This is a genomic window from Micromonospora sp. ABR4_055 (genome assembly GCF_056160425.1).
Map to the genome: position 1 here is coordinate 1 of NZ_JBSWXD010000022.1, position 52,075 is coordinate 52,075.

Sequence of the window (52,075 nt, forward strand, 5' to 3'; positions counted from 1 at the left end):
CCCCCCCCCCCCCCCCCCCCCCCCCCCCCCCCCCCCCCCCCCCCCCCCCCCCCCCCCCCCCCCCCCCCCCCCCCCCCCCCCCCCCCCGGTCAGGTGGGAATCGGCCGTGTACGGCGGTGGATCAGCTCGCGGAGCAGGCCGTCGACGGTGTGCCTGGGCTGCCGTTGGCGACGAAGCCGAACGTGGTCGACCCGCTCGGCGACAGCGACCCGTTCCAGGCCGCGTTGCGGACGGTGACACTCGATCCGCTCACCGTGTGGGTGCCGCTCCACAGGCTGTTGATGGTGACCCCGCTGCCGAAGTTCAGGGTCGTGGTCCATCCGCCGATGCTCGCGGAACTGTTGTTGGTGACCGTCACCTCACCCTGGAATCCACCGGACCAGGAGCTTGTGGTCCGGTAGGTCGCCGAGCAGCCGCCGGTGGGCGGGTTGCTGGTCGGCGGCGCGGTGGTCGGGGGCGCGGTGGTCGGCGGGGCCGTGGTGGGCGGCGGAGCGGTGGTCGGCGGCGGGGTCGGGTTCGGGTTGCCCCCGATCCCGGTGACCTCACCGTTGCCACCGTCGAACGTGACGTCCGAGCAGCCGAAGAAGTTCTCCTGGCTGTCCGAGCGGACCCACCGCGAGTAGATGATGTGCCGGCCGCTCTTGTTGCTGGGCAGGTTGCCGCTGAAGTAGTAGTGGCCGTCGTTGGTGCCGACCGCGCCCCGCTGCGGCGGGTTGGTCACCGTCAGGAACGGCGTCGCCTCCAGGTCGCTCCAGGCCAGCGCGCGGTTCGGGCTCCAGCTGTCCTTGGTCACGTAGAAGTAGAACGTGCCAGGGTGGTGGGCCCAGTTGCTGTACTTGAACTCCATCCGGGCACCGGCGGTCAGGTGGGTCAGCGGCCAGTCGTTGCGGGCCAGGTTGTAGCCGGAGAAGCCGGAGTTGCCACCGCTGCACAGCTGTCCGTCGGGGATGAAACCGGTGGTGCGGCCACCCGCGTCGGAGCGCAGCACACTGAACCAGTTGTACAGCGAGTTGGCGCCGCTCTGGGCGACGGCGGCCGAGCAGGCCGGGTTCTGCGGGATGATCTGGCCGGACTGCGACAGACCGTCGACCCAGCAGAGGTAGGTGCGGCTGCCCGGCGCCATGGCGGCACCGTGCGCGGAAGCCGCGTTGGGGGTCACCACCGTGAGCAGGCCGGCGGTGAGCGCGGAAGCGGCGGCAACTACCGCCACTCTGCGTAGAGCTTTCACCGAGACTCCTTCGTGAACCGGTCCACGGCGCGGGACAGACCCGGGCCGGCGGACAGGGCGATGGGTTCCGACATGGCGGAACGTCAGGAAACATAAGGAGGAACGGCGACTGGCCGGCCGTGCCGCGGACGCGGTCGACCGACGTGCCGTCCGATGGACGTCTAGCGCGCTCGCGCAGCTCCCGGCGAGTCCGAAGGACAGCGAGTTGCCCCCACGCCGTCCTGGTAATCGATATCCCACCATACATCGATCGGAAGTGCAATAGTCGCTGCTCGATGTGAGGTGCGGGGTGCGGGGTGGCGGCCGGTGCCGGGGCGCCGACCTGGCAGACTTCGGAGCGGCAAAACTGCAGGTGGAAGGAAGATCCATGCGGTACGCGGTGGTGCTCGGCGAGGCACTGATCGACCTGCTCGACGGCGAATGCGCCGGCCAACCGGTCTACCGCCAGGTGATCGGCGGGGCGCCGCTGAACGTCGCGGTCGGCGTCGCCCGGCTCGGCGGTGCGGTCGAGTTCGCCGGGGCCCTCGGCGACGACCCGCTCGCCGACCGGATCCGAGACTTCCTGCGTACCGCCGGGGTCGGCGACCGGGCCATGGTCACCGTGCCCGCGCCCACCACCCTGGCGGTGGCCACCTTCACCGGCGCCGAGCCGGACTTCCGCTTCTACGGCGACCCACCCTCGTACGGGCTGCTCGAACCGGCCAGCCTCGATGGGAAACTGGTCGGCGACGCCGCCGTGCTCTACTGCGGCTCTATCGCGCTGCTGTGCGAGCCGACCCGGGTCGCCGCCCGACAGGCCTGGGCGGGCACCGGCGGGCTGCGGGTGTTCGACCCCAACGTCCGGCCCCGGCTGCTGCCCGACACCGCTTCGCTGGCTGCGTACCGGCAGGTCGTCGCCGGCTTCGCGGCAACCGCCGACCTGGTCAAGCTGAGCGCCGCCGACGCCGAGGTGCTCTACGACGGTGCCGACCCGGTGACCGCCGCCGCGCTGCTGCACGATCTCGGTGCCGGTGCGGTGGTGGTCACCCGGGGCGGGGGGGGGGGGGGGGGGGGGGGGGGGGGGGGGGGGGGGGGGGGGGGGGGGGGGGGGGGCACGGGGGGGGGGGCGGGCTCTTGGTTAAGCCCCGGCCGCGAGGTGCTGACCGTGGCCGCCCCGACGGTGGCCGCGGTCGACGCCACCGGCGCCGGCGACTCGGTGATGGCCGCACTGATCGCCGAACTGCTCGGCACCGGGCTGCCGGCCGACGCCGCCGGCTGGGCCGCCCGGGTCGGGTTCGCCCTACAGGTGGCGGGGCTGGTGTGCGAGTCACCGGGCGGCGCGGTGTCGATGCCCACCCGGGCGGCCGTCGCCGAACGTTTCGGCTGACTTTTTGCGCCCGGCTGACCTGGTCGTCGCTGACGTTGGCGGCGAGACCGGGTCGGCAGCGCGTGCACCCGGTCGGCGACCTCGGTGGCAGTCGGCTCCATCCAGGTGGGAATCCACGTGGGACCCAGGTTTCGCGGACATCTCACACGAGTATCGCTGGAACCTTGACCGGTGTAGGTGAGCGCTAACCGGATGAGGCTCCGGTCACGTCCGCGTCTGGGGCTCGCGTGCAAGCGTCCGTTGGCCGCCATGCTCCCCGCAGCTCGTCCACACGCAGGCCTAGTCCAGTCCGGATCGGGCTCGTACCGGTCCGCCTCGCCAGAGTTGTCAGACGGTGGGTTGCGGCGACCGCCCGGATCTCGGCCATGGTTGGCGCTCACTGCGTCGGACTTCGACGCCGCCTCGCGTACATCACGGCCGGCGTGTCCGCTGCTGCGGGTGCCTCCGGAAATGGGTCGACGGACAGATTGTCCGTCGACATTTATGGAACTGCGGTAAGTTACCAGGATGATAAGTATGCGCTGGTATGAATACTGATAAGCCTTGATGCTCGGGGCCTCTTGGTGCTGAAGTGCTGAGTGCTTAGAGATCCACAAAGTCTCCGCGTCACCCATGGGGCATCCGCTCGTTGTGGTACGGACCGCTGCGCCGTGCGGTAGGGGTGCCCAACGTTGGGAGAAGAATGGGAGCGTTTGGATTCCAAATCCATCCCGATATCGAGGTCAATAACGTCTTGGAGGATCTGAGAATCCGCAATTTCACGGTTGAACTGGATCAACCGGAGGGAGCGATTGTCTGCGCCAAGGGTTGCCATCAGAGAAGTGTAAGCTGGCGCCCGCAGAACGCCGAGAGGTATGCCAAGAGACTTCTGGATTGGGCTAACTCGCTAGACTGTCGGCGGCGCCCCAGAAGGGTGCGGAAGCGGAATTGGAGGCTTGGATCCCATAGGGAGCTGGTGCGGGAGTGGAGGTTAGAGTCGTCTTGCGAGTCGTGCCCCGATGGTGGAGCTCCGGCTTGCGGCCAGTCGAGGCCGAACTGCACGCAGATGCAAAACACATCTTGGAAGGGATCCTCGGGGTTGCGGATGCCGCTAAGGTCGCAGATATTTCGACCTCCAGTGACGCTGTCGAAGGGGTCATCGAAGTCGAGGCCTTCGTCGAGGCGGAGACGGAAGGTGCTGCAGTCGACCGGCTCGTGAGTGATTTCCTCATTGCGGCGCGTGCTGTTGAGCGCAGTCAGCCAGGTGTTCGTCGTCCGATCGGCTATCGCATACAACGTATCTACGTAGAGTATTCTAGTGGTCAGTTTTCTCGTGGTGACGGTGGTGATGTACCGCGCGGCGACGATCGTGGTGCTGACTCGATGCGCGGTGCATTTCTTGATGGGCAGATTGGTGGCCGATGGGACATAGCCCCGCCGGACGCCGATGATGCCGCAAGAAGACCGCAACCGACGGATGGTAATGGGATTTATAGGGGCGGTAGAGATCGCAGGTTGAAGCCACGTTATCGGGTGGAATCTGGCGTGAGGTGGCATCCCACGTCGGCGCGGCCACCGGGTATGTGACGCAGTCCTGCTAATAGCTCACGGCAAACGTGACGAGTTCCCGGTCACCCGTGAACAGGTGACCGGGAACTCGTGTGCGTTGTCCCCGTTTCGGCCGGTGGAGTGGAATCCGTCGGTGGTCATGGTCTGGCCGGACGAGGACGCGCTGGCCCGGCCGGAGTCGTCGTCCGACGGTGACGCCGGCTACCGTCGCAGGATGAGCGGTCTACGCGACGACGTCGACATCCGACAGGTCACCGAATGGGTCGCCGACGCCCGCCGGATCGTTGCGTTGACCGGAGCCGGCATCTCCACAGACTCCGTCGGCCACGCCGCGTTGGTCGAGTGGGAGCGCGCCGGCAAGCTGGCTGCGATCGTCACCCAGAACATCGACGGGCTGCATCAGCGGGCCGGCAACTCACCGGACACCGTGATCGAAATCCACGGCACGTTGTACGAGGCCGAATGCCTCGGCTGCGCCGACCGTACGGGCATCCAGGAGGTCCTGGACCGGGTGGCCGCCGGTGAGGACGACCCGGCTTGCCGGCACTGCGCCGGCATCCTCAAGACGGCGACGATCTCGTTCGGCCAGTCGCTGCACGGACCGACCCTGCGGCGGGCGGCGCGGGCCGTCGCCGACTGCGACCTGATGCTCGCCGTCGGCACCTCGCTGACGGTGCAGCCGGCCGCCGGGCTGGTCGAGATCGCCGCCGAGTCCGGTGCCCGCGTCGTGATCATCAACGCCGCGCCGACCCCGTACGACACGATCGCCGACGCGGTGGTGCGCGAGCCGATCGGTACGGTCCTGCCGGCTCTTGTCTCGGGTTGAGCGGCTCTCGAGATGAGTGGCTCTCGGGGTGAGCGGCGGCAGAACGTGCGCAGCACCTGCGCGGCCGGATCCGGCTGGTCGCCGGAGACCGGTCCTGGCCGGGCGAGACGGGTGACCTGCTGGTCATCCCGGATGCCCGGCACGCGCTGTACGCCGACGAGGACTCGGCGGTGCTGTTGACCGTCGCCCGCCGACGGCGGTGTCGGCGGCTCAGCCTGCCAGCATCCCCGGCCCGAACACCTCGTAGCCGATCCGCTCAGCCGGCATGCCCCGGCGCAGCAGCTCGCCACGAACCTGCGCCATGAACGGCACCGGCCCGCACAGGTGCGCGTACGTGTCCGGTGCGAGCGGGATCCGTGCCGGATCGACCCATCCGGGGTGGATCGTCGCCTTCAAATCGGGGAGCCCGCCGTCGGTGGCGTCCTCGTACCACAGGTGTACCGACAGGTTGGGCATCCGCTGCTGGAGCTCCGGCAGCTCGTGGCGCAACGGGTGCGCGGCCGCCGACCGGTCGGCGTGCACCAGCACCACCTCGCGGGCCGGCGCGACCGCGCCCAGCTGGGCGAGGGCGGCCATCGCCGGGGTGACGCCGATCCCGGCACTGACCAGCAGCAGCGGCACGCCGAGCGCGCCGATGGAGCTGACCTCGCCGAACGCCGGGCTCAGCCGCAGGACGTCACCGACGGCGGTCCGGTCGTGCAGCTGGCTGGAGACTGTTCCGTCCGGTGCCGGCGACCCGGCTGACCCGCCCGCCGCGCCGGCCCCGCCCCGGAGCCGTTTGACGGTGATCCGCCAGGTCGCGGCGCCGGGACGGCCGGACAGACTGTACTGGCGGATCTGCTGACCCTGGCCGCCGGCCAGATCAACCGCGACCGAGACGTACTGGCCGGGGGTGAAGGTGGGTGCCGGGTCGCCGTCGGCCGGGGCCAGGATCAGCGACACGATGTCGGCGGTCTCCGGAATCCTCTCGACGATCCGCCACGGCCGCCAGCCGGCACCGGCCCGCAAGGGAAGGCCGGCGACGGTGTACAGCCGGGCCTCCCGGGCGATCAGCTCGCAGGCCAGTAGCCAGTAGACCTCGTCCCACGCCGCCGCGACCTCGGGCGTCACGGCGTCGCCGAGCACCTCGCCGACGGCGGCGAGCAGATGGCGTCCGACGATCGGATACTGAGTGGCGGTGATGCCGAGGGAGGCGTGCTTGTGTGCGATCCGGTCCAGGATCGGCGCCCAGGGCAGCGTGCTGCGCCCGGTCAGGTGCTCGGCGTAGGCGACCACCGCGGCGGCCAGCGCCGCCTGCTGGCGGCCGGTCGCCTGGTTACCCCGGTTGAACAGATCCAGCAGCTCCGGATGGGCGGCGAACATCCGCTGGTAGAACCGGCTGGTGATGGCCTCGCCGTGGGTCTGTACGACGGGCAGGGTCGCGGTCACCACCGCTGCTGAGGACTTCGAGAGCACGGTCACTCCTTTGGGGATCGGACGGGTACGACGCCACTAAACAGGAATCTGTGACTCCTCTTTTAGGGCCATTGGTCCCGAGCCCCGATCACACCGCGCCGGGCCGGGCCGTTCACGCCGGGCCGTGCCGTCTGCCGTGGCTGACTAGGGTCGGGACGTGAAGCTCAACCGGTCCACGGACATGGCGTTACGGGTCGCCATGTTCACCGCCGCGTCTCGCACCCGTACCACGGTGGACGACCTGGCCGCCCGGCTCGCCCTGCCGCGCAGCCACGTCGCCAAGGTGGTGCAGCGGTTGCAACGGCTCGGCGTTCTGGTCACGGTGCGGGGCCGGGCAGGCGGCACCGCGTTCGTCCCGGCCGCCGCCGAGATGACCGTGGCCCAGGTGGTACGGGCTTTCGAAGGCGACGGTGAGGTTGTCTCCTGCGACCAGCCGGCCTGCCCGCTGCGCGCCGACTGCCGACTGCGCGTCGAGCTGCGCCGGGCCCGAGCGGCCTTCCTCTCCGCGCTCGACGAGGTTCGCCTCGGTGACCTCGTCGACGCCGACGCGGGTCCGCTGCCCGCCCTACTCACCATCGACTCCGGACCGCCGTCGCCGGCTCCCGTCGGTCGCGCCGAGTGCGGTCAGGCCCGGTTGGACAGTTCGGCGTAGCCGCGGACGACCGCGGTGCCCGCCGCCTGCGGCCCGAACGGTGCCCGCGCGGCGACCTGTTCCGGCGGCGCCCCGTCGGCGTGCCCGTCGCGGATCAGCCACTCCAACGCCACCAGGTCAGCGTGCTGGGCCCGGACGAAGTCGACGCCGACGCAGGTGCCGTGGCCGGGCACCACGACACTGGCCGGCCCGAGGCGCCGCAGCACCGCCGCGAGGGTGTCCGGCCACTCCAGCGGGTAGGCGTCGTCGAACGACGGTGGGGCACCCTGCTCGACCAGGTCACCGGCGACCAGCAGGTCCGCGTCCGGGACGTGCACCACCAGGTCGCCGACTGTGTGCCCGCGCCCGGGATGCCACAGCTCAACCACCCGGCCGCCCAGGTCGAGCGTCGCGGCGCGGGTCACCGTACGGTCCGGTGGGTGGACCACCGCGTGGCTGAGCTGCTCGGCCAGCTGCGGATCGTGGCCGATCATCTCGCGGTACGCCTCGTCGCGGACCACCTCGACCGGGCGGGCCAGCAGCCGGGCCGCCTCCTGGTGGGCCCACACCGGCGCGGGCGGATCCCCGGCGGCCACCTGGTTGCCGAAGCAGTGGTCGAAGTGGTGATGGGTGTTCACCACCGACCAGGGCAGGTGGGTGATCCGCCGGGCCGCCTCGACCAGCTCGGCGGCCTCGGCCGGCGTACTGCCGGTGTCGACGAGCACGGCGGCGGCCGCGCCGACGACCAGCGTCGAGTTGACGTCGAGCCGGGGTCGGCGCAGCACATACACCCGGTCGCCGACCTCGACGAACCGGGCACTCATCCGGAGACTGCCCGCTCACCGGTGGGGTCGTCGCCGGCCCGCGGCGCCGGCGTGCGGTCGAAGGCCCGCTCGACGAACCGGTGCCGGTCGACCAGGGCCCGCTCGATACGGCCCTGCGCGATGGTCGTGCCCGCCTCGAACACCACCACCTCGAAGACCAGCCGCCGCCCGTCGACCTCGGTCAGCCGGGCCAGCGCGGCCACCGTACGGCCGACCGGCGTCGCCGCCCGGTGGTCCAGCTCGACCCGGGTGCCGACGGTGGTCATGCCGGGTGGCAGCCCGGTGGCGGTGGCGGCGACCGTCGCCGCCTCGGCCAGGGCGAGCAGCCGCGGGGTACCGAGGACCGGTACGTCGCCCGAGCCGACCGCCTGGGCGGTGTCGGAATCGGTCACGGTCAGCTCGACCCGGGCGGTGGCACCCGGGCGGAAGCTGTTCTCCGGCGTGTGTCCCATGACCAATCAGCCTAGGTGCTCGACCTGTGTCGGACCACGAAAGCCGGACCGCGCGCCGACGGTGCTCTGCCGGACCGCCATGGTGAACGGGGTCCGCACATCGTACGGCGGCCGGGGCGGACGCCCTTCGATCCGGTCGACCAGCCGTCGGACCGCCAGCCGGGCGATCGCCGCCTTGTCAGGGGAGATACTGGTCAGGCTCGGGTTGGCGTACCGTCCCTCCTCGATGTCGTCGATCCCGACGACCGCGACGTCCTGCGGGATCCGCCGGCCGGCGTCGGCGGCGGCGCGCATCGCGCCGAGCGCGATCAGGTCGTTGTACGCGAGGACCGCGTCCGGTGGCTCGGTGAGGGTGAGCAGCCGACGCATCGCGGCCGAGCCGTCGGCCCGGCCGAACCGGTCGGTGACCACGGTCAGTTCCGGTCGGTCGGGCAGCCCGGCGGCGGCGATGCCCGCCCGGAAACCGCGCAGCCGCAGCTGCGCCGACTGTCGGTCGTCGTGGCCCCGGGCCCCGATGAAGGCGATCCGGCGGCGGCCGAGCGCGACCAGGTGCGCCACCGCCGCGCGGCTGGCCGCGACGTTGTCGATGGCGATGTGGTCATGCGGCACGTCGGAGGCGCCCTCGCCGATGAGGACCAGCGGTAGCGCGTCGCGGCGGGCGAGCACCTCGGCGCGGCCGATTCGCACCGGGCTGAGGATCAGTCCGTCGACCACGTGCCGGCGGGAGCCGCCGAGCAGCGCCAGCTCCGTGTCGGGGTCGGCGTCGGTGCTCTCCATCACCAGGGTGTAGCCGAGGGCCGCAGCCTCCCGGATCGCCGTCTCCGCCAGCTCGGCGAAGTACGGGTTGGTCAGCTCGGGAATGGCCAGCGCGATCAGTCCGGTCCGGCCGCGCCGCAGGTGCCGCGCGCTGAGGTTCGGGGTGTAGCCGAGTTCGTCGATGGCCTGCTGCACCCGGCGTCGGGTGGGTTCGGCCACCGGCCGGTAGCCGTTGACCACGTTGGAGACCGTGGCCAGTGAGACGCCCGCGCGCTCGGCGATGCTCCGCAGACTGGCACCCATCCGTCGATCCTGGCACACATCGACGGGCGGAGATTGACGGCGGTCGACCGGGCGTCTATAACGTTATAAACAAACCTCGACGTGCCTCGATGCGTTCCCTGATCCGATCCCGTCCCCGGCCCGTCCACCGATGGAGACGACATGCGATCGCCCCGTACCCGTTGGACCGCTGTTGCGGCAGCGACCGCAGCCGCCGGCCTGCTCGTCGCGCCCTCGGCCGCCGTCGCGGTGCCCGCCCGCCCCGCGCCGCTGACCACCCCGTGGACCGCCGAGGCGCTCACCGGTACCCCGCTACCCGAATACCCCAGACCGCAGATGACCCGCCCCGACTGGCGCAACCTCAACGGCGAATGGCAACTGCGACAGTCCACCACCGACGACGCTCCACAGTTCGGCGTCGATCTGCCCGAACGGGTCAACGTGCCGTTCCCGGTCGAATCGGCGCTGTCCGGCATCGGCCGGGCCGCCGACGACGACCGGCACCATCTGACCTACCGGCGCACCTTCACCGTTCCGCGCAGCTGGACCGGGCGGCGGGTGCAGCTGCACTTCGGAGCCGTTGACTGGCAGGCCACCGTCTGGGTCAACGGCAGGCGGCTCGGCGATCACACCGGCGGTTACGACGCCTTCAACTTCGACATCACCAGCGCGCTGCGCGACGGCCCGAACGAACTGATCGTCGCGGTCTGGGACCCGACCGACAGCCGGCAGCATGGCAGCCTGCCACCGATCGGCAAACAGACCCGTACCCCCGGCGGCATCTTCTACACCCCGGCCTCGGGCATCTGGCAGACCGTCTGGCTGGAACCCACCCCGGCCACCTCGATCAGCGACGTCGACCTGCGCCCCGACCTGGCCAGCGACACCATCCGGATCCGGGTGGCCACCCGAGGCGACACCACCGGCCACACCGTCCGCGCCGAAGCCCTCGCCGGAGCCACCGTCGTCGGCACCGCCACTGGCGGCTTCACCGAGTTCGCCGTACCGGTGCCGGACGCTCGCCGCTGGTCCCCGGACGACCCGTACCTCTACGACCTGCGCGTCACCCTGCGGGACCGCAACGGCCGGGCCGTCGACCGGACCACCCACTACTTCGGTATGCGGGAGGTCGGCGTACGGACCATCGACGGGGTACCGCGACCGACCCTCAACGGCGAGTTCGTCTTCCAGCTCGGCACCCTCGACCAGGGCTACTGGCCCGACGGTGTCTACACTGCGCCGACCGACGAAGCACTCGCCTTCGACCTGCGCAAACACAAGGACCTCGGGTTCAACATGGTGCGTAAGCACATCAAGGTCGAACCGCAGCGCTGGTTCTACCACGCGGACCGGCTCGGCCTGCTGGTGTGGCAGGACATCCCGTCGATGACCGCCCAGGACATCGACCCGGCCGACGCCCAGCAGGCCCAGTTCGAGGCCGAGGCGCGCCAGATCGTCAACGAGCACCGCAACTCGCCGTCGGTGGTCGCCTACGTCGTCTACAACGAAGGCTGGGGCGAGCGGGCCCTGGCCGACACGATCCGGGTCGGCCAGGCCGTCAAGGACCTCGACCCGACCCGGCTGGTCAACACCCACAGCGGATACAACTGCTGCCAGTCGCTGGGCAGCCCCGGCAACGGCGACATGGACGACTGGCACGTCTACGTCGGCCCTGGAGCCCCGGCGCCGACCGGCGGGCGGATCTCCGTGCTGGGCGAGTTCGGCGGCCCCGGACTGCGGGTGCCGGGCCACGAATACAGCCCGAACGGCAACTTCCAGGCGTACGAGTGGCAGCCGACCCCGACAGCGTTGACCGACCGCTACGTGGGGCTAATCCAGGGCACCGCCAACCTGATGATCGGCCGAGGCTTGAGCGCCGCCGTCCACACCGAGATCACCGACGTCGAGGGTGAGCTGAACGGCTTCCTCACCTACGACCGGCAGGTGGTCAAGATGGACGAGGCCCGGGTACGGGCGGCCAACCTGGCGCTGATCGCCACCTCCCGGGCGCTGCCGCCGCGTACACCGGTCGCCCTGCCGCTGGATGCCCGCCGGTCGCTGCGCGTCACCACACCCGGTTTCACCGACCGCTACCTGCGCCACCGCGACAGCCTGGCCTACACCGACGTGGTCACCGCCGACAGCCCGCAACTACTCAAGGACGACGCGACGTACGTGGTCCGGCCCGGTCTGGCCAACCCGGACTGCTACTCGTTCGAGTCGGTCAACTTCCCGGGCCAGTACCTCCGACATGCCAACTCCCGGGTCCGAACCTCGCCCGACGACGGCACCGCGCTGCTGCGCGCCGACGCCACCTGGTGCGCCCGGCGCGGCCTGACCGGATCTGATGTCTCGCTGGAGTCGTTCAACTATCCGGGTTCGTTCCTGCGCCACTACGCCGCCGAGATCTGGCTCAGCGACGGCGCCGGTGGCCCGTCCTGGAACTCGCCGACCAGCTGGGCCGCCGACGTCACCTGGGACGTCGACCCCGCCTGGGCCCCGTAGCGGGGCCGCCGATCGTCCGGTCGCCGACATCGAGCGGAGCGCTATCCACCTCATGCCACAGTCGCAATCGGATAGCGCTCTCCTCGACGACCACCACATCTTCCCAGCACGGTCAGGGGGGTTCGCACAAACTTGCACGGGTGGACCACCGCGCCTAGCCGTTCCAACACCAACTGTTCGAGGTCACGGCGTTGGCCACAGATCTTGCTGTAGTCCGAGGTCCAGCGGCTGCCGCCGGCCGGTGCGCCGGTGATCGTCCGGCAGGTGCTGCGGTGCAGCACAAGGTAGCTGGCGGCCGGGTAGCGGTGGGTGTTGAGCACTAAGCCGTCCGGGTGCCGGTCGATTCAGGCGAGGTAGCCGGAGTCGTCGTCAACGAACATTTCTACACCCGCTGGTACATCGAACGCACCACCGCGCCGCTGGTCGCCCTCCGACCGGGCCCGCCCCGCGACCCCGGTGGCTTCGGGGTCGGGTCCGTTGACTGCCCGTCCGCCGTCGACGGCGAGGACGACGCCGTTGACGAATCCGGCGGCGGGAGACAACAGGAAGGCGACAGCGTCGGCGACCTCCTGTGCGGTACCGACCCGGCCGAGCGGATGCAGTGCGGCCATCTCGGTGTCCACTTCGGGGTGCCGGGCACGGTACCGCTCGAACCGGTCGGTGGCGATCGAGCCGAGCGCGACAGCATTGGTACGGATGCCGGCTGGCCCGTGATCCACCGCCATTGCCCGGGTCAGACCCTCGACAGCAGCCTTCGCGGTCGCATAGGGCAGCGCTCCGCGGACTGGGCGCTGCGCCTGGTGGGACGAGACGTTGACGATGGCCCCGCTACGCCCGTGCGTCAGGAAGTGGTTGACCGCGACATGGCAGCCGGTGACCGCTAAAGCCAGGTTGGTGGAGATCAGGTCCAGGATCCGGGCCGCAGACGCGTCATCCATACCCGCGTCACCGAAGACCGCGGCGTTGTTGACCCAGCCGAGCAGCGGACCGGCGGACTCGGCGGCGGCCGCCGCTCGTCGCCCTGTCTCGGCGTCACGGGCGTCGCCGGTGATCAGCATGACCCGTTCGTGCTGCCAGCTGAGTTGACCGGTGACGTCCACGACGACAACCTGCCCCTCGTCGGCCAGGCGTTCGGCGATCGCGCGACCGATGCCCCGGGCACCTCCAGTGACCACATACGACGGCCGCGTCACCATGCTCGGATGCCTCCTGCTTATCCTCGGTCCTCGTGCGCAGCGAGGAGTGGATTCGATGATGGTCCGACTTGGTCTCTTTCACGAGCCAGATTTCCGGCGGTTCTTCGGCGCGACCGTCGCCGGTCAGCTCGCCGACCGGTTCGTCTACCTCGCGCTGCCGCTGGTGGCGATCCTCTGGCTGGACGCGGACGAGTTCGCGGTCGGCGTGCTGACCGCGATGACCACGGCCGGGTCGCTGCTGATCGGGCTGCCGGCGGGTGCGTGGGTCGACCGGTGGCGCAAGCGCCCGGTGATGGTCAACACGGATTTGCTGCGAGCCGCGCTGCTGATGACGCTACCGCTGGCCTGGTGGGCCGATGCGCTGTCGATCTGGCTGCTGTACGCGATTGCTCTCGGCCACGGACTGCTGACCGTACTGTTCGAGGTCGGATACACAAGCTATGTCCCTACGTTGGTCGGTCGTGACCACCTGGTCGAGGCGAACAGCAGGATCGCTGCGGTCCGTTCCGCCGTCAGCATCAGCGGCCCCGGTCTGGCGGGTCCCCTGGTCGGCTGGCTCGGTGCACCGCTCACGCTGATCGTGAGCGCCGCCGGGATGCTGTTGTCCGCGCTCGGCATGCTGCGAATCCGTACCGTCGAGGTGGTGCGGCCGGAAGCAACCGATCGGCAGCTGATCCGGGAGGTTGCCGAAGGACTGCGGTTCGTTCTCGGTCATCGGCTGCTGCGGCCGATGCTGTTCACCGACGGCTTCTTCAGTCTCTTCCTCGTCGTGTACCAGACGATGCTGCTGGTCTTCCTGGCCCGGCAGCTGGATCTGAGTACGTCCGGCATCGGCTCGGTGCTCTCGGCGATGGCCTGCGGTGGGTTCGTCGGCGCGCTGATGGCCGGCCGGCTGATCGCCAGGGTCGGCCCGGGTCCGGCGATCTGGCTGGCGCCGCTGTGTACCGCTCCGGCCGCCGCGCTGCTGCCAGCAACAAGTGTCGGCTGGCCGACCTGGCTTGCTGTGGCCGGGCTGGCACTGCTGTCCTTCGGCGGGGTGGTCCGGCTTGTCGCGCAGGCGGGCCTGCAACAGAGCATCACTCCGGATCGGCTGCTGGGCCGGATGAGCGCCACGGTCCGCTTCGTCCAGTGGGGCAGCATGCCGGTCGCGGCGCTGCTCGGCGGTGCGCTCGGCGGCCTGTTCGGGGCGTCGGCCGTACTGTGGATCGGTACGGCCGGGATGACCGCCGCCTTCCTGCCGGCCCTGCTGTCGCCGCTGCGGGCGACGTACCGGCTGCCGGCGAGCGAGAGCGCCGCAGCTCAATAGGACGACCCAGGCTTGGCTCCAACCGCGAGGGCGGAGTCAAGCCTGGGTGATCCGGCCTACGGCTGACTCGGCGCTGTCCGATGGCTCAAGGCTTCAGGGTGGCAGCCGTCGACACGAAGGACCGCCACGCGGTCGGTCCGAAGGTCAGCATCGCGCCGTCGCGGTCCTTGGTGTCCCGCACGAGGACGCGCCCGGTGATGTTGTCGGCCACCTCGACGCAGGCCCCTGTGTCGGACTTGGTGCTCTTACGCCAACGAGGCTTGGTCAGGTCCATGTCTCTCCCGCCTTCGTGATCAGTTCGAGCGACTGCGCGCAGGGTAGAGCGTACTGCCGGATCGACTCCCAGTCGCTCTCCAGGCTCGCGGTGCGGTCGGGCGACTCCACCACCCGGCCTTCCTGGTGGCCTTCGAGGAAGCCAACTGTGCGACCCTCAACCGAGGCCAGGACGATCGGGCCGTACATCCCGACATACGCCGGGGTGGCCAGTGGCACCACGTGGATCTGTACATTCGGTCGATCGCCCACCTCCGTCAGTGCTTTGAGCTGTTCGCGCATCACTTCCGGCCCGCCGGAGGTGCGGCGGATCGCCATTTCGTCGAGTATCACGACCAGGCGGCACGGGCTGGTGGTTCGGGTGATGATCTCTTGCCGGTCCAGCCGTGCCGCGAGCGTCTGTTCGACGTCCTCGGCCGGGACGTTCATTGCCGGCAGGAGAGCGCGTGCGTACGCCTCGGTTTGCAGCAGTCCGGGGATCAGCGTCGGATGGTAGACCCGCAGCAGGGTCGCCCGACCTTCGTACTCGACGAACGGCCGGTACCACACGGGTGTCCAGTCGCCCCGGACGAACTCCCGATAGAACCTGACCAGCGCGGTGCCGAACACCTTGTCGACGGCCTTCAGGTAGTCCGGCAGTGCGGGCCGCTCGCCGCGCTCGATGGCACCCACGTGCTTCGCCGAGAAGTGGATCCGGTCGGCCCACGCATCCTGGGTCAGCCCGAACGACTCGCGCAGCCGGCGTAGCTCCGATATCAGATAATCGCTCCCAGCCATAGACCTTCACATCCCCCAAATCGCTCGAACTTGTTGATCTTTTGCTGGCCTGGACAGCACGTGCATTCCCTGGGCCTAACGCCTTCTTCCATTGAGCATGGTCAGCGATCCAGGGTGGAACTCAGCAGAAAGATACACGCTGTTCGTAATCGATCCGAGGGGGTAATGATGATCAGAAACGACGGGATCGGTGGGCCCCGGACGACCCGACGCGAGGCGGCGACCCTACCTGGTCACCGGAGCTGGCCCGAGTCGTCCATGATGCGAACTCCACCGCCCGGACCCACATCCCGAACCGCACCACCGGGGAGTGTCACCGGTGCGGCGGCATCCCGGCACCGTGTCGACCGTTCCTGCGGGCACTCGCCATTCTGGACCGGTGGGACGCGAGCTCCGCCCGGCGCATCCGGGCTGTGCTGCACCTGTCCGGGCTGATGCCGGCCGGCGAGCCGGACGACGACGGTGACGGGTGACCCGGCGACCGGCACCTGCGGTGGACGCGGCTCGCCTCGCCCGCCGGGATCGCGGCGGCCGACGCCGCGGACCTGGACTGCCGCTTGTGCGGCGGCATCCTGAAGGCGGCGATGATCTCGTTCGGTCAGTCGTCGCACGGACCAAACCTGCGCCGCGCGGTGCGCGCCGCCGAACGCTGCGACCTGCTGCTCGCCCTCGTCCACCAGTTGATCTAAAAGGATCTGGCCGGTATATCGACCACGACTCCTTTTAGATCGACGGCTGCGGCGAGGGCGGATCGGCTGGCGTGCTGCGGGCGGCGCGGGCCCGGTCGCTGAGCTCCGCCGCCAGCCACCACGCCTCGGCCACGTCCCGGTCCTTGGCGGCGGCGCTCGGCCCGCCGGCGGTGTCGGCGTACACGGTGGCCAGCCCGAGCAGCCGCTGCAGCGGCCCGCGCACCACCCGTACGCTCTGCATCCTCGCGTACGGCACGACCAGCATCTGCCGGGTCAGCAACCCGCTGCGGACACTGAACACGTCGTTGGCAAGCCCGGCACCGAGCTTCGGCTGCACCAGCGGGTTGAGCCAGCGGGCCCGGCGCGGCGGCGGCGTCATCGGCAGCGCGTCGAGCGCGATTCCGGGCAGCACGTCGGCGAGGATGTGGTTCGCGGTGGGCAGTACGCCGACCGGCAGCAACTGGTCGGACTGGGTGCCGCCACCCTGCCCGTCCGGTGCGGCGTAGCCGGCGACGTGCAACCGCAACCGCAGCCACCTCTTCCCCCGCCACAGCAGCGGCCAGGTCGCACCGATCGCCTGGATCCGGTGCAGCGGTACGGTCTGCGACCGGGTCTCGGTCAGCCCGTGCCGGACCCGCAGACCCACCTCGTCGCGGGCCAGCCGGAAGTTCCAGTCGCTGAGCACCCGCCGGATCGGCTGCAGGATCACCCCGGCGGTGGCGGTCAGGGTGCTGGCGACCGCCACGAATGACCAGGTGGCGTCCATCGCGAACTGGGTGATAACGAACGCGACACCGAACGGCAGGAACATGGTCTGCGGGGTGAGCAGTTGGCTGATCAGCAGGTCCCGGTTGACCACGGTGTGTAGTAGCCGGCCGGGTGGCGGCGCGGACGGGTCGGGCAGGCCGGCCGGGGTGCCGTCCGGCAGCGGTGCCGTCCCGTCGGGAGCTGCCGCGTCCGGGGCCGGCTTGGCGCGGCCGGCGAGCGCCAGCAGCCGGGCCCGCAGCGTGGCGGCGTCGGCGACGGTCAGATATGCCAGCGGCGCCTCGGTCTGGCCACCGCCGACCACTTCGAGCCGCAGTTCGGCCAGGCCGGTCAGTTGGGCGAGCAGCGGCCGGACAACCTCGACCGCCTGCAGCCGCTCCAGCGGGATGGCACGGGTCCGCCGCCACAGCAGACCTTCGTGAATCCGCAGCTCACGGCCGACCACGTGGTAGCCGGTGTTGTACCAGCTGATCACCGCCACCGCCAGGTAGCCGAGCAGGCACAGCACGACCAGCAGCGCGAAGCGACCGAAGCCGACCCGGCCGAGCGTCTGCCAGGACAGGCCGGCGATGATCACCACGAGGGCCCTGCTGCCCTTGAGGATCGGGCTCAGCGGATGCAGCCGCTGGCGGGGCTCCTCGACCGGACCGTGCGGCGGGTACGGCTGGCCCGGTAGCGGGTAGGCCTGTCCGGGCAGCGGGTACGGCGGCGGGACCGGATCGTGCGGCTGGCTCACAGACCCTCCGCCCGGATCTCGCCGAGCGCGGTGAGCCGGTCCCGTAGCCGGGACGCCTCGGCGGGCCGCAGCCCGGGCACCCGGGCGTCGCTGGCCGCCGCGGCCGTGTGCAGCTGCACGGTCGCCAAATCGAAGGCCCGTTCCAGCGGGCCGGCGGAGACGTCGACGAACTGCATCCGGGCGTACGGGACAATCGACAGCCGGCGGACCAGCAGCCCGTGCCGCACCAGCAGGTCGTCGTCGCGCTCGGCGTACCCCCAGGCGTAGACGGCCCGCACCGTCGCCACCACCCGCAGCACGGTGAGCAGCACGGCGGCGGCGAAGCCGACGCCAACGAACCAGAAACCGGTGATCGCCCAGCCGACCCCGAGCCCGACGAGCAGGAAACTCATCCCGATGGCGAGCCGGATCAGCTCCACCCAGACCAGGTCGCGGGAGACGGGCTGCCACTGCACCGTCTCCGGCCAGGGCTCCAGAGGGCTGATCGGGGCTGCCGGTGCGGCGGACTGTTCGGTCACCCTTACGAGCGTAGGCGATCAGCCAAGCGGCGCCACGTCGCGGAGGAATCCACGTACGTGCAGGAAGTCGCCGAGCCGGTGCCGGTGGTCGGCGCAGGCCAGCCAGGTCTTGCGGCGTTCGGGCTGGTGCAGCCGGGGGTTGTTCCAGTTGAGCGCCCAGATCGCCGGGGCACGGCAGCCCTTGGCAGAACAGACCAACTGCTCGCCCGGTGCGGTGTCGGCGGAATCGGGGGGTGCGGCCACGGTACGAGTCTAGGCCGGCGCCAGGCGAGTCCAGGTCGGCACCGGGCGAGGTCGGCAGCATGCCGGGGACGGCACCGGGACAGGGCGGCACGCACCTGAAGGAGTGAGCGCCGGGCGGCCACGGGGGAAGCCGCCCGGCGACGGCTGAATCGTACACACGCCGATCCCCCTCGTGTCTACCCACCTGGCGGTGCTTTCTCGGCCCCTGCCCGCCGGTTCGGACCGGCGTGCGACGCTTAGTGCGGCACGACCTTTTCGACCCGACGACGCCAGAACCCTGACGACACCAGAGCACGCTGTGGAGGACCGGTGGCCCAGCCGACCACGCCCGAATCTTCGACACCGACCGCTGCGCCACCGTCGCCCCCCGAGGCGACACCGGCCGCCGACGCGACCCTGCTGGAGCGGGCGATGTTCGAGGTCAAACGGGTCATCGTCGGTCAGGACCGGATGGTCGAGCGGATGTTCGTCGCGCTGCTCGCCCGGGGGCACTGCCTGCTGGAAGGCGTCCCCGGGGTGGCGAAGACGCTCGCCGTGGAGACTCTGGCCACCGTCGTCGGTGGCTCGTTCGCCCGGATCCAGTTCACCCCCGACCTGGTCCCCGCCGACCTGGTCGGCACCCGGATCTACCGGCAGTCCAGCGAGAAGTTCGACATCGAGCTCGGTCCGGTGTTCGTCAACTTCCTGCTCGCCGACGAGATCAACCGCGCGCCGGCCAAGGTGCAGTCGGCGCTGCTCGAGGTGATGAGCGAGCGGCAGGTGTCGCTGGGCGGGCAGACGCATCCCGTACCGGATCCGTTCCTGGTGATGGCCACCCAGAACCCGATCGAGCAGGAGGGCGTCTACCCGCTGCCGGAGGCGCAGCGCGACCGGTTCCTGATGAAGATCGTGGTGGGCTATCCGACCGACGCGGAGGAGCGGGAGATCGTCTACCGGATGGGGGTGGAGGCGCCGCAGCCGAGCGTCGTTTTCAAGCCCACCGACCTGGTCGACCTGCAGCGCAAGGCGGACAAGGTGTTCGTGCACAACGCGCTGGTCGACTACACCGTACGCCTGGTGCTGGCCACCCGGGCGCCGGCCGAGCACGGCATGCCGGACGTCGCGCAGCTGATCCAGTACGGTGCCAGCCCGCGTGCCTCGCTGGGCATCGTGCGGGCCACCCGGGCATTGGCGCTGCTGCGCGGGCGCGACTACGCGTTGCCGCAGGACGTGCAGGACATCGCCCCGGACATCCTGCGTCACCGGCTGGTGCTCAGCTACGACGCGCTGGCCGACGACGTGCCCGCCGACCACGTCGTCGGGCGGATCATGCAGATGGTGCCGCTGCCGTCGGTAGCCCCCCGGCAGAACGCGACGCCGCAGCCGGTGGGACCGATGGGACATGCCGCGCCGGCCGCCGCGGTGCCCGGCCCGCCCGGTGGCGCCGGCTGGCCCGGACAGTCGCAGTGACCGCTGCGGTGCCGAGCTCGGGCCGGGCGGAGGCGGTGCTGTCCCGGCTCTACCTGACCGTCACCCGCAAGCTCGACGGCCTGCTGCAGGGCGACTACGTGGGGCTGCTGCCCGGTCCGGGCAGTGAGGCCGGTGAGTCGACCGAGTACCGGCCCGGTGACGACGTGCGCCGGATGGACTGGCCGGTGACGGCCCGGACCACCGTGCCGCACGTACGGCGTACCGTCGCCGACCGGGAGTTGGAAGCCTGGGTGGCGGTGGACCTGTCGGCCAGCCTGGACTTCGGCACCGCCCGCTGCCTCAAACGGGACCTGGCCGTCTCGGCGGCGGCGGCGATGGTGCACCTGAGCGCGCGGGGCGGCAACCGGGTGGGCGCGGTGATCGGCACCGGTGATCCGGCGCTCGGCGGCGTCCTTTCCCGGCTGCCGGCGCGGACCGGCCGCAAGGAGGCGCACGGGCTGCTGCGGGCGATCGCCGGCACCCAGTCCCGACCCGGCCGCAGCGACCTCGGTGCCCTGGTCGACATGCTGAACCGGCCGCCGCGTCGCCGCGGCGTCGCCGTGGTGATCTCCGACTTCCTGGCCCCGCCGCAGCAGTGGGGCCGGCCGGTCCGAAAACTCGCGGTCCGCCACGACGTCCTCGCCGTCGAGGTGGTCGATCCGCGTGAGCTGGAGCTGCCCGACGCCGGCGTGCTGACCCTGGCCGACCCGGAGACCGGCACGCTGCACGAGGTGCAGACCGCCGATCCGCGGCTGCGCCGGCGGTACGCCGAGGCGGCCGGGGCGCAGCGGGCGGCGATCGCGCAGACTCTGCGCGGTGCCGGCGCGGCCCACCTGCGGCTGCGGACCGACTCGGACTGGCTGCTGGACATCGTCCGGTTCGTCGCCGGGCAGCGGCACGCCCGTACCCGTGGCATCGCCCGCCCGGCCCCCACCCCGCGCCCGGAAAGCGAAGCTCGATGATCCGTTTCCTGCAGCCCTGGTGGCTGCTCGCCCTGCTGCCGGTTCTGGCGATCGCCGGGATGTACGTGTGGCGTCAGTTCCGCCGCAAGGCGTACGCGGTCCGGTTCACCAACGTGGACCTGCTGCGCACGCTGGCCCCGCGTGGCCTCGGCTGGCGTCGTCACCTGGCCGCCGGGGCGTTCCTGCTGAGTCTGCTGGTGCTGGCGTCGGCGCTGGCCCGGCCGTCGATCGACGCTGAGGAGTCGCTGGAGCGGGCCACCGTCATTCTCGCCATCGACGTGTCGCTGTCGATGGAGGCCGACGACGTGACTCCGAGTCGGATCGAGGCGGCCCAGCAGGCGGCGAAGGAGTTCGTCGCGGAGCTGCCGGAGGGCTACAACATCGGGCTGGTCGCGTTCGCCAAGTCGGCGAACGTGCTGGTCTCGCCGACCAAGGACCGGGCTGCGGTGTCCCAGGCGATCGACGGTCTGGTGCTGGCCGAGGCCACCGCCACCGGCGAGGCCGTGTTCACTTCGTTGGAGGCGATCCGGCTGGTGCCGACCGACGGTGCGCAGGGCCCGCCGCCGGCCCGGATCGTGCTGCTGTCGGACGGCTACCGCACCTCGGGCCGGTCGGTCGAGGAGGCCGCTGCGTCGGCGTCGGCGGCCAACGTACCGGTGTCGACGATCGCGTTCGGCACCGACGACGGCCAGGTGCAGATCGGTAACCAGGTGCAGCGGGTGCCGGTGGACCGGTTCGCGCTGGCCGAGCTGGCTGAGGCGACCAACGGCTTCTTCTACGAGGCGGCGTCGGTCGGCGAGCTCAACCAGGTGTACGAGGACATGGGCTCGTCGATCGGGCAGCGGACCGTGCCCCGGGAGATAACCCAGTGGTACGCGGCCCTGGCGTTGCTGCTGGCGTTGGGCGCGGCGGTACTCAGTCTGCTGTGGACCTCGCGGCTGCCGTGAGACGGCCCGACCGGACCAGCAGGTGACAGGGCCCGGCCCGGCAGGCGACGGACACCCGCCGCCGGCCGGGGCCCGTCACCGTGCGCCGCTGGCCAGCACGAAGATGACGGCGATCCAGACGGCGGCCAGGGTGAACCCCAGCGGTGCGACGTAACGGTTCATCGAGGGTGGACTCCGGCGACGGGCCGGCCACCTGTGGATCAGGGTGACCGGCGGGCGGGCTGACGGGCGACACGGGCAGATCGCACGGGCGCACCAGGAGCCACGCCGACCTCAGCGCGCTCGACCGGTGGCCCGGCGACGACTAGGAGGATCGCTATCTCGCACAGCGATCACCTCCACAGGTCGTCCGGCCGTTGAACCGGGCAAGAGCGTACACCTGGGCCGGCAGGTCGGCACAATCCGCAGCAACGTGATCAGTGTGACGGCGAGAACCGGCAGATAGACGGCCCGGTCGACCAGCCACCCGGGATGCTCCGGCGCGGTGTGCACCCCGGCGACGGCGGTCCCACCGGCCAGCCCAGCGCGGCGACCGTCAGCCCGATGAGTACCGGCTGGTGCCACAGGTAGACGCCGAGCGCGTGCCGGTTCACCGCCGCGACCACCGACCACCACCGGGCGGTGGTGGCGATCCGGCCTCGCAACCACCGGATCGCCAGCCCGGCCGCACCGACCTGCGCGGCCACTAACTTCACCACTTTGCGGCTACGACCGGACCGACCTGGTGTCAAGACACCACAGGGGTAGTACCCCCGGGTTACTGCTTACCCGGCGGTAGCACCTAGTCTCCAAGGCCGGATCATCGACGACGAGGGGGGAACGTGGCCCGCACCGTACTGGTCACCGGCGGTAACCGGGGCATCGGCCTGGCGATCGCGCAGACGTTCGCGAAGCAGGGCGACCGGGTCGCGGTCACCTACCGGTCCGGCTTCGCCGAGCAGGCCGGCCTGTTCGGCGTACGCTGCGACGTCACCGACGCCGACTCGGTCGACCAGGCCTTCGGCGCGGTCGAAGCCGAGCTCGGGCCGGTCGAGGTGCTGGTCGCCAACGCCGGCGTCACCGACGACACGCTGCTGCTGCGAATGTCCGAGGAGCAGTTCACCTCGGTGCTGGACACCAACCTGACCGGCGCGTACCGCTGCGCCAAGCGCGCTTCGACGAAGATGCTGCGGGCCCGCTGGGGCCGGCTGATCTTCATCTCGTCGGTGGTCGGCCTGCTCGGCTCGCCCGGTCAGGTCAACTACGCGGCGAGCAAGGCCGGCCTGGTCGGCATGGCCCGGTCGATCACCCGCGAACTCGGCGGACGCAACATCACCGCCAACGTCGTCGCCCCCGGCTACGTGGAGACCGACATGACGGCGGCGCTGCCCGAGGAGCGCAAGGCCGAGTACCGCAAGGCCATCCCGGCCGGTCGGTTCGCCACCGCCGACGAGGTGGCCGCCGCGGTGACGTGGCTCGCCGGCGACTCCGCCGGTTACATCTGCGGGGCGGTCATTCCCGTCGACGGCGGCCTCGGCATGGGGCACTGACCGTCGACGCCGCACCGACCTGTGACACCGCACCGACCCGACCTGGCTACGAAACACCGAACGGAGAAACCTGTGTCCGCACTGCTGGCCGGTAAGCGGCTGCTCGTCACCGGCGTCATCACCGACCAGTCGATCGCCTTCTCGGTGGCGAAGCTCGCCCAGGAGAACGGTGCCACCGTCGTGCTCACCGGGTTCGGCCGGATGTCGCTGGTGGAGCGGATCGCCAAGCGGCTGCCGGCCGAAGCGCCGGTGATCGAGCTCGACGTGACCAACCCGGAGCACCTGGCCGGGCTGGCCGACAAGGTTGCCGGGCACGTCGACGGCCTCGACGGGGTGGTGCACTCGATCGGGTTCGCCCCGCAGAGCTGCCTCGGTGGCGGCTTCCTCGACGCGCCCTGGGACGACGTCGCCACCGCGCTGCACATCTCCACCTTCTCGTACAAGTCGCTGGCGATGGCGGCGCTGCCGCTGATGCGTCCCGGCGGCGCGGTCGTCGGGCTGACCTTCGACGCCACCCTGGCCTGGCCGGTCTACGACTGGATGGGGGTCGCCAAGGCCGGCCTGGAGTCCGCGTCCCGCTACCTGGCGCTGCACCTGGGACCGAAGGGCATCCGCAGCAACCTGGTCTCCGCCGGCCCGCTGCGCACCATGGCGGCCAAGTCGATCCCCGGCTTCGAGGCCTTCGAGCAGGCCTGGACCGAGCGGGCGCCGCTGGGCTGGCAGTTGACCGATCAGGAGCCGGCGGCGCGGGCCTGCCTGGCGCTGCTGTCAGATTGGTTCCCGGCGACCACCGGTGAGATCGTGCACGTCGACGGCGGCTTCCACGCCATCGGCGCCTGATCTTCGGGATGCGCCGCCGCCCGGCCCGGCCCGACCAGGAACAATAGGGCCCATGGCGTACGACGCACTGGTTCTGCTGTCGTTCGGCGGCCCGGAAGGTCCGCAGGACGTGCTGCCCTTCCTGCGCAACGTGACCCGGGGCCGCAACGTGCCGCCGGAACGGCTGGCCGAGGTCGCCGAGCATTACCAGCACTTCGGCGGCGTGTCGCCGATCAACCAGCAGTGCCGGGAGCTGCTCGCCGCGATCCGCGTCGACTTCGCCGCCCACGGGCTCGACCTGCCGGTCTACTGGGGCAACCGCAACTGGCATCCGATGCTGACCGACACGGTGGCCCGGATGCGCGACGACGGGGTCCGCCGCGCCCTCGCCTTCGCCACCAGCGCCTACGGCGGCTACTCGTCGTGCCGGCAGTACCAGGAGGACATCGCGGCGGCGCGGTCGGCGGTCGGCCCGGACGCCCCGGTGATCGACAAGCTGCGGCAGTTCCACGATCACCCCGGGTTCGTCGGTCCACACGTCGAAGCGGTCCGGGCCGCGCTGGACACGATCGACCCGGCGCTGCGTCGGCGTACCCGGCTGGTGTTCACCGCCCATTCGGTCCCGACCAGCGCGGCGGCCGCTGCCGGCCCGGAGGGCGGGCGTTACCAGGCCCAGCTGGCCGAGACCGCCCGGCTGGTCGCCGCCGACGCCGCCCCGGACCTGCCGTACGACCTGGTCTGGCAGAGCCGGTCCGGGCCGCCGCAGGTGCCCTGGCTGGAGCCGGACGTCAACGACCACCTGCGGGAACTCGCCGGTCAGGGGGTCGACGCAGTGGTGGTCAGTCCGATCGGTTTCGTCTCCGACCACTTGGAGGTGGTCTGGGACCTGGACACCGAGGCCGCGGCGACCGCCAAGGAGCTCGGTCTGGCGTACGCCCGGGCGGCCAGCCCCGGCACCCACCCGGCCTTCGTGTCGATGGTCCGGGACCTGGTGTCGGAACGGCTGCGCCCGGACGGCGCCCTCACCCGGGTACGGCTCGGTACGCTGCCGGTCTGGGACACCTGCCCGGTGAACTGCTGCATTGCCTCTTCCACCCCCCGGAGATCCTCGTGACCGACCGTAAGCCCGTCGAGAGTTGGCTGACCGACATGGACGGTGTGCTGGTGCACGAGGGCCAACCGGTCCCCGGTGCGCCGGAGTTCATCAACCGGTTGCGCGCTTCCGGTAAACCGTTCCTGGTGCTGACCAACAACTCCATCTACACCCCCCGCGATCTGCAGGCCCGGCTCACCCGGATGGGTTTCGACGTGCCGGAGCAGGCGATCTGGACAGCGGCGCTGGCTACCGCGCAGTTTCTCGCCGACCAGCGGCCGGGTGGCACCGCGTACGTCATCGGTGAGGCCGGGCTGACCACGGCGATGCACGCGGTCGGCTACATCCTGTCCGACTACGCCCCGGACTACGTGGTGCTGGGGGAGACCCGCACCTACAGCTTCGAAGCGATCACCAAAGCGGTCCGGCTGATCAACGGCGGTGCCCGGTTCATCTGCACCAACCCGGACCCGACCGGGCCGTCGACCGAGGGCGCGCTGCCGGCGGCCGGCTCGGTCGCGGCGATGATCTCGAAGGCGACCGGGGTGGAGCCGTACTTCGTCGGCAAGCCGAACCCGATGATGATGCGGTCGGCGTTGAACACGATCGACGCGCACTCGGAGAGCACCGCGATGATCGGTGACCGGATGGACACCGACGTGCTGTGCGGGCTGGAGGCGGGGCTGCAGACGATCCTGGTGCTCACCGGGATCAGCAGCCGTACCGACATCGACCGCTACCCGTACCGGCCGTCGCGGATCGTCGCGTCGGTGGCCGACCTGATCGACGAGATCTGATCGAGACGAGATCTGGTCGGGGCGTCCGGCCGCGCTCGGCAGTCAGGGCCGCAGCGGGGCGTTGCAGGCGGCGACCAGCGCCCGGCGGCAGGCAGTGGTCAGCGGCCGCAGCGCGGCGTCGCGCTGCTGGGCCTCGTAGCCGTTGACGGCGCCGCCGGGGGCGACGTGCTCGGCGAGCGCCAGCACCTGGTCCAGCACGCTGGCCCGGGCGAACAGCCGGCGAGCCCGCGGATCGAAGCCGGGTGGCAGGTCCATCCCGCCGTCCGGGCGGCGCAGCGCGGCCAGCGCCCCGGCCAGCTCCGGCCGCCAGTGCGCGACGTCCAGCCGGGTCAGCGCCGTGGTCGTCTCGGCCAGTGCGGTGGACAGCTCGGCCTCGGCTTCGGCGGCGCTCGGCCCGGCGTGCCCGGCGGCGGGTAGCTCCTGCGGCAGCGGGTAGATCCGCCACAGCACCGTCTCGAAGGTGACCCCGGAACCGGACGTGTGTGAGCGCACCTCGGGGATGACGCCCAGCCCACGGGCCACCACCGCCTCGCCGGCCAGCAGCGCGGCGCCGGTGAACTCACCTGGACCGGGCAGACCGCGTGGGTCGCCGGGGGCCGGCAACGCCAGCCGGATCTCGTCCGGTGGCAGCTTCGCGAAGCAGGACAGCGCGTCGCGCAACGGCAGGTCGGTCCAGGCACCGGGTGCGTCGGCGACCAGATGCTCCTCGTCGCCGGAGATCTCGTCGGCGATCTCGTCGTACGGCACCAGGCCGGCGCGCCATGCGCGCACCCAGGCCACGAAGCGGCTGGAGCGGCGCGTCGCGAGGGTCGCCGCGCCTGCTGCGGGGGACATGCACGCTAGGGTACGTGCCGCGCTGTCGGTTGTCTCGACACCGGGCGGCAGGTCCCCGTCGGGGTGTCCGGTCGGCGCGTCGGCGGGCCACCGTCGCCCGGTGCGGTTAGCCTGCCGGACGTGGGTGGTGACCAGCGGTACGGCGACGACGTGTTGGCGGGCAACTGGCGCCGCCGTCGGGTGGTGCCGGAGGTCGACGCCGAGCCGGACCTCGTGGTGGAGGACGCCGACTCCGGTTTCTGCGGCGCGGTCGTCGGTTTCGAATCCGGCGCGGTGACACTGGAGGACCGGCACGGTCGCCGACGGCACTTTCCGCTGGCACCGGCCGGTTTCCTGCTGGACGGCCAGCCGGTGACGCTGCGCCGGCCGCCCCGGGCACCCGCCGCGCCCCGGCAGCGGCAGCGCACCGCTTCCGGTTCGGTCGCGGTCGGCCACCGACCGGCCCGGGTGGCCCAGGCCAGTCGGATCTGGGTGGAGGGTGTGCACGACGCCGCGCTCGTCGAGCGGATCTGGGGTGACGACCTGCGGGTCGAGGGCGTCGTCGTCGAACCGCTGGACGGCATCGACGGGCTGGCCGCTGCGGTGGCCGGTTTCGCGCCCGGACCGCAGCGCCGGCTTGGCGTGCTGGTCGACCATTTGGTCCCCGGGTCCAAGGAGAGCCGGGTCGTCGCCGCGGTCACCTCGCCGTACGTCCTGGTGACCGGGCATCCGTACGTGGACGTGTGGCAGGCGGTCAGACCGGACCGGATCGGATTGCGGCAGTGGCCCCGGATCCCACCCGGACAGCCGTGGAAGGAAGGCGTCTGTGCGGCTGTCGGCGTGGCCGATCCGGCGCAGCTGTGGCGTCGAATCCTGTCCAGTGTGGACAGCTACCAGGACGTGGAGACGCCGCTGATCAACGCGATGGAGCGGCTGATCGACTTCGTCACCGTACCGCCGCAGTGAGCCGGCGGCCGGTCAGCCGAGGTCGTCCGGTCAGCCGGGGTCGTCCGGTCAGCCGGGGTCGTCCGGTCAGCCGGGGTCGTCCGGTCAGCCGGGGTCGTCCGGTCAGCCGAGGTCGTCCGGTCAGCCGAGGTCGTCCGGGTCGCGGGTAAGGACGAAGGTGGCCAGGTCCAGCGCTGTCGGGGTGCCGGTCGGTCCACGCCGTACGGTGAGGATCTCGCCCTGCTGGGCGCCGCTGCGGCCCTGCCAGCGGTCCGCGCCCAGCGCGGCGAACCGCGACGTCACCGGCTGGACCGGCCCGAGCAGGGTGAGGACCAGCTCGGCGGCGTCGGCGTCCCAGGAAACCTGCATCTCCCGTCCCATCCACCACCACCGGCCGCAGACAGCGTCGATCTCCGGCGGCGGCAGGGTGCCCGGTCGCCAGGGACGCGGCGCGACCGGTTCCCGGTCCAGCACCCCGGCCAGTACCCGTAGCCCCAGTTCGCGGATGGTACCCCGGGCGAAGCCGTACGAGTTGGCGAAGGCCACCACGGCGGTGCCGGTGCCACGGTGCACGGCGAGCAGCGCGACGTAGCCGGGCATCGAGCCGCCGTGGCCGGCGAAGACCCGCTCCCCGACCCGGTAGAGCTCGGGGCCGAGCCCGTGGCCGCCGGTCCACCGCTGCGGGTCGTTGATCGCCACCGGCAGGCACATCTCCGCCATCGTGTCGGGGTCCAGCACCGCCGGGTCCGGGTCGGCGAGGAACGCCGCCCACCGGCTGAGGTCGGCGACGGTGGACCAGAGCTGGCCGGCGGGGGCCATCGCCCGGGTGTCGGTACGCGGCTCCTCGCGCAGCGTGCCGTGCCACGGGTGCACCACGTAGCCGGCGGCGTACGGGGCGGTGGGGTGGTAGGTGGTGCGGGTCATGCCGAGTGGTCCGAGGATGTCGGTGGCGACCAGGTCGCTCCACGGCGTGCCGGTGATCCGGTGCAGGGCGGCGCCGAGCAGCCCGTACGCCAGGTTCGAGTAGTGGTACGTGCGGTGCGGCGGGAAGGCCATCTTGTCCGGTCCGAGCCCGGCCAGCAGAGTGGCGACGTCGGTGCCGGTGCTGCGTTCCCACCAGGTGTCGCTGTCCGGTTCGCGTTGCAGGCCGGCGGCGTGGCCGAGGAGTTGGCGCAGGGTGATCCGTTCGAACGGGGCGTCGGGCAGGTGGTCGCGGAGCCGGTCGTCGAGGTCGAGCCGGCCGGCGTCGCGTAGCCGCAGCACCAGGGTGGCGGTGAAGGTCTTGGTGATCGAGCCGATCCGGTACTGCAGGTCGGGGTGGGGTGACGGGTGGTCACCGGCGGACGCGATGTGCACCAGCCGCCGGTCCCGGAGCACGCCGAGGACGACGGAGGGTGCCCGGCCGTTCGACTGGGTCTCGGCGACCGCAGTGTCGATCATGCTGATGGTGTCGGGGGACAGGGGTGCGGACACGCCTACATGCTCCTTGCTCGTGACTCAGGTGGGTTGGATCGTGACTTAGGGTGGCCGTATTGGTCCGACTCACTAATGGCTGCCCGATTTGTCGGTCCGAGGGTCGCCGGTGGTGCGCATACATGTCACGATCGGTGTGTGGAACCCGTCCTGTGGATCGTATTGGGCGTCGTACTGGCGGTCGCGGAATTATTCACCGCGACGCTGTTCCTCGTCATGTTCGCCGCCGGCGCGTTCGCCGCGGCGTTCGCCGCCGCTCTCGGTGCCCCGGTGGCCGCCCAGGCGCTGGTCTTCGCCGCAGTGTCGGCGCTGACCGTGGTCGCCGTCCGGCCGGCCATCCAGCGGCACCGGCAGTCCGCGCTCAGCGGTGGCGAGGAGCCGTTCGGCGTGCAGGCGATCGAGGGCGCCTCGGCGCTGGTGCTGGAGCGGGTGGATGCCGACGGCGGCCAGGTCAAGATCGACGGCGAGCTGTGGAGCGCCCGCTCGTATGACGGCATCCAGGTCTTCGCCCCTGGCGAACGGGTACAGGTGATCCAGGTCAAGGGCGTCACCGCGCTGGTCTGGCGGGACGACGTCACCGGCGGCGGACCGGCATGAACACCCCGAGCCGGCATGAATTTCCCGAGCCGAGAAGGTGAACGACGATGGACTTAGTGATCGCGGTGCTGGTCGGGGCGGTCGCTCTGATCACAGTGATAACCCTGATCCGGGCGGTGCGGATCGTCCCGCAGCAGCGGATGGACCTGGTCGAACGGCTCGGCCGGTACCAGCGCACCCTGACGCCCGGTCTCAACCTGCTCGTCCCGTTCGTCGACACCGTACGGGCCAAGGTCGACATGCGGGAACAGGTGGTCAGCTTCCCGCCCCAACCGGTGATCACCTCGGACAACCTGGTGGTGTCGATCGACACCGTCTTGTACTTCAAGGTCGTCGATCCCCGGGCCGCCACCTACGAGATCGCCAACTTTCTGCAGGCGATCGAGCAGCTCACCGTCACCACGTTGCGTAACGTCATCGGCTCGCTCGACCTGGAGCGCGCGCTGACCAGCCGTGAGGAGATCAACCAGCACCTGTCCGGCGTGCTGGACGAAACCACCGGCCGGTGGGGCATCAAGGTGACCCGGGTGGAGATCAAGGCGATCGAGCCGCCGCCGAGCATCCGCGACTCGATGGAGAAGCAGATGCGCGCCGAGCGGGACCGCCGCGCCGCGATCCTCACCGCCGAGGGGCACAAGCAGTCGCAGATTCTCGGTGCCGAGGGCGAGAAGCAGGCCGCCGTGCTGCGCGCCGACGGTGACCGGCAGGCCCGGATCCTGCAGGCCGAAGGCCAGGCGAAGGCGATCCGGACCGTCTTCGACGCCATCCACCAGGCCAACCCGAGCCAGAAGGTGCTCGCCTACCAGTACCTGCAGGCGCTGCCGCAGATCGCCAACGGCCAGTCCAACAAGATGTGGATCGTCCCGGCCGAGCTGACCAAGGCCCTCGAAGGTCTGGGCGGGGCGCTCGGTGGGCTCAGCCAGATGGTCGGTGACGCGCCGTCGCAGCAGGTCGACTCCAGCGCCGTGGAGCGGGAGGCGGCCGAGGCCGCCGAGGCCGCCGCCGCCGAGGCGCAGCGGGTCAACGACGAGGTGCGGGCCGCCGAGCAGGTCACCAGCGGCGGTACGGCGGCCGGCGGCGCCAAGGCCCGGCCGGCCGGGCTGCCGGCGCCCGAGCCGGTGCCCGCGTCCGAGCTGCTCGGCGAGCTGAACTCCGAGCAGCAGCGCCCGCAGGCCGAACGCGGCTGACCTGTAGCCGGGGCAGGACCCGATCCGGCCCGGCCGGCGCTGGCCGGGCCGGCTGACCCGACCGGCTGAAATCCGAGGAACCCGCGCGTACCGCTGTCGGCGGCTGTCACGATCGGTCGGTCAGTGAGCACAGCCGACGGGGCCCGGTGCGGGCCCCGCAGCGCGGGGAGGCGACACCGTGACGCGTGCCGTCAGGAACACCCGACCCCGGACCACCGCGTCCAACGCCGGCCGGTCCGGCCCGGTACGGGTGGTCTCCCGCAGCGACGCCGGTGTCGCCGTGGTAGCCGCCGCCGCACCCGAGAACACCCCGGCCGGCCCGGCAACCAACGCCGCCTGGGCGTGGTCGATCCGCCGGTTCAGCCGGGTCGCCATCTGGACGTTGCCGCTGTACGCGATCGCGTTCGGCATCGGCGGCCTGAGCGGAGTGCGCGGCGGCGGCCCGGCACCCGACCTGGTCGACGGCCGGCCGGCGTACCTGGCCTCCTGGGTGATCGCCAGCTGGCTGGGGCTGGTCGCGCTGGTCGCGATCGCTGGGATCCACGCCGCCGCCCGCAGCCGGGGCACCGCCGTCTCGGCGCTGCTGGTCGGCCTGGCAGGTACGGCACTGACGGTGCCGTTCGTCGGGCTGCCCGACGGCACGACCGTCTACGGTACGTCGGCCCGGTCGATCGCCCTGGTCGGTGCCGCACTGTACAGCTTCGGCTGGCTGCTCGCCGGTGCCGCGGTGCTGCGTTCGGAGCTGTTCAACCGGCTCGACGGCTGGCTGCTGATCGTCGCGTCCCCGCTGCTCGGGCTCGTCGGGCTGCTCTCCGGGCCGCTGCAGACCGTCGGCGCGGTCCTCACCCTGACCGCCGGGATCGGCCTGGCCTGGTCCGCCGGCCGGATGGTGCCCAGCATCCAGGTGCCGGCGACCGCCCCGGCCAGCTCGCGTTAAGCCGGGTCGTCGCGGCACAGCTCCCAGAAGGCGACCGCCGCCGCCGTCGCCACGTTGAGCGAGTCGACGCCGCGTCGCATCGGCACGGCCACCCGTACGTCGGCGGCCTGGACCGCCGCAGTGCTCAGCCCCGGCCCTTCCGCGCCGAGCAGCAGCGCCGGCCGGGCCCGGGCCGCGGAGTCCAGCCGCTGGACCGGCACCGCGTCCGGTGCCGGGGTCATCGCGAGCAGCCGGAACCCGGCGGTACGGACGGTGGCCAGCGCCGCCGGCCAGGCCGCAGCCCGGGCGTACGGCACCGCGAACACCTCGCCCATGCTGACCCGCACCGACCGCCGGTACAGCGGATCCGCGCAGGTGGGGGAGAGGACCACGGCGTCCATGCCGAGTGCCGCCGCGCTGCGGAACAGCGCACCCAAATTGGTGTGCGTGTTGATCCCTTCGCAGACGACCAGCCGGCGGGCCCGGTCGAGCACCTCGTCCAGGCTGGGCAGGGCCCGGCGGTGGAACGAGGCGAGCACGCCCCGGTGCACGTGGAATCCGGTGATTGACTCCAGCACCGCCGGGGTTGCCGCGTAGACCGTCGCGTCCGGCGGCAGGTCGGCGAGCTGGTCGACCCGCTTTGCGTCGACCAACACCGACCGCAGCCGGTAGCCGGCCCGCAGGGCCCGCCCGATGACCAGCTCGCCCTCGGCGATGAACAGGCCGTTCGGCGGCTCCCACCGGGTCCGCAGCTCGACGTCGGTCAGCGCCCGGTAGTCGGCGATCCGCTCGTCGTCCGGGTCCATGATCTCCGTTGTTGGCACACCGGGCATTGTGCCGGTCGCCGGGGTAGCGTTCTGCGGGTGTTCCCGACCGTCCGTGAGGTGCTGGCGCTCGACCCGGTGCGGAACGGCGGACCCCGGGTGGTCGCCGCCGAGGAGGGTCTGGACCGACCGGTGCGCTGGGTACACGTTACCGAGGTGCCGGACATCGCCAGCCTGCTGCGCGGCGGTGAGCTGGTGCTGACCACCGGGATCGGGCTGCCCGTCGACGACGCCGGCGTGCGGGCCTTCATCGCCGACCTGGCCGAGGTCGGCGTCGCCGGCCTGGTGGTGGAGCTCGGCCGCCGCTACCACGGCGGGGTGCCGAAGGTGATGGTCGCGGCCGCGCACCGGCGCGGGCTGCCGCTGGTGGAGCTGCGCCGGGAGACCCGGTTCGTGTTGATCACCGAGGCGGTGCACGCCCTGATCGTGGACGCCCAGCTGGCCGAGCTGCGGGCGACCGAGGAGATCCATCAGCGGTTCACCGAGCTGTCCGTGGAGGGCGCGGAGGCCACCGAGGTGGTACGCCAGGCGGCCGAGTTGGCCGGCGCGCCGGTGGTGCTGGAGAACCTGTCCCGTCGGGTGCTGGCCTACCACAGCGTCGGGGAGAATCCCCGGCTGCTGCTGGACGGCTGGGAGCAGCATTCGCGCCGGATCCAGCCGACCGGGCGTACCGCGTACCACGCGGACACCGGTTGGCTGGTGACCATGGTCGGTGCCCGGGGCCAGGACTGGGGTCGGCTGCTGCTGCGCTGCCCGGCAGCCGGTCTCAGCGGCTCGGGTGTCTCCTGCGGCTCGGGTGTCTCCGACGGGTCCACCGGGTCGGGCGGTCCGCTGCTGCGGTGGTCGATCCTGCTCGAACGGGCCGCGTCGACCCTGGCGCTCGGCCGGCTGATCCGCCGCGACGCCGAAGGGCTGGAGCGGCAGATTCACCGGACGCTGCTGACCGCGCTGCTGGACGGGTCGCAGCCGGTCGACGAGGTGGCGGTGCGGGCACGGGCGCTCGGCGTCGGCCTGGACCGTCGGCACCTGGTCGGCGTTGCGGTCCGGTTCCGCGACGCAGGTTCCGGTGCCGAGCCCGGTGCGGCCACCGATGCCGGCGGGGCCGGATCGGTGCCGGCGGCGGACAGCGCCGAGGCGGTCCAGGCCCGGCTGCGCGACCTGGCCGAGACGGTCGGCCTGGCGTTGCGGGAAGCCGGGCTGACCGGTCTGGCCAGCCCGTTGGACGAGCACGCGGTCGGCGTACTGCTGGCGGTCCGGGACGCCACGGCGGCGGACCCGGCGCTGGACGGTCTGCTGGCCGCGCTGCACCGGTTGCGCCGGTCCGAGCCGGTGCCGGTGGTGGTCGCCGCCGGCAGCGGGGTGGACAGCGTCCGGGAGGCCCGGCGGACCCTGGTCGAGGCCCGTCAGGTGGCCGAGGCCGGCCGCCGGGACCGCCGCGCCGACCAGGTGCTGCGGCTGCCGGACGTCGGCCTGGCCGGGCTGCTGCACCTGCTGCGGGAGGAACCCCGGTTGCAGGTGTTCGTCGAGCGTGAGCTGGGCGCGCTGCTGGCGTACGAGGCCCGTCATCCCCGGGAGCGGATGCTGGCGACGTTGCGGGCGTACCTGGAGCACGGCCGCAACAAGTCGGCGGCGGCCGCGGCGGTGCACCTGTCCCGGCCGGCGTTCTACGAGCGGTTGACCAGGCTGGGGCGGATTCTCGGCGTCGACCTGGACTCGGTGCAGGCGTGCCTGTCGCTGCACGTCGCGGTGCTGGCGCTGGACGAGGTACGGGCCCGCCCACCGGCCTGACCGCTCACCGGCCTGACCGCCCGCTGGCCAGACCCCCGCCGGGTCGGGAGGTCCGGCGCCGTACCGGGTCGAAGGTCCTGAATCTTCGGGACCCTTGAGTCGCTGCCGGTACATACCCCCTGGGGTATGTTGGGATCTGAATCCGGCAGCCACGAACCACCCGCCGAAGGAGGTCCCGGGCATGTTCTTCGCCCAGTACTACCTGGACTGCCTGTCCCAGGCGTCCTATCTGATCGCCGACGAGACCACGAAGCGCGCCGTCGTGGTCGACCCGCGCCGCGACGTGACCGAGTACCTGGCCGACGCGCAGGCGCACGGCCTCACCATCGAAGGTGTCGTCAACACCCACTTCCACGCCGACTTCATCGCCGGCCACCTCGAACTGGCCGCGCGCACCGGCGTGTGGATCGGCTACGGCCGGCGGGCCGAGGCCGACTACCCGATCCGCAAGCTGGCCGACGGGGAACGGATCAGCCTCGGCGACGTGACCCTGGAGATCATGGAGACCCCCGGGCACACCCCGGAGTCGATCAGCATCCTGGTCTACGAGCACGCCGACGACCCGGTCGCGTACGGCGTACTCACCGGCGACGCACTGTTCATCGGCGACGTCGGCCGGCCGGACCTGCTCGCCTCGCTCGGCGTCACCGCCGACGAACTCGGCCGGATGCTCTACGACAGCGTGCAGCACAAGCTGATGGCGCTGCCCGACCCGGTGCGGGTCTTCCCGGCCCACGGCGCCGGATCGGCCTGCGGCAAGAACCTGTCCACGGAACGCTCGTCGACCATCGGCGAGCAGCGGGCCACCAACTACGCCTGCGCCCCGATGGACACCGAACAGTTCCTGGCGATCGTCACCGCCGGCCAGCCGGCCGCCCCGGCGTACTTCGGCTACGACGCGGTGCTCAACCGCCGCGACCACGCCCTGTTCGACGTCACCGCCGCACCCACGCCGCTGAGCCCGGCGGAGTTCGCCGCCCGGCAGGCCGTCGGCGCCGCCTGAGCCTGCGACCATCCCCACCTACCAGTTGAGGAGTATCGACAACCATGAGCGAGACTGCCACCCCGGCTGCGCGGCTGCCGCTGATCGGTGACCGGGCACCCGACTTCGCGGCGGAGAGCACCCACGGCCCGGTCCGGCTGGCCGACTACGCCGGCCGCTGGCTGGTGCTGTTCAGCCACCCGGCCGACTTCACCCCGGTCTGCACCACCGAGTTCGTCGGCTTCGCCGAACTGGCCGACGAGTTCGCCGCCCGCGACGTGGCGCTGCTGGGCAACTCGGTGGACTCGGTCTTCAGCCACCTGGCCTGGACCCGGTCGATCCACGACAAGCTCGGCGTGCGGATCCCGTTCCCGATCATCGCCGACCTGGACATGGCGGTGTCGCACGCGTACGGGATGCTGCACCCGAACACGTCCGGCACGGCGGCGGTACGGGCCGTGTTCGTCATCGACGCCGAGCAGATCGTCCGGGCGGTGCTGTACTACCCGATGAACGCCGGCCGGATGATTCCGGAGATCCTGCGGCTGATCGACGCGCTGCAGACCGCGGATCGCGACGGGGTGTCCTGCCCGGCGAACTGGCGATCCGGTGACGACGTGGTGCTCGGTGCGCCGCGTACCGAGGCCGACCTGGACGCGCGGCTGACCGACGACACGGTCAAGCTGACCGACTGGTACCTGGCCACCCGGCCGGACCGGGGCTGACCCGGCGACCTGCCCGGGGCCCGGCGACCCACCGGGCCCCGGCGATCGTCGGGCTCCGGCGATCGTCGGGCTCCGGCGTCAGGCCGGTCCGTCGGGCTCCGGTGTCAGGCCAGGGAGAGGAACAGCTTCTCCATCTGCTCCAGGTTGGCCTTGCGCTCGGTGACGTCGGCGTCGGGGCCCATGCACTGTTCGAGTCCACTGGCGATGACCTTGAAGCCGGCCCGGTCGAGCGCCCGGGAGACGGCGGCGAGCTGGGTGACCACCTCGGCGCAGTCCCGGCCGGACTCCAGCATCGCGATGATGCCGCGGATCTGGCCTTCGGCCCGCCGTAGCCGCTTCACCACGTCCGCCGTGGTGTTCTCCTCGACCTGCATGGCGAGTTCCTCCTGGTTCGGGGTCTCCCGCTGGTGCTTCGGGCCTGCCCAGCTGGGTTTACACGATACACCCGGGGGTATCACTTGCAGATGTCCGTTCATTCGAACATACTGGGTCTGTAGATACCCCCAGGGGTATACGCGAGAGCGGAGGAGCACCCGTGGAACTCATCTCATTCCGTACCCCCGGCCTCGGCGACCAGTCCTACCTGCTGGTCCACGAGGGCAAGGGGGTGCTCGTCGACCCGCAGCGCGACATCGACCGCTTCCTCGACGCCGCCGCCGAACGTGACGTCGACCTGCGGTTCGTCCTGGAGACCCACCTGCACAACGACTACGTCTCCGGCGGACCGCAGATCGCCCGACGGACCGGCGCCGAACTGGTCCTCCCGGCCGGCGCGGCACCGACCTACCGGCACACCCCCGCCTTCCACCTCGAGGACATCAAGGCCGACAACCTCACCCTGCGCCCCGTCCACACCCCCGGTCACACCCCGGAACACACCAGCTACCTGGTGCTGATCGACGGCGAGCCGGTCGCCGTCTTCTCCGGCGGTAGCCTGCTCGTCGCCTCCGCCGGCCGACCCGATCTGCTCGGCCCCGAGCGGGCCCGCACCCTGGCCCGGCTGCAACACGGCTCGCTGCACCGCCTCGCCGGTCTGCCCCGGGCCGTCGAGCTCTACCCGACCCACGGTGAAGGTTCATTCTGCACCGCCACCGGCGCCGGCCGGTTCACCTCCACCATCGGCGACGAGGTCGACACCAACCCGCTGCTCGGCATCGGCGACCCGGAGACGTTCGCCGACCGGCTGCTCGCCGAGCCGATGCCGATCCCGGCCTTCTACCAGTACATGGGCCCGGCCAATCTGCGCGGCGGCGAGCCGATGCCGGCCGTCGAGATCCCGGAGATCACCGCCGCCGATCTGCCGACCACCGACGACACCCAGTTGCTGGACATCCGGCCCCGGCCCGCCCGGGCCGCCGGCCTGCTGCCCGGCTCCGTCGGCATCGAGCTCACCGACGACTTCGGCAGCTGGGCCGGCTGGCTGCTGCCGTACGGCGCACCCGTCGTGCTGGTCGCCGAACCCGACCAGGACGTCACCGAAGCCGTCGTCCAACTGGCCCGCATCGGTCTCGACACCGTCCAGGGCGTCCACCGGCCGGCCCCCGCCGACCAGCTCGGCCCCGGCTACGAACTGCTCGACCTGGACAACTTCCGCCAGCGCCTGGCCCAGCCCGACGCGCAACTGCTCGACGTACGGATGCCCAACGAGCGGGCCCAGGCCAGCTGGCCGGGGGCGGTCGAGCGCTTCCTCGCCGACCTGGTCACCGACGGCATCCCCGCCGAGCTCGACCCGCAGCGACCGGTCCTGGTCGCCTGCGGCAGCGGCCGACGGGCCGCCATCGCCGCCAGCCTGCTGGTCCGCGCCGGCCACCGGCCCGCCGTACTCAGCGGCGCCGGCGTCGCCGACCTGACCACCGAATCCTGACCACCACCGCACGACCCCGACCACCGCACGGAGGAACGACATGCCCCCCACCACCAACCCGAGCATCCAGGTGCCCGCCGCCCGCGCACTGCTGGCCGGCAACCCCGACACCCTGGTCGTCGATGTGCGTACCCCGGCCGAGTTCGAGACCGCTCACATCGACGGGGCGATCAACCTGCCACTGGACCAGGTCGACGCCCACCTCAACCGGATCGTCGCCGACGCCGGCGGGCGGATCCTGCTGATCTGCCAGTCCGGCAACCGGGCCAACCAGGCCTGCGCGAAACTCGCCGACGCCGGCCTGGACGGCGCGACCGTGCTCGACGGCGGGATGAACGCCTGGATCTCCGCCGGTGCCCCGGTGAACCGGGGCCGCCAGCGGTGGAGCCTGGAACGTCAGGTGCGGCTGGTCGCCGGCGGGATCGTGCTGGTCTCGGTGCTGGCCAGCATCTGGTACCCACCGGCCCGGTACGTCGCCGGACTCATCGGCGCCGGGCTGACCTTCGCGGCGCTGACCAACACCTGCGCGATGGGCATGCTGCTGGCCCGCCTGCCGTACAACCAGGGCGCCGGATGTGACGTCGACGCCTCGCTGACCCGGATCAGCCGGGCCGGCGCGGCGAGATGACCGCCACCGCGTACCCCCGCCAGGAGCGCACCGGCCCGGCGCGGGTCCTGCCCATCCTCGGCTGGCGGCGCGGCTACGACCGGCACACACTGCGGCACGACCTGATCGCCGGCCTCACCGTCGCGGTGATGCTGGTGCCACAGAGCATGGCGTACGCCGCCCTCGCCGGCATGCCACCGGTCACCGGGCTGTACGCCGCGATCGTGCCGGTGCTGGTGTACGCCCTGCTCGGCACCTCCGGCTCGCTCGCCGTCGGCCCGGTCGCCATCACCGCGCTGATGACCGCCACCGCGCTCGCCCCTCTCGCCGACGGCGACCCCGGGCGGTACGCCGCCCTCGCCGGCCTGCTGGCCCTGCTGGTCGGCGCCATCCAGATCCTGATGGGGGTGCTGCGCCTCGGCGCGCTGGTGAACTTCCTGTCCCACTCGGTGCTGTCCGGGTTCACCTCGGCCGCCGCGCTGGTCATCGCCGCCAGTCAGGTCAAGGACCTGCTCGGGATGCGCGTCGAACGCGCCGAGAACCTGCCCGGCATCGTGGCCAGCCTGTGGCACGGCGCCGCCACGATCCATCCGCTGACCGTGGCGGTCGCCGCGGCCAGCATCGCCGGGCTGGTCCTGCTGCGCCGGTACGCCCCGAAGGTGCCCGGCGCGCTGCTGGTCGTCGCCGCCGTCACGACGGTCAGCGCCGTCCTGGCGCTCGGCGGGCGGGGCGTACCGATCCTGCGGGACGTGCCGAGCGGGCTGCCCATCCCGGACCTGCCGGCGGTCGCCCTGGCCGACCTGCGGGCCCTGCTGCCGGCCGCGATCGCGATCGCCCTGGTCGGCTACATGGAGGGCATCGCGGTGGCGAAGTCGCTGGCCGCCCGGTCCCGCCAGCACGTCGACCCGAACGCCGAACTCGTCGCGGTCGGCGCGGCGAACGCCGCCGCCGGTGCCTTCCACGCGTTTCCGGTGGCCGGCGGGTTCTCCCGCAGCGCGGTCAACTTCTCCGCCGGGGCCCGCACCCCGGTCGCGTCGGTGGTCACCGCCGTCGTGGTGGGGCTGACCGCGCTGCTGCTCACCCCGGCCTTCCACCACCTGCCCAAGGCGGTGCTCGGGGCGATCGTCGTGGTCGCCGTGCTCGGGCTGGTCGACTACCGGGGCGCCTGGACTGCCTGGCGGATCCGGCGGGTCGACGGGCTGACCCTGGCGCTGACCTTCGCGGTCACCCTGGTCGCCGGGGTGGAACCGGGCCTGGCCGCCGGGGTGGTGTTCAGCCTCGCGGTGTTCCTGCGCCGTTCGGCCCGCCCGCACACCGCCGAGCTGGGCCGGGTGCCCGGCACCGCGACCTTCCGCAACGTGGCCCGCTATCAGGGTTTGGTCACCGATCCGCAGGTGGTGGTGCTGCGCATCGACGGGCCACTGTACTTCGCCAACGCGCAGTACCTCGCCGACCGGCTGCTGACGCTGGCCGAGACCCGCACATCCCTACGAGCGGTGGTGGTCGACGCCAGCGCGATCGGCGACGCCGACGCCGACGGCGCGCACGCCCTGGCCCAGGCCCGGGAGCGGCTGGCCAGCCGGGGCGTGGCGCTGCACCTGGCCACCGTCCGGGGACCGGTGCGGGATCTGCTCACCCGCTCCGGCCTGTGGCCAACGATGCGGGAGGCCGGGCAGCTGCATCCGGAGGTGGCCGACGCGGTCGACGTCGCCACCGGCGAAGGCGGGGCGACCGGCGGTGACGGGACCGCGGACACCGGCTCAACGCCCCGCCTGCCGCAGGAGGTGTACTGACGTGCCGGACCATGTTCCGGGAGCGATTGTCCATCGCACGTCCGGCTCCGCCCCGAACCGGATCTCAGGCCAACGCGCTGGGGACCTTCGCGTACGCCGCCGGCACGTGGTGCGGCCCACCGGGCAGCAGTACGTCGGAGGCGTCGACCGCCGGCCAGGCCTGTTCCGGCACCGCCGCCATCAGCTCCCGTACCAGCGGGGCGTCGCGCCACTGCGGCGACCCGGCGAGCATCCGCAACGCGACGAGGGACTCCTCGATCTCACCGACACACTCGAACGGCTTGTGCCCGTCGAGGCCGAGCAGCTCCCGGTAGCCGGCCAGCTGGGCCGGGTCGGCGAGCAGGTCGACGCCGAAGATGCCGACCAGTCGGTCACGCGCCATGAACGGTGCGAACGCCAGGAACACGAACCGGCACTTCGGGCACGCCCCGCACCAGCGTTCACTGCGGTCCCGCAACTTGAACGCCGCGTTGCAGCTGGTCACCACCGGGTCGTAGCCGGTCGAGCGGGCGTACAGCTTCGCGATGTGCAGCTCGGACAGGGTCCGCAGCAGCGAGAAGTACGGCTCGGTCAGCCCGGCGTGGCCCTGCAGGGCGGCCCGCAGCAGCCCTTCGGCCTCGACACCCTTGGACCACTGATGGTTGATCTCGTGTCCGTTCCAGATCAGGTTCGGGTCGGACGCGGAGCGCTCGTTGGACATCACCACCGGGCCGAGGCCGTGCAGGACCGCCGTACCGACCGCGATCAGCGAGTTGATCGCGGTCACCGGGATGTGGCCGTTGTACGCCCCGGCCGCGTTGAGGTCGAACAGCCGCGGGTCCAACGCCCGGCGGGCGGCCAGCGCCGGCAACCCGGAGGCCGCGTTGACCGCGACGATCACCGGGTTGGGGTTGACCGAGAACGGCACCGGATCGAAGCCCGCCCGGCGCAGCGCCTCCAGGGTGACGATCGAATCCTTGCCGCCGCCGACCGCCGACAACGGCCGCCGGTCGGCGGTGTCCACCGGCGTCGGCGCGCTCGGCACCCCGTCCGGCACGACCGGGGCGAGGTCGAGCACGTGCGGCAGGGCGTTGCGGTACGCGTACTCGGCCAGGCCCTTGGTGTAGACGGCGGTGACCAGCGCGACCGCCTCCGGCCCCAGCGGCGCCGGCACCACCAGCCGCGCCGGTGCCGCCGCCTTGTAGTAGCTGACCCCGGCGACCAGGTGCAGCAACTCCAGGACCCGGCGCACCGTCGACCCGGGTCCGCTCGGCGGCGGGGCGCCGTCGGGCATCGGGAAGGTGATCCGCTCGACGAAGGTCAGCTCCGCGCCGTCGTCGCCGGTGAGTGTGTAGCCCAGCTCGGCTACTCCGATCGCCGGGTCGAACTCCAGCGTGGGAAAGGTGAACGTGGTGAATCGTCCTAGCTCGTCACGGGTCACCCGTGCCTCCTCACTGATCACCGACCAGACATACTAGTCCCGGTTCGGGCCCCTGACCCGGCGCCCGATGACATGCTGGCTCGTGGAGGAGATGACCGGTGCGCCTGGCTGACCTGCGCGGCCGTACCGTCGCGGTGTGGGGAACCGGCCGCGAGGGACGGGCCGCGGTGACCGCGATCACCGCCCAGTCCCCGGCGGCGCTGGTCGCCGTCGACGACAGCGCGACGGCCGCCCCGGCGGACTGGGACAGCGGCAGCGCGCCGCTGTTCACCGGCGAGGACGGCTTCGCCCGGCTGGCCGCCGCCGACGTCGTGGTCCGCTCACCGGGTGTGCCGCAGACCCACCCGTGGGTGATCGAGCTGCGCCGACGCGGTGTGCCGATCACCGGCGGCACCGCGCTGTGGATGGCCGATCACGCCGCCCGGACCGTCGGTGTCACCGGCAGCAAGGGCAAGTCCACCACGTCCAGCCTGATCAGCCACCTGCTGACCGCGCTGGGTCGGCGCAACGCGTTCGGCGGCAACATCGGCGTACCGCTACTGGCGATGCCCGAGGCCGACCTGTACGTGCTGGAGCTCTCCTCGTACCAGTGCAGCGACCTGACCGACTCGCCCCGGACCGCCGTGCTGACCTCGCTGTTCCCCGAGCACCTGGACTCGCACGGCAGCGAGGAACGCTACTACTCCGACAAGCTCAACATCATCGCGCACGGTCCGGAAACGATCATTTACAACGGTACGGATCCGAGGCTGACCCGGCGGCTGCTCAACGAGGAGGCGACCGCCGCCGGACTGCCCGACGGCTACCACGTCGCACCCGGCCCGGACGGTCGGCCGTACCTGCACCGGCGGGCCGAGCCGCTGTTCGCCCGAGCGGTGCTGCCGCTGGCCGGCCGGCACAACGAGAGCAACCTCTGCGTGGCGTTGGCGGTGCTCGAAGCACTCGGCGTCGACTGCGTCGCCGACCGGGACGCGGTCGCCGACGCGGTCGCCGGCTTCGCCGGCCTGCCGCACCGGCTCGCCGAGATCGCCGACCCCTCCGGGCTGACCTTCGTCGACGACAGCATCTCCACCAGCCCGTACTCGGCGATGCACGCGATCGACGCGTACGCCGGCCGCCCGTTGACCGTGATCGTCGGCGGCACCGACCGAGGGCTGGACTACACGCCGCTGCGCGAGCACCTCGCCGAGTGTGAGTTGACGGTGATCGGCGTACCGGACAGCGGCCCCCGGATCCTCGACACCCTGGCCGGGCTGCCCGGGGTGCGGACCGCACGGGCCGACGACCTCCCGACGGCGGTCGCGCTGGCCCGCGAGCTGACCCCCGACGGCGGGGTGGTGCTGCTGTCCCCGGCCGCGCCCAGCTACGGACACTTCCGCAACTTCGAACACCGCTCGGAAGTCTTCGCCGCCGCCGTGTGTGACACCGCCCCGGTCCCCGCTCCTCATCCGGCCGGGTGAGGCAGCGGCACGCGCCGGTACGGCTGGCGGCGGCCGGCGTGCCGTCGTTCACCATCGGTCCGGCGCTGGCCGACGAGCTGCTGCGCGACGACCTGACCGACGGGGCGGTGGCCGAGTTCCTGGCGGCCGCGGCCCGCAACGGCTGAAGCCAACCGGTGCATTCCCTGGTAACAGGTGGGCCGGACCGGCTGAATTTCGCGTCGGGTGCTATATAGGACGGCATGATTCGTGACCGGGTAATCGCCTGTCTGCTGTTCGCCGTCGCCTTCGCCGGGCTGGTGATGCAGCGGATGTCCCCGTTCAGCGACTTCCCGTTGGTGGTGGAGGCGGTGGTCGCCGTCGCTGCGGTGACGAGTGGCCTGACCGGTGTGTGGCTGTGGGTGCGCTCGTCGCGGCAACGCTCCGGCGACCCGCAGGCGCAGGCGGGGGCGGAGACGGGAGCGACCACCTCGGACAACTGACAACCCACGCAGGCCGTCCGGGGCCGTCGGGCGACGCAGTGTCAGGCCGAGCCGGGCCGGCCGCTACACGATGGCAGTTGCTCCTTGTCCGGTCCCGGTGGGAAGGTGCTCCCATCGACGACCCAGGGAGCGTGGTGCCGCAGATGACCGCCGACGACCTGCTCACCCGGCACCGGGCCGTGATGCCCGACTGGATGCCGCTCTACTACGCCGAACCACTGGAAATCGTCGCCGGCTCCGGCCGACGGGTCACCACCGCCGACGGCCGCAGCTACCTCGATTTCTTCGGCGGCGTGCTGACCAACATGATCGGCTACGACATTCCGGAGATCCGCGAAGCGGTGCAGCGTCAGCTCGCCACCGGCGTGGTGCACACCTCCACCCTCTACCTGATCCGCCACCAGGTGGAGCTGGCCGAACGGATCGCCGCGCTGTCCGGCATCGCCGACGCCCGGGTCTTCTTCACCAACTCCGGCACCGAAGCCAACGAGGCGGCCCTGCTGGCCGCCACCAACTACCGCCGGTCGCATCAGATCCTGGCCGTGCGCAACAGCTACCACGGCCGGTCGTACGCCACGATGGGCATCACCGGGCACCGCAGCTGGTCGGCGAGCGCGCTCAACCCGCTGCAGGTCGCCTGGCTGCACTCCGGTGACCGGCTGCGCGGCCTGCTGGCCCGGCTCGGCGCCGACGCCCAGCTCGACGCCGCCGTCGAGGACCTGCGCGAGGTGCTGGCCACCCAGACCGCCGGCGACGTCGCCTGCCTGATCGCCGAACCAATCCAGGGCGTCGGCGGCTTCGTGCACGGCCCCGACGGGCTGCTCGGCGAATGGAAGAAGGTCCTCGACGAGTCCGGCATCCTGCTGATCTCCGACGAGGTGCAGACCGGCTGGGGGCGTACCGGCGAGCACTTCTGGGGCTACCAGGCGCACGGCGTCGTGCCGGACCTGCTCACCTTCGCCAAGGGCATCGGCAACGGCTTCGCCCTGGCCGGCGTCGTCGGCCGCGCCGACGTGCTCAACTGCGTGCCGGCGATCTCGTTCTCCACCTTCGGCGGCAACCCGGTCAGTACGGCCGCCGGGGTCGCCGTCCTCGACTACCTGCGCGACCATGACCTGCAGGCCAACGCCGCCCGCACCGGCGACCTGCTGCGTACCGGGCTGACCGGGGCCGCCGCCGCGCATCCGATCGTCGGTGAGGTACGCGGCAAGGGCCTGATGCTGGCCGTCGAGTTCGTCCGCCCCGGCACCCGCGACCCGGACCCGGCGGCGACCACCGCGGTGTTCGAGGCCTGCCGGGCGGGCGGCCTGCTGGTCGGCAAGGGCGGCCTGTACGGCAACGTGCTGCGGATGGGCCCACCGTTGACGATCACCGACGACGAGGCCCGGGAAGGGTTGAGCATCCTGGTCGACGCGATCGCGTCGGTGTCGGCCTCGGTTGTGGAAGGAGCTGCGGCGTGAACCGGATCCCGCATTTCGTCGACGGTGCCCGTACCACTGGGGAAGCCGGCGGCGACGGACGGCACGGTGAGGTGTTCGACCCGGCGACCGGGCAGGTCGCCGCCACCGTCGGGTTCGCCACGGCAGCGCAGGTCGACGACGTCGTGCAGGTCGCGGCGCGGGCCGCCCGCGACTGGCGGGACGTGTCGCTGTCGCGGCGCACCAGCGTGCTGTTCGCCTTCCGGGAGATCATCAACGCCCGGCGCGACGAACTGGCCGCGGTCATCACCGCCGAACACGGCAAGGTCCTCGCCGACGCCGCCGGCGAGGTGCAACGCGGCCTGGAGGTCGTCGAGTACGCCTGCGGCATCCCCTCGCTGCTGACCGGCGGCTTCAGTGAGAACGTCTCCACCGAGGTCGACTCGTACAGTCTGCGTCAGCCGCTCGGCGTGGTCGCGGTCATCTCACCGTTCAACTTCCCGGCGATGGTGCCGCTGTGGTTCGTGCCGATCGCCGTCGCCTGTGGCAACGCCGTCGTTGTCAAACCGTCCGAGAAGGACCCGTCGGCGGCGGTGCTGCTCGCGCAGTGGTTCACCGAGGCGGGCCTGCCGCCCGGGGCCTGCAATGTGGTGCACGGCGACCGTGAGGCCGTCGACGCGTTGCTGGACCATCCGGGCGTACGGGCGGTGTCGTTCGTCGGCTCCACCCCGGTGGCCCGGCACGTCTACCAGCGGGGCACCGCCGCCGGCAAACGGGTGCAGGCCCTCGGCGGGGCGAAGAACCACATGGTGGTGCTGCCCGACGCCGACCTCGACCTGGCCGCCGACGCGGCGGTCAACGCCGGCTTCGGCTCGGCGGGGGAGCGGTGCATGGCGATCTCCGCCCTGGTGGCGGTGGAACCGGTCGGCGACGACCTGGTGGCCCGGATCGTCGAACGGCTCGGCAAGATCCGTACCGGGGACGGCCGCCGGCCCGGCTGCGACATGGGTCCGCTGATCACCGCCGCGCACCGGGACCGGGTCGCCGGGTACGTGGCCGCCGGTGCCGCAGACGGAGCGAAGATCGTCGTCGACGGCCGGGGCGTGCCGGTCGACGGCGACGCCGCCGGTTTCTGGCTCGGCCCGACCCTGCTGGACCAGCTGACGCCGCAGATGTCGGTCTACACCGACGAGATCTTCGGCCCGGTGCTGTCGGTGCTACGGGTCGACTCGTACGACGCCGCGTTGCAGCTGGTCAACGCCAACCCCTACGGCAACGGTACGGCGATCTTCACCAACGACGGCGGTGCCGCCCGGCGCTTCCAGCACGAGGTGGAGGTCGGGATGGTCGGTATCAACGTGCCGATCCCGGTGCCGATGGCGTACTACTCGTTCGGCGGCTGGAAGTCGTCGCTGTTCGGCGACAGCCACGCCCACGGCCGCGACGGGGTGCACTTCTTCACCCGGGGCAAGGTGGTGACCAGCCGCTGGCTCGACCCCCGCCACGGCGGCGTCAACCTGGGCTTCCCCACCCAGACCTGACCGGTCGTTCGGTGAGTTGTCCGGAGCCACGGTATCTTGGTGCTGGTAGCCGATCGTCATTCAGGAGGTGTGTATGACTGTAGAAATGGTCGCGCCGGACTGGATGCATGAGCAGGTCACGGCCGAGCAATACGCGACGTGGACAGAAGAGCAGTGCGCGGGTATCGAGATCGTGGATGGGATGGTCCTCGTGAGTCCGAGCGCCTCCAAGCGGCACAACCGCCTCGCCAGGCTTATGGCGAACGCTTTGGACGTCGCGGCAGGGCCTGATTGGAACGCGGATACTGACTTTGATCTCCGGCTACAGGACGTGCCGCTGAACAACCGCCGCCCGGATGTGACGGTCTACCGAGCGGACACCATCGACGTCACGCCGACCCGACCCGAGCATGTGCTTCTCGTGGTCGAGGTGGTCTCTCCCGGATCGGAGACAACCGACCGGATCGTCAAGGCAAGTCAGTGCGCACAGGCTGGTATTCAGTTCTACTGGCGTGTAGAACAGGCAGTCACTGGCGCGCCCATCGTTTACACGTACGTGCTCGACCCGGCAACGGGCCGCTATCGCGACGACGAGATCTTTACCGGCCTCGTGAAGCTGACCGCGCCCTTCTCCGTCGAGGTCGATCTCGGCCAGCTTTGAAGATCAAATTTCTTGACTATGGTCGATAGCATGAGGTCATCATGAGCCTGATGTGAAGGGCGATTCGGATGGCTGCCAGCGGGGCGCGCACGGTCGCCGAAGGCGTCGCGTGGCTGGCAGCGGTGCTGCCGATTGCGCCGCCCATCGGAGACCATCCGATCCGGTCGACGACGGCGACCCACTCACCATGATCGACCCACTGCCGCTGGCCGTACAGCAGCGGTATCCCGACCCGGGAACGGCCGTCCGCGACGTCGCGGCCCGGCTCAGCGTCGCCCGGGACTGGCGCGACGCCCCGCAGCGTGGTCAGCTGACGGCGGTCGAGGGGGTCGTCCTGGCCCTGCGTCGATCGGTAGTGACGTCGGGTCGCGCGGGAACCTGTCTGGCGGCGACCGTGCGGCTGCTGGCCGCACTGACCGAGCATGATCAACCAGGGTACGGAATCCTTCGGGTCCGGCCACCCCGGTACGCTCCGTGGAAGCGCCAGCCGGTCTCGATGTGATCGGCGGTGGCTGCCGATCGTTGACCACGGACTGGCGATTCCGTAGCCCAGCCGCGAAGGCTCCGTCGTGACGGCCGTGAGCGCGGACCCTTTCGCGGACCTGTTTCCCCTACTTGATACCTGTTCTGTAGTGGACGAAGGCGGCCCTGGGGGCATCCTGAAGCTCTCCGTTGACGGACCCTTCGCGGACCGGTGGCTCCGCCGCAGGTCAGAAGGGGTAGAACTTCGACCCAGTCGCAGCTCCCTCGGGAGCTGCCCCTTCATTGAGGCGGCGAGGACCTGGACACGCCCGCCGACCACCGGGGTGATGTCGCAGCTCCCTCGGGGGCTGTCCTTCGTTGAGGCGGGGGCACGGAGGTGGGTCAGTGGGGGAGGGTGCCGGTCTGCAGGGCGGTGGTGAAGGTGCCCCACCGGGCGGTGCTGAAGGTGAGGGTAGGGCCGGTGCGGTCCTTGCTGTCGCGTACCTCGGCGCGCCCGGCGTGCCGGCGGGCCTCGACGCACTGACCGCCGTTGCCGCCGCTGCGGCTGGACGTGAACCAGGGGGTGTCAGGCTTCATCGTAGGTGCTCCTCGATCGGGACCGACTGCTCACGGACCTCTCGGAAAATTCGACGGTACTCGGCCAACTCTTCAGGACGCTCCAGGTAGCGGGAGCCGAGATGGGTTTCGACGTAGGCGATGTCGGGGTCGTCGGGGTCGGCGAAGTCGAGAAGGGTGAACGGGCTGACCATCGCGGCGTGGGCACCGGCGGACCAGGGGAGAACCCGGATCTCCACCCGTACCCGTCGACCGACGCTGGCCAGGTGGGCGCGTTGCTCGGCCATCACAGCCGGGCCGCCGACCTCACGGGCCAGGGCACCAGCACCGAAGACGGCAACGATCCTCGCCGGCTCGGCCCGGTCGTAGTAGGAAATCTGCCGATCCAGCCGCAGCGACACCAGCCGTTCGATCTGCTGCTCCGACGCCTGCCGGTCGGCGGCCCGGAACACCGCTCGCATGTAGTCAGGCGTCTGGAGTAGACCGTGGATCAGCTCCGGGTCATAGAGCTGGATCTCGGTGGCGGCGGCTTCGAGGCCGACGTACAGGCGGAACCAGTCCGGTACGGCGTCGCCGTGCGACTCCCACCAGCCATGCTCGTCACACGCTCCGGCGAGCCGGGTCAACGCGTCCGTCGTCTCCGGGTCCGCTCCGTAGAACCAGCACAACCCCCGAACGGTGTTCATCTTGACCGGAAACTTGCCGTTCTCGATGCGCCACAACGTCGTACGCGAACAGACCTTCGCCCGCTCCACCTCCTGCTCGGTGCGGGCCGCCTCCTCCCGCAGTCGGCGCAGCCGTCGCCCCAGCTGACGGCGCACCACAGTCGGTCCGGTGACCGGCATCGCTTCACCTTCCTCTCATCCGACACACACACCACCCATGCCGATGTTTCAAAATGAAACACCGGGCCGGGTTAGCCGCCGAACTCGCACGTCAGAGCCGTCACGGGTCGGCGTCCACCATCGAGTTTGCCGTAAGCGGGCGGAGGATGTGGTCCGCCACCAGGGTGGACCGGGGCGGACGGCTGGCGGCCGTTCTGCTGACTCGGCTGGCCGGGTTGGAAGCGGGCGTGTACCGCCCGGGCGTCGGGCGGGTGAGGATCAGCCGTCGAGGAAGTCGTCGACGTGGCGGATCAGCTCGGCCCAGGCGGGTTCGGCCGCGGTGAACAGGTGGTTGGCGCTGTCGAGCAGAACCAACCGGCTGTCGTCGATCAGCGCGGCGAGTTCCGTGGCGTCCGAGGCGGGGACCCGGGGGTCGTTGCGGGCGTGCAGGATCAGCGTGGGGCAGCGGACCTGCCCCGCCAGCGGGAACACGTCCATTGTAGTGATCATCTGGAAGAAGCGGACCAGGTTCTCCAGTGACGTGGTGCGTCGGGTGAAGGCGATGTACGCGTCCAACTCGGCCGGGGTGGCGTTGGGCAGGAACTGGGCGGCGTAGGCGCGCAGGAAGCTCGGGTCGGCGGACTGCCAGGCGACCGTGGCCAGGTCCAGGTCGACGTCGGCGACCCGGCGGTCCAGCTCGGTGCGGGCGCGGGCCAGCCGGCCCCGGGCGTGGCTGCTGATCAGGACCATCCGGGTGACCCGGTCCGGGCGCAGCGCCGCGTAGGCGATCGCGGTGGCGGCGGCCTGGGCCGTACCGATGATCGCGAAGGTGTCGTATCCGGCGGCGTCGGCGACGGTGTCGAGGTCGTCGACCCACACCTGCGGTGACTCCGACGGCGGGCACCAGTCGGACAGCCCGCAGCCCCGCTCGTCGTAGCGTAGCCCTCGCCGGCTGTCGCGCATCAGGTCCCGGTACCAGTGCGTCCACATCGGATCGCGTCGGTCCAGGCCTAGGTGGGTCAGCCAGTTGGCGGTGGAGATCAGCGGGGGACCGGCGCCGGTGACGGTGTAGGCGAGCCGGGCGCCGTCCCTGGTCTGGCAGAACCGGACCGTGTCGTAGTCCTTGGGGGCGGCGACCGGGGTGACGTCGGCGACGAACTGGTAGCCGCGCCGGTGGACGGTGCGGATGACCTCCTGATGGCCGCCGGTGTCGCGGATCGCGTGGCGGGTGGCGCGCAGCGCGGCGGCGAGAGCCGACTCGGTGACGGGTTGCCCGGACCATAGCGTGTCCAGCAGCTCCTGCCTGGTGACCAGCCGGTCCCGGTGAGCGGCGAGGTGGCACAGCAACTCGACGGCTCGTGGCTCCAGCAGGATCTGCTGGCCCCGGTGGTGTAGTTGCCTGTGTTCCAGGTCCAACTCGTACTGGCCGAACCAGAGTCGTGCGTGTGCCACCGCCGGAGCATAGCTGCATCGATGCGGCGCTCCTGATCATGATCGAGGGGTACGGCCAGCTGGTAGCGCTCCCAGCCGGTAACGGTTTGAAAACTTCGCCCACGGTCTTGACACGGAGGGGGTGTTAGTAAGAACTTTTACCACTAACAGTTAACAGTCCTTCCCGAAAGGTTGGCGCCGATGGCTGACAGCGAGGTGGAGATCCCCGCGGGGACCGCGGTGGTCGACGCCCCGGGGCCGGCCGACACGGTGCTCGCCCGGATCCGGCTCACCGAGTTCACCGGTGCGCTGCGCCGGGTCGCCGACCAGGTGCTCACCGACCCGGCCGCAGCCGCCCGCGCCACCATCGTCGAGCTGGCCGAACGCAGCGGTACGTCGCCGGCGACGGTCACCCGGTTCTGCCGGGCACTCGGCTTCGACGGCTACGCCGACCTGCGGCTCGGCATCGCCGCCGAGACCGGCCGGGCCCGCGCCGCCGGCTGGACCGTCGACATCGGCCGGGAGATCCAGCCCGGTGACCCGCTCGACCGGGTGCTCGGCCAGATCATGGCCGCCGACACCCAGGCCATGCACGACACCGCCGCCCTGCTCGACCTCATCCAGGTCGAGCAGGCCGCCGACGCGGTCGCCGCCGCCAGCCGGGTCAACATCTTCGGCGCCAGCGGCAGCGCCCTGGTCGGTGAGGAGATGCAGTTCAGTCTGCACCGCATCGGCGTACCGGCCTGGGCCTGGACCGACCTGCACAACGGCCTGGCCAGCGCGGCGCTGATGCGCGACGGCGACGTGGCACTCGGCATCTCGCACACCGGCCAGACCCGGGAGACCATCGAGATGGTCGCCGAGGCCGGCAGCCACGGCGCGACCACCGTCGCGCTGACCAGTTTCCCCCGCTCCACCCTGGCCGACCTGGCCGACATCGTCCTGCTCACCGCCCCCCAGGCGACCACCTTCCGGCCGGACGCGCTCTCCGCCCGCCACCCGCAACTCGTCGTCCTCGACCTGCTCTACGTCGCCGTCGCGCAGCGCACCCACGACCGCGCGCACGCGGCGTTCCGCCGCACCGCCCGAGCCGTCGACGGCCACAAGGCCGTCGACCGGAGCACGATCCGCCCCGCCGAAACCCCCAGCTGAGGAGCACGCATCATGTCGCTTTACCCCGATTCCGTGCGGATCCCGTCCGCCGTCGCCGGTGCCTCGGTGCGCCGGCGGACCCTGCTGCGCCGCGCGGCCGCCGCCGGGCTGCTGGGCGGGCCGGCGGGCGGGCCTCTCTCCGCCCTTGCCCGCAACGAACCCAGAAAAGGGGCGGAGGAAGGGGCAAAAAAAGACAACAACCCA

At 71.4% G+C, this 52,075-nt stretch carries 50 protein-coding genes and 3 pseudogenes; 31 read left to right on the top strand and 22 right to left on the bottom strand.

Annotated elements, in window-relative coordinates:
• Nucleotides 1–240: pseudogene (locus tag ACXAHD_RS08295) on the bottom strand (hypothetical protein); the annotation flags it as partial.
• Nucleotides 122–1,228 carry a lytic polysaccharide monooxygenase auxiliary activity family 9 protein gene (locus ACXAHD_RS08300; RefSeq protein WP_475049561.1) on the bottom strand — a complete coding sequence of 369 codons (1,107 nt, stop codon included), beginning with the start codon at nucleotides 1,226–1,228 and terminating at the stop codon, nucleotides 122–124. The pseudogene ACXAHD_RS08295 and the gene ACXAHD_RS08300, both read right to left, overlap by 119 nt.
• A 367-nt stretch (nucleotides 1,229–1,595) precedes the next feature.
• Between ACXAHD_RS08300 and ACXAHD_RS08305 the strand changes: the two genes are divergently transcribed.
• Nucleotides 1,596–2,594, top strand: a complete 999-nt coding sequence (locus tag ACXAHD_RS08305; protein ID WP_475049564.1) for a PfkB family carbohydrate kinase — start codon at nucleotides 1,596–1,598, stop codon at nucleotides 2,592–2,594.
• Nucleotides 2,595–3,407: 813 nt separating this feature from the next.
• Here ACXAHD_RS08305 and ACXAHD_RS08310 read toward each other — a convergent pair.
• The gene (locus tag ACXAHD_RS08310) at nucleotides 3,408–4,043 is read right to left on the bottom strand and encodes a hypothetical protein (RefSeq protein ID WP_475049566.1); all 636 of its coding nucleotides are present in this window, start codon (nucleotides 4,041–4,043) and stop codon (nucleotides 3,408–3,410) included.
• A 175-nt stretch (nucleotides 4,044–4,218) separates the two neighbouring features.
• Here ACXAHD_RS08310 and ACXAHD_RS08315 point away from each other — a divergent pair, with 175 nt between their 5' ends.
• Nucleotides 4,219–4,968 carry an SIR2 family NAD-dependent protein deacylase gene (locus ACXAHD_RS08315; protein ID WP_289213076.1) on the top strand — a complete coding sequence of 250 codons (750 nt, stop codon included), beginning with the start codon at nucleotides 4,219–4,221 and terminating at the stop codon, nucleotides 4,966–4,968.
• 210 nt (nucleotides 4,969–5,178) lie between these two features.
• On the opposite strand, the gene ACXAHD_RS08320 is transcribed toward ACXAHD_RS08315, so the two are convergent.
• Complete coding sequence (locus ACXAHD_RS08320) at nucleotides 5,179–6,429, bottom strand: globin domain-containing protein (protein WP_281555386.1); 1,251 nt, start codon at nucleotides 6,427–6,429, stop codon at nucleotides 5,179–5,181.
• A 151-nt stretch (nucleotides 6,430–6,580) separates the two neighbouring features.
• Between ACXAHD_RS08320 and ACXAHD_RS08325 the strand changes: the two genes are divergently transcribed.
• A complete protein-coding gene (locus ACXAHD_RS08325) occupies nucleotides 6,581–7,075 on the top strand; it encodes an RrF2 family transcriptional regulator (RefSeq protein ID WP_281567322.1) in 495 nt (164 codons plus the stop codon).
• Here ACXAHD_RS08325 and ACXAHD_RS08330 read toward each other — a convergent pair.
• The 3 genes from ACXAHD_RS08330 to ACXAHD_RS08340 are packed head-to-tail and all read right to left on the bottom strand — an operon-like array spanning nucleotide 7,048 to nucleotide 9,389.
• A complete protein-coding gene (locus ACXAHD_RS08330; protein WP_281555384.1) occupies nucleotides 7,048–7,878 on the bottom strand; it encodes an MBL fold metallo-hydrolase in 831 nt (276 codons plus the stop codon). The two genes, ACXAHD_RS08325 and ACXAHD_RS08330, sit on opposite strands and share 28 nt — an antisense overlap.
• Entirely contained in the window at nucleotides 7,875–8,330 is a 456-nt protein-coding gene (locus ACXAHD_RS08335; protein ID WP_281555383.1) for a thioesterase family protein, read from the bottom strand. Before ACXAHD_RS08335 ends, ACXAHD_RS08330 begins: the two co-directional genes overlap by 4 nt.
• Before the next feature lie 6 nt (nucleotides 8,331–8,336).
• Nucleotides 8,337–9,389 carry a LacI family DNA-binding transcriptional regulator gene (locus tag ACXAHD_RS08340; RefSeq protein WP_475049572.1) on the bottom strand — a complete coding sequence of 351 codons (1,053 nt, stop codon included), beginning with the start codon at nucleotides 9,387–9,389 and terminating at the stop codon, nucleotides 8,337–8,339.
• Nucleotides 9,390–9,530: 141 nt separating this feature from the next.
• On the opposite strand from ACXAHD_RS08340, the gene ACXAHD_RS08345 reads away from it, so the two are divergent.
• The gene (locus tag ACXAHD_RS08345; protein ID WP_281567323.1) at nucleotides 9,531–11,873 is read left to right on the top strand and encodes an AbfB domain-containing protein; all 2,343 of its coding nucleotides are present in this window, start codon (nucleotides 9,531–9,533) and stop codon (nucleotides 11,871–11,873) included.
• A gap of 344 nt (nucleotides 11,874–12,217) precedes the next feature.
• Here the strand turns inward: ACXAHD_RS08345 and ACXAHD_RS08350 are convergent, their stop codons facing one another.
• Nucleotides 12,218–13,069 carry an SDR family NAD(P)-dependent oxidoreductase gene (locus ACXAHD_RS08350; RefSeq protein WP_475049576.1) on the bottom strand — a complete coding sequence of 284 codons (852 nt, stop codon included), beginning with the start codon at nucleotides 13,067–13,069 and terminating at the stop codon, nucleotides 12,218–12,220.
• 55 nt (nucleotides 13,070–13,124) lie between these two features.
• Here ACXAHD_RS08350 and ACXAHD_RS08355 point away from each other — a divergent pair, with 55 nt between their 5' ends.
• Entirely contained in the window at nucleotides 13,125–14,375 is a 1,251-nt protein-coding gene (locus ACXAHD_RS08355; protein WP_281567325.1) for an MFS transporter, read from the top strand.
• Nucleotides 14,376–14,460: 85 nt separating this feature from the next.
• Here the strand turns inward: ACXAHD_RS08355 and ACXAHD_RS08360 are convergent, their stop codons facing one another.
• From ACXAHD_RS08360 to ACXAHD_RS08380, 5 genes are all read right to left on the bottom strand, one after another.
• Nucleotides 14,461–14,649: a DUF397 domain-containing protein gene (locus ACXAHD_RS08360; protein ID WP_281555380.1), complete on the bottom strand. Its 189-nt coding sequence runs from the start codon at nucleotides 14,647–14,649 to the stop codon at nucleotides 14,461–14,463.
• Nucleotides 14,640–15,425, bottom strand: a complete 786-nt coding sequence (locus ACXAHD_RS08365; RefSeq protein WP_281555379.1) for a helix-turn-helix domain-containing protein — start codon at nucleotides 15,423–15,425, stop codon at nucleotides 14,640–14,642. Before ACXAHD_RS08365 ends, ACXAHD_RS08360 begins: the two co-directional genes overlap by 10 nt.
• A 723-nt stretch (nucleotides 15,426–16,148) precedes the next feature.
• Nucleotides 16,149–17,576, bottom strand: a complete 1,428-nt coding sequence (locus ACXAHD_RS08370) for a PH domain-containing protein (protein WP_281567475.1) — start codon at nucleotides 17,574–17,576, stop codon at nucleotides 16,149–16,151.
• Between the two features lie 35 nt (nucleotides 17,577–17,611).
• Nucleotides 17,612–18,133: a PH domain-containing protein gene (locus ACXAHD_RS08375; protein ID WP_281567327.1), complete on the bottom strand. Its 522-nt coding sequence runs from the start codon at nucleotides 18,131–18,133 to the stop codon at nucleotides 17,612–17,614.
• Nucleotides 18,134–18,151: 18 nt separating this feature from the next.
• Entirely contained in the window at nucleotides 18,152–18,376 is a 225-nt protein-coding gene (locus ACXAHD_RS08380) for a hypothetical protein (protein WP_281555376.1), read from the bottom strand.
• Nucleotides 18,377–18,685: 309 nt separating this feature from the next.
• Between ACXAHD_RS08380 and ACXAHD_RS08385 the strand changes: the two genes are divergently transcribed.
• From ACXAHD_RS08385 to ACXAHD_RS08395, 3 genes are read left to right on the top strand one after another with little or no spacing between them, the layout of a single operon-like run.
• A complete protein-coding gene (locus ACXAHD_RS08385) occupies nucleotides 18,686–19,825 on the top strand; it encodes an AAA family ATPase (protein ID WP_289213072.1) in 1,140 nt (379 codons plus the stop codon).
• Nucleotides 19,804–20,787 carry a DUF58 domain-containing protein gene (locus ACXAHD_RS08390; RefSeq protein ID WP_281567476.1) on the top strand — a complete coding sequence of 328 codons (984 nt, stop codon included), beginning with the start codon at nucleotides 19,804–19,806 and terminating at the stop codon, nucleotides 20,785–20,787. Before ACXAHD_RS08385 ends, ACXAHD_RS08390 begins: the two co-directional genes overlap by 22 nt.
• Nucleotides 20,784–21,734: a VWA domain-containing protein gene (locus tag ACXAHD_RS08395; RefSeq protein ID WP_281555373.1), complete on the top strand. Its 951-nt coding sequence runs from the start codon at nucleotides 20,784–20,786 to the stop codon at nucleotides 21,732–21,734. Before ACXAHD_RS08390 ends, ACXAHD_RS08395 begins: the two co-directional genes overlap by 4 nt.
• Nucleotides 21,735–22,150: 416 nt before the next feature.
• Here the strand turns inward: ACXAHD_RS08395 and ACXAHD_RS08400 are convergent, their stop codons facing one another.
• The gene (locus ACXAHD_RS08400; RefSeq protein ID WP_281555372.1) at nucleotides 22,151–22,429 is read right to left on the bottom strand and encodes a hypothetical protein; all 279 of its coding nucleotides are present in this window, start codon (nucleotides 22,427–22,429) and stop codon (nucleotides 22,151–22,153) included.
• A gap of 126 nt (nucleotides 22,430–22,555) precedes the next feature.
• Here ACXAHD_RS08400 and fabG point away from each other — a divergent pair, with 126 nt between their 5' ends.
• The 4 genes from fabG to ACXAHD_RS08420 all read left to right on the top strand — a co-directional run bounded on the left by fabG (nucleotide 22,556) and on the right by ACXAHD_RS08420 (nucleotide 25,972).
• Nucleotides 22,556–23,263: a 3-oxoacyl-ACP reductase FabG gene (gene fabG / locus ACXAHD_RS08405; RefSeq protein WP_281555371.1), complete on the top strand. Its 708-nt coding sequence runs from the start codon at nucleotides 22,556–22,558 to the stop codon at nucleotides 23,261–23,263.
• A 72-nt stretch (nucleotides 23,264–23,335) separates the two neighbouring features.
• A complete protein-coding gene (gene fabI, locus ACXAHD_RS08410; RefSeq protein WP_281555370.1) occupies nucleotides 23,336–24,103 on the top strand; it encodes an enoyl-ACP reductase FabI in 768 nt (255 codons plus the stop codon).
• A gap of 52 nt (nucleotides 24,104–24,155) precedes the next feature.
• Nucleotides 24,156–25,196, top strand: coding sequence for a ferrochelatase (locus tag ACXAHD_RS08415; RefSeq protein ID WP_281555369.1), 1,041 nt, complete (start codon nucleotides 24,156–24,158; stop codon nucleotides 25,194–25,196).
• Nucleotides 25,136–25,972 (top strand): HAD-IIA family hydrolase, encoded by an 837-nt coding sequence (locus tag ACXAHD_RS08420; RefSeq protein ID WP_475049614.1) that lies wholly within the window; start codon nucleotides 25,136–25,138, stop codon nucleotides 25,970–25,972. Before ACXAHD_RS08415 ends, ACXAHD_RS08420 begins: the two co-directional genes overlap by 61 nt.
• Before the next feature lie 42 nt (nucleotides 25,973–26,014).
• Here ACXAHD_RS08420 and ACXAHD_RS08425 read toward each other — a convergent pair whose 3' ends face one another.
• Nucleotides 26,015–26,806: a hypothetical protein gene (locus tag ACXAHD_RS08425; protein ID WP_475049584.1), complete on the bottom strand. Its 792-nt coding sequence runs from the start codon at nucleotides 26,804–26,806 to the stop codon at nucleotides 26,015–26,017.
• A 120-nt stretch (nucleotides 26,807–26,926) separates the two neighbouring features.
• On the opposite strand from ACXAHD_RS08425, the gene ACXAHD_RS08430 reads away from it, so the two are divergent.
• The gene (locus ACXAHD_RS08430) at nucleotides 26,927–27,751 is read left to right on the top strand and encodes a DUF3097 domain-containing protein (protein ID WP_281555367.1); all 825 of its coding nucleotides are present in this window, start codon (nucleotides 26,927–26,929) and stop codon (nucleotides 27,749–27,751) included.
• 120 nt (nucleotides 27,752–27,871) lie between these two features.
• Here the strand turns inward: ACXAHD_RS08430 and ACXAHD_RS08435 are convergent, their stop codons facing one another.
• Nucleotides 27,872–29,170, bottom strand: a complete 1,299-nt coding sequence (locus ACXAHD_RS08435; RefSeq protein WP_281567477.1) for a serine hydrolase domain-containing protein — start codon at nucleotides 29,168–29,170, stop codon at nucleotides 27,872–27,874.
• A gap of 171 nt (nucleotides 29,171–29,341) precedes the next feature.
• On the opposite strand from ACXAHD_RS08435, the gene ACXAHD_RS08440 reads away from it, so the two are divergent.
• The 3 genes from ACXAHD_RS08440 to ACXAHD_RS08450 all read left to right on the top strand — a co-directional run bounded on the left by ACXAHD_RS08440 (nucleotide 29,342) and on the right by ACXAHD_RS08450 (nucleotide 31,924).
• Nucleotides 29,342–29,800, top strand: a complete 459-nt coding sequence (locus ACXAHD_RS08440; protein WP_281555366.1) for an NfeD family protein — start codon at nucleotides 29,342–29,344, stop codon at nucleotides 29,798–29,800.
• 47 nt (nucleotides 29,801–29,847) lie between these two features.
• Nucleotides 29,848–30,987 carry an SPFH domain-containing protein gene (locus tag ACXAHD_RS08445; protein WP_281555365.1) on the top strand — a complete coding sequence of 380 codons (1,140 nt, stop codon included), beginning with the start codon at nucleotides 29,848–29,850 and terminating at the stop codon, nucleotides 30,985–30,987.
• A gap of 178 nt (nucleotides 30,988–31,165) precedes the next feature.
• Complete coding sequence (locus ACXAHD_RS08450; protein WP_281555363.1) at nucleotides 31,166–31,924, top strand: hypothetical protein; 759 nt, start codon at nucleotides 31,166–31,168, stop codon at nucleotides 31,922–31,924.
• Here the strand turns inward: ACXAHD_RS08450 and ACXAHD_RS08455 are convergent.
• On the bottom strand, nucleotides 31,921–32,709 hold the full coding sequence (locus tag ACXAHD_RS08455) for a TrmH family RNA methyltransferase (protein ID WP_281567478.1): 789 nt from the start codon (nucleotides 32,707–32,709) through the stop codon (nucleotides 31,921–31,923). The genes ACXAHD_RS08450 and ACXAHD_RS08455 overlap by 4 nt on opposite strands.
• A gap of 57 nt (nucleotides 32,710–32,766) precedes the next feature.
• On the opposite strand from ACXAHD_RS08455, the gene ACXAHD_RS08460 reads away from it, so the two are divergent.
• The 3 genes and pseudogenes from ACXAHD_RS08460 (at nucleotide 32,767) to ACXAHD_RS08470 (ending at nucleotide 36,222) form a co-directional block, all read left to right on the top strand.
• Nucleotides 32,767–34,515, top strand: coding sequence for a PucR family transcriptional regulator (locus ACXAHD_RS08460; RefSeq protein WP_289213071.1), 1,749 nt, complete (start codon nucleotides 32,767–32,769; stop codon nucleotides 34,513–34,515).
• 181 nt (nucleotides 34,516–34,696) lie between these two features.
• Nucleotides 34,697–35,512 (top strand): annotated as a pseudogene (locus ACXAHD_RS08465) (MBL fold metallo-hydrolase); the annotation flags it as partial.
• 50 nt (nucleotides 35,513–35,562) lie between these two features.
• The gene (locus tag ACXAHD_RS08470; protein WP_281555359.1) at nucleotides 35,563–36,222 is read left to right on the top strand and encodes a peroxiredoxin; all 660 of its coding nucleotides are present in this window, start codon (nucleotides 35,563–35,565) and stop codon (nucleotides 36,220–36,222) included.
• Nucleotides 36,223–36,326: 104 nt separating this feature from the next.
• Here ACXAHD_RS08470 and ACXAHD_RS08475 read toward each other — a convergent pair whose 3' ends face one another.
• Nucleotides 36,327–36,596 (bottom strand): metal-sensitive transcriptional regulator, encoded by a 270-nt coding sequence (locus tag ACXAHD_RS08475; RefSeq protein ID WP_281555358.1) that lies wholly within the window; start codon nucleotides 36,594–36,596, stop codon nucleotides 36,327–36,329.
• Nucleotides 36,597–36,757: 161 nt separating this feature from the next.
• Between ACXAHD_RS08475 and ACXAHD_RS08480 the strand changes: the two genes are divergently transcribed.
• Genes ACXAHD_RS08480 through ACXAHD_RS08490 form a run of 3 tightly spaced genes read left to right on the top strand, consistent with a single transcriptional unit; the run spans nucleotide 36,758 to nucleotide 40,486 of the window.
• A complete protein-coding gene (locus ACXAHD_RS08480) occupies nucleotides 36,758–38,086 on the top strand; it encodes an MBL fold metallo-hydrolase (protein ID WP_289213069.1) in 1,329 nt (442 codons plus the stop codon).
• Between the two features lie 40 nt (nucleotides 38,087–38,126).
• A complete protein-coding gene (locus tag ACXAHD_RS08485) occupies nucleotides 38,127–38,714 on the top strand; it encodes a rhodanese-like domain-containing protein (RefSeq protein ID WP_281555356.1) in 588 nt (195 codons plus the stop codon).
• A complete protein-coding gene (locus tag ACXAHD_RS08490; RefSeq protein WP_289213068.1) occupies nucleotides 38,711–40,486 on the top strand; it encodes a SulP family inorganic anion transporter in 1,776 nt (591 codons plus the stop codon). Before ACXAHD_RS08485 ends, ACXAHD_RS08490 begins: the two co-directional genes overlap by 4 nt.
• Nucleotides 40,487–40,550: 64 nt before the next feature.
• On the opposite strand, the gene ACXAHD_RS08495 is transcribed toward ACXAHD_RS08490, so the two are convergent.
• Complete coding sequence (locus tag ACXAHD_RS08495) at nucleotides 40,551–41,906, bottom strand: MurL-like N-terminal domain-containing (protein ID WP_475049593.1); 1,356 nt, start codon at nucleotides 41,904–41,906, stop codon at nucleotides 40,551–40,553.
• A 98-nt stretch (nucleotides 41,907–42,004) separates the two neighbouring features.
• Here ACXAHD_RS08495 and murD point away from each other — a divergent pair, with 98 nt between their 5' ends.
• The 7 genes from murD (at nucleotide 42,005) to ACXAHD_RS08530 (ending at nucleotide 47,928) form a co-directional block, all read left to right on the top strand.
• Nucleotides 42,005–43,366 (top strand): UDP-N-acetylmuramoyl-L-alanine--D-glutamate ligase, encoded by a 1,362-nt coding sequence (murD, locus tag ACXAHD_RS08500; protein ID WP_475049596.1) that lies wholly within the window; start codon nucleotides 42,005–42,007, stop codon nucleotides 43,364–43,366.
• Nucleotides 43,363–43,512, top strand: a complete 150-nt coding sequence (locus ACXAHD_RS08505) for a hypothetical protein (RefSeq protein WP_281555352.1) — start codon at nucleotides 43,363–43,365, stop codon at nucleotides 43,510–43,512. The genes murD and ACXAHD_RS08505 overlap by 4 nt, the downstream gene beginning before the upstream one ends.
• Before the next feature lie 75 nt (nucleotides 43,513–43,587).
• Complete coding sequence (locus tag ACXAHD_RS08510; protein ID WP_281555351.1) at nucleotides 43,588–43,827, top strand: hypothetical protein; 240 nt, start codon at nucleotides 43,588–43,590, stop codon at nucleotides 43,825–43,827.
• 143 nt (nucleotides 43,828–43,970) lie between these two features.
• Entirely contained in the window at nucleotides 43,971–45,287 is a 1,317-nt protein-coding gene (locus ACXAHD_RS08515) for an aspartate aminotransferase family protein (RefSeq protein ID WP_281555350.1), read from the top strand.
• The gene (locus tag ACXAHD_RS08520; RefSeq protein WP_475049601.1) at nucleotides 45,284–46,786 is read left to right on the top strand and encodes a CoA-acylating methylmalonate-semialdehyde dehydrogenase; all 1,503 of its coding nucleotides are present in this window, start codon (nucleotides 45,284–45,286) and stop codon (nucleotides 46,784–46,786) included. Before ACXAHD_RS08515 ends, ACXAHD_RS08520 begins: the two co-directional genes overlap by 4 nt.
• Nucleotides 46,787–46,859: 73 nt before the next feature.
• On the top strand, nucleotides 46,860–47,426 hold the full coding sequence (locus ACXAHD_RS08525; protein ID WP_289213062.1) for a Uma2 family endonuclease: 567 nt from the start codon (nucleotides 46,860–46,862) through the stop codon (nucleotides 47,424–47,426).
• 187 nt (nucleotides 47,427–47,613) lie between these two features.
• Nucleotides 47,614–47,928: a hypothetical protein gene (locus tag ACXAHD_RS08530; protein ID WP_281555347.1), complete on the top strand. Its 315-nt coding sequence runs from the start codon at nucleotides 47,614–47,616 to the stop codon at nucleotides 47,926–47,928.
• Nucleotides 47,929–48,290: 362 nt separating this feature from the next.
• On the opposite strand, the gene ACXAHD_RS08535 is transcribed toward ACXAHD_RS08530, so the two are convergent.
• From ACXAHD_RS08535 to ACXAHD_RS08545, 3 genes are all read right to left on the bottom strand, one after another.
• On the bottom strand, nucleotides 48,291–48,485 hold the full coding sequence (locus ACXAHD_RS08535) for a DUF397 domain-containing protein (RefSeq protein WP_475049604.1): 195 nt from the start codon (nucleotides 48,483–48,485) through the stop codon (nucleotides 48,291–48,293).
• Nucleotides 48,482–49,309, bottom strand: coding sequence for a DUF5753 domain-containing protein (locus ACXAHD_RS08540; protein WP_475049607.1), 828 nt, complete (start codon nucleotides 49,307–49,309; stop codon nucleotides 48,482–48,484). Before ACXAHD_RS08540 ends, ACXAHD_RS08535 begins: the two co-directional genes overlap by 4 nt.
• Nucleotides 49,310–49,567: 258 nt before the next feature.
• Nucleotides 49,568–50,740, bottom strand: coding sequence for an alpha/beta hydrolase (locus tag ACXAHD_RS08545; protein WP_475049610.1), 1,173 nt, complete (start codon nucleotides 50,738–50,740; stop codon nucleotides 49,568–49,570).
• Nucleotides 50,741–50,920: 180 nt separating this feature from the next.
• On the opposite strand from ACXAHD_RS08545, the gene ACXAHD_RS08550 reads away from it, so the two are divergent.
• Both ACXAHD_RS08550 and ACXAHD_RS08555 read left to right on the top strand, forming a co-directional pair.
• Nucleotides 50,921–51,871, top strand: a complete 951-nt coding sequence (locus tag ACXAHD_RS08550) for a MurR/RpiR family transcriptional regulator (RefSeq protein ID WP_282231169.1) — start codon at nucleotides 50,921–50,923, stop codon at nucleotides 51,869–51,871.
• A 12-nt stretch (nucleotides 51,872–51,883) separates the two neighbouring features.
• Nucleotides 51,884–52,075: pseudogene (locus tag ACXAHD_RS08555) on the top strand (hypothetical protein); the annotation flags it as partial.

Excerpts from the sequence above, each read along its gene's own strand:
- ACXAHD_RS08395 (WP_281555373.1), top strand. The coding sequence starts at position 20,784 with ATGATCCGTTTCCTGCAGCCCTGGTGGCTGCTCGCCCTGCTGCCGGTT.
- ACXAHD_RS08515 (WP_281555350.1), top strand. The coding sequence starts at position 43,971 with ATGACCGCCGACGACCTGCTCACCCGGCACCGGGCCGTGATGCCCGAC.
- ACXAHD_RS08355 (WP_281567325.1), top strand. The coding sequence starts at position 13,125 with ATGATGGTCCGACTTGGTCTCTTTCACGAGCCAGATTTCCGGCGGTTC.
- ACXAHD_RS08540 (WP_475049607.1), bottom strand. The coding sequence starts at position 49,309 with ATGCCGGTCACCGGACCGACTGTGGTGCGCCGTCAGCTGGGGCGACGG.
- ACXAHD_RS08330 (WP_281555384.1), bottom strand. The coding sequence starts at position 7,878 with ATGAGTGCCCGGTTCGTCGAGGTCGGCGACCGGGTGTATGTGCTGCGC.
- ACXAHD_RS08425 (WP_475049584.1), bottom strand. The coding sequence starts at position 26,806 with ATGTCCCCCGCAGCAGGCGCGGCGACCCTCGCGACGCGCCGCTCCAGC.
- ACXAHD_RS08490 (WP_289213068.1), top strand. The coding sequence starts at position 38,711 with ATGACCGCCACCGCGTACCCCCGCCAGGAGCGCACCGGCCCGGCGCGG.
- ACXAHD_RS08435 (WP_281567477.1), bottom strand. The coding sequence starts at position 29,170 with ATGATCGACACTGCGGTCGCCGAGACCCAGTCGAACGGCCGGGCACCC.
- ACXAHD_RS08305 (WP_475049564.1), top strand. The coding sequence starts at position 1,596 with ATGCGGTACGCGGTGGTGCTCGGCGAGGCACTGATCGACCTGCTCGAC.
- ACXAHD_RS08530 (WP_281555347.1), top strand. The coding sequence starts at position 47,614 with ATGATCGACCCACTGCCGCTGGCCGTACAGCAGCGGTATCCCGACCCG.
- ACXAHD_RS08335 (WP_281555383.1), bottom strand. The coding sequence starts at position 8,330 with ATGGGACACACGCCGGAGAACAGCTTCCGCCCGGGTGCCACCGCCCGG.
- ACXAHD_RS08535 (WP_475049604.1), bottom strand. The coding sequence starts at position 48,485 with ATGAAGCCTGACACCCCCTGGTTCACGTCCAGCCGCAGCGGCGGCAAC.
- ACXAHD_RS08350 (WP_475049576.1), bottom strand. The coding sequence starts at position 13,069 with ATGGTGACGCGGCCGTCGTATGTGGTCACTGGAGGTGCCCGGGGCATC.
- ACXAHD_RS08340 (WP_475049572.1), bottom strand. The coding sequence starts at position 9,389 with ATGGGTGCCAGTCTGCGGAGCATCGCCGAGCGCGCGGGCGTCTCACTG.
- ACXAHD_RS08415 (WP_281555369.1), top strand. The coding sequence starts at position 24,156 with ATGGCGTACGACGCACTGGTTCTGCTGTCGTTCGGCGGCCCGGAAGGT.
- ACXAHD_RS08475 (WP_281555358.1), bottom strand. The coding sequence starts at position 36,596 with ATGCAGGTCGAGGAGAACACCACGGCGGACGTGGTGAAGCGGCTACGG.
- ACXAHD_RS08485 (WP_281555356.1), top strand. The coding sequence starts at position 38,127 with ATGCCCCCCACCACCAACCCGAGCATCCAGGTGCCCGCCGCCCGCGCA.
- ACXAHD_RS08525 (WP_289213062.1), top strand. The coding sequence starts at position 46,860 with ATGACTGTAGAAATGGTCGCGCCGGACTGGATGCATGAGCAGGTCACG.
- ACXAHD_RS08365 (WP_281555379.1), bottom strand. The coding sequence starts at position 15,425 with ATGGCTGGGAGCGATTATCTGATATCGGAGCTACGCCGGCTGCGCGAG.
- ACXAHD_RS08360 (WP_281555380.1), bottom strand. The coding sequence starts at position 14,649 with ATGGACCTGACCAAGCCTCGTTGGCGTAAGAGCACCAAGTCCGACACA.
- ACXAHD_RS08510 (WP_281555351.1), top strand. The coding sequence starts at position 43,588 with ATGATTCGTGACCGGGTAATCGCCTGTCTGCTGTTCGCCGTCGCCTTC.
- ACXAHD_RS08470 (WP_281555359.1), top strand. The coding sequence starts at position 35,563 with ATGAGCGAGACTGCCACCCCGGCTGCGCGGCTGCCGCTGATCGGTGAC.
- ACXAHD_RS08455 (WP_281567478.1), bottom strand. The coding sequence starts at position 32,709 with ATGGACCCGGACGACGAGCGGATCGCCGACTACCGGGCGCTGACCGAC.
- ACXAHD_RS08550 (WP_282231169.1), top strand. The coding sequence starts at position 50,921 with ATGGCTGACAGCGAGGTGGAGATCCCCGCGGGGACCGCGGTGGTCGAC.
- ACXAHD_RS08445 (WP_281555365.1), top strand. The coding sequence starts at position 29,848 with ATGGACTTAGTGATCGCGGTGCTGGTCGGGGCGGTCGCTCTGATCACA.
- ACXAHD_RS08345 (WP_281567323.1), top strand. The coding sequence starts at position 9,531 with ATGCGATCGCCCCGTACCCGTTGGACCGCTGTTGCGGCAGCGACCGCA.